Annotated in this window: 61 protein-coding genes and 1 pseudogene (2 of these 62 cut by a window edge); all 62 read left to right on the forward strand. The window is 39.4% G+C overall.

Going from position 1 to position 57,671, the window contains the following annotated elements:
* Positions 1-325: the 3' portion of a ribosome maturation factor RimM gene (gene rimM / locus J2S78_RS07540; protein ID WP_306897481.1), read on the forward strand. It extends 200 nt beyond the left edge of the window; only the last 325 of its 525 coding nucleotides appear in the window; its start codon lies beyond the left edge, outside the window; the stop codon is at positions 323-325.
* Entirely contained in the window at positions 325-1,050 is a 726-nt protein-coding gene (gene trmD / locus J2S78_RS07545) for a tRNA (guanosine(37)-N1)-methyltransferase TrmD (RefSeq protein ID WP_306898756.1), read from the forward strand. The genes rimM and trmD overlap by 1 nt, the downstream gene beginning before the upstream one ends.
* Positions 1,051-1,160: 110 nt before the next feature.
* A complete protein-coding gene (rplS, locus tag J2S78_RS07550) occupies positions 1,161-1,505 on the forward strand; it encodes a 50S ribosomal protein L19 (protein WP_125558792.1) in 345 nt (114 codons plus the stop codon).
* A gap of 200 nt (positions 1,506-1,705) precedes the next feature.
* Positions 1,706-2,593 carry a ribosome biogenesis GTPase YlqF gene (ylqF, locus tag J2S78_RS07555; protein ID WP_306897483.1) on the forward strand — a complete coding sequence of 296 codons (888 nt, stop codon included), beginning with the start codon at positions 1,706-1,708 and terminating at the stop codon, positions 2,591-2,593.
* Between the two features lie 48 nt (positions 2,594-2,641).
* Positions 2,642-3,406, forward strand: a complete 765-nt coding sequence (gene rnhB, locus J2S78_RS07560) for a ribonuclease HII (RefSeq protein ID WP_306897485.1) — start codon at positions 2,642-2,644, stop codon at positions 3,404-3,406.
* 34 nt (positions 3,407-3,440) lie between these two features.
* Entirely contained in the window at positions 3,441-5,279 is a 1,839-nt protein-coding gene (locus tag J2S78_RS07565; protein ID WP_306897487.1) for a TP0910 N-terminal domain-containing protein, read from the forward strand.
* Positions 5,276-5,551: an EscU/YscU/HrcU family type III secretion system export apparatus switch protein gene (locus J2S78_RS07570; protein WP_125558799.1), complete on the forward strand. Its 276-nt coding sequence runs from the start codon at positions 5,276-5,278 to the stop codon at positions 5,549-5,551. The genes J2S78_RS07565 and J2S78_RS07570 overlap by 4 nt, the downstream gene beginning before the upstream one ends.
* Before the next feature lie 46 nt (positions 5,552-5,597).
* A complete protein-coding gene (locus tag J2S78_RS07575; RefSeq protein ID WP_306897489.1) occupies positions 5,598-5,762 on the forward strand; it encodes a hypothetical protein in 165 nt (54 codons plus the stop codon).
* 253 nt (positions 5,763-6,015) lie between these two features.
* The gene (sucC, locus tag J2S78_RS07580) at positions 6,016-7,176 is read left to right on the forward strand and encodes an ADP-forming succinate--CoA ligase subunit beta (RefSeq protein WP_306897491.1); all 1,161 of its coding nucleotides are present in this window, start codon (positions 6,016-6,018) and stop codon (positions 7,174-7,176) included.
* Positions 7,177-7,194: 18 nt separating this feature from the next.
* Positions 7,195-8,106 carry a succinate--CoA ligase subunit alpha gene (gene sucD / locus J2S78_RS07585; RefSeq protein ID WP_125558803.1) on the forward strand — a complete coding sequence of 304 codons (912 nt, stop codon included), beginning with the start codon at positions 7,195-7,197 and terminating at the stop codon, positions 8,104-8,106.
* Positions 8,107-8,265: 159 nt separating this feature from the next.
* A complete protein-coding gene (dprA, locus tag J2S78_RS07590) occupies positions 8,266-9,030 on the forward strand; it encodes a DNA-processing protein DprA (RefSeq protein ID WP_306897493.1) in 765 nt (254 codons plus the stop codon).
* 320 nt (positions 9,031-9,350) lie between these two features.
* The gene (gene topA / locus J2S78_RS07595; RefSeq protein WP_306897495.1) at positions 9,351-11,423 is read left to right on the forward strand and encodes a type I DNA topoisomerase; all 2,073 of its coding nucleotides are present in this window, start codon (positions 9,351-9,353) and stop codon (positions 11,421-11,423) included.
* Between the two features lie 179 nt (positions 11,424-11,602).
* Positions 11,603-12,526: a tyrosine recombinase XerC gene (gene xerC, locus J2S78_RS07600; RefSeq protein WP_306897497.1), complete on the forward strand. Its 924-nt coding sequence runs from the start codon at positions 11,603-11,605 to the stop codon at positions 12,524-12,526.
* Positions 12,526-13,074: an ATP-dependent protease subunit HslV gene (hslV, locus tag J2S78_RS07605; RefSeq protein ID WP_306897498.1), complete on the forward strand. Its 549-nt coding sequence runs from the start codon at positions 12,526-12,528 to the stop codon at positions 13,072-13,074. The genes xerC and hslV overlap by 1 nt, the downstream gene beginning before the upstream one ends.
* 22 nt (positions 13,075-13,096) lie before the next feature.
* On the forward strand, positions 13,097-14,488 hold the full coding sequence (gene hslU / locus J2S78_RS07610; protein ID WP_306897500.1) for an ATP-dependent protease ATPase subunit HslU: 1,392 nt from the start codon (positions 13,097-13,099) through the stop codon (positions 14,486-14,488).
* 27 nt (positions 14,489-14,515) lie between these two features.
* Positions 14,516-15,298: a GTP-sensing pleiotropic transcriptional regulator CodY gene (gene codY, locus J2S78_RS07615; RefSeq protein WP_306897501.1), complete on the forward strand. Its 783-nt coding sequence runs from the start codon at positions 14,516-14,518 to the stop codon at positions 15,296-15,298.
* A gap of 474 nt (positions 15,299-15,772) precedes the next feature.
* A complete protein-coding gene (gene flgB, locus J2S78_RS07620; RefSeq protein WP_306897502.1) occupies positions 15,773-16,168 on the forward strand; it encodes a flagellar basal body rod protein FlgB in 396 nt (131 codons plus the stop codon).
* A gap of 4 nt (positions 16,169-16,172) precedes the next feature.
* On the forward strand, positions 16,173-16,637 hold the full coding sequence (flgC, locus tag J2S78_RS07625) for a flagellar basal body rod protein FlgC (protein WP_306897504.1): 465 nt from the start codon (positions 16,173-16,175) through the stop codon (positions 16,635-16,637).
* A gap of 15 nt (positions 16,638-16,652) precedes the next feature.
* The gene (fliE, locus tag J2S78_RS07630) at positions 16,653-16,958 is read left to right on the forward strand and encodes a flagellar hook-basal body complex protein FliE (protein ID WP_306897506.1); all 306 of its coding nucleotides are present in this window, start codon (positions 16,653-16,655) and stop codon (positions 16,956-16,958) included.
* Between the two features lie 28 nt (positions 16,959-16,986).
* The gene (gene fliF, locus J2S78_RS07635) at positions 16,987-18,573 is read left to right on the forward strand and encodes a flagellar basal-body MS-ring/collar protein FliF (RefSeq protein ID WP_306897507.1); all 1,587 of its coding nucleotides are present in this window, start codon (positions 16,987-16,989) and stop codon (positions 18,571-18,573) included.
* A 12-nt stretch (positions 18,574-18,585) separates the two neighbouring features.
* Positions 18,586-19,596 carry a flagellar motor switch protein FliG gene (fliG, locus tag J2S78_RS07640; protein ID WP_125556483.1) on the forward strand — a complete coding sequence of 337 codons (1,011 nt, stop codon included), beginning with the start codon at positions 18,586-18,588 and terminating at the stop codon, positions 19,594-19,596.
* Positions 19,589-20,386 (forward strand): flagellar assembly protein FliH, encoded by a 798-nt coding sequence (fliH, locus tag J2S78_RS07645; protein WP_306897513.1) that lies wholly within the window; start codon positions 19,589-19,591, stop codon positions 20,384-20,386. The genes fliG and fliH overlap by 8 nt, the downstream gene beginning before the upstream one ends.
* Positions 20,373-21,686 carry a flagellar protein export ATPase FliI gene (gene fliI, locus J2S78_RS07650; protein WP_306897515.1) on the forward strand — a complete coding sequence of 438 codons (1,314 nt, stop codon included), beginning with the start codon at positions 20,373-20,375 and terminating at the stop codon, positions 21,684-21,686. Before fliH ends, fliI begins: the two co-directional genes overlap by 14 nt.
* Before the next feature lie 3 nt (positions 21,687-21,689).
* The gene (gene fliJ, locus J2S78_RS07655) at positions 21,690-22,127 is read left to right on the forward strand and encodes a flagellar export protein FliJ (RefSeq protein WP_306897518.1); all 438 of its coding nucleotides are present in this window, start codon (positions 21,690-21,692) and stop codon (positions 22,125-22,127) included.
* A 14-nt stretch (positions 22,128-22,141) separates the two neighbouring features.
* Positions 22,142-22,723, forward strand: coding sequence for a MotE family protein (locus J2S78_RS07660; RefSeq protein WP_306897520.1), 582 nt, complete (start codon positions 22,142-22,144; stop codon positions 22,721-22,723).
* 30 nt (positions 22,724-22,753) lie between these two features.
* A complete protein-coding gene (locus tag J2S78_RS07665; protein ID WP_306897522.1) occupies positions 22,754-24,214 on the forward strand; it encodes a flagellar hook-length control protein FliK in 1,461 nt (486 codons plus the stop codon).
* Between the two features lie 8 nt (positions 24,215-24,222).
* Positions 24,223-24,729 (forward strand): flagellar hook assembly protein FlgD, encoded by a 507-nt coding sequence (gene flgD, locus J2S78_RS07670; protein ID WP_306897525.1) that lies wholly within the window; start codon positions 24,223-24,225, stop codon positions 24,727-24,729.
* Positions 24,730-24,768: 39 nt separating this feature from the next.
* Positions 24,769-25,164, forward strand: a complete 396-nt coding sequence (locus tag J2S78_RS07675) for a TIGR02530 family flagellar biosynthesis protein (protein WP_306897527.1) — start codon at positions 24,769-24,771, stop codon at positions 25,162-25,164.
* An 83-nt stretch (positions 25,165-25,247) separates the two neighbouring features.
* Positions 25,248-26,126 (forward strand): flagellar basal body rod protein FlgG, encoded by an 879-nt coding sequence (gene flgG, locus J2S78_RS07680; RefSeq protein WP_306897529.1) that lies wholly within the window; start codon positions 25,248-25,250, stop codon positions 26,124-26,126.
* A 24-nt stretch (positions 26,127-26,150) separates the two neighbouring features.
* Positions 26,151-26,399, forward strand: coding sequence for a flagellar FlbD family protein (locus J2S78_RS07685; RefSeq protein WP_370871530.1), 249 nt, complete (start codon positions 26,151-26,153; stop codon positions 26,397-26,399).
* 1 nt (position 26,400) lies between these two features.
* The gene (gene fliL, locus J2S78_RS07690) at positions 26,401-26,832 is read left to right on the forward strand and encodes a flagellar basal body-associated protein FliL (RefSeq protein ID WP_306897532.1); all 432 of its coding nucleotides are present in this window, start codon (positions 26,401-26,403) and stop codon (positions 26,830-26,832) included.
* Between the two features lie 34 nt (positions 26,833-26,866).
* Positions 26,867-27,859, forward strand: coding sequence for a flagellar motor switch protein FliM (fliM, locus tag J2S78_RS07695; RefSeq protein WP_306897534.1), 993 nt, complete (start codon positions 26,867-26,869; stop codon positions 27,857-27,859).
* Positions 27,852-29,084 (forward strand): flagellar motor switch phosphatase FliY, encoded by a 1,233-nt coding sequence (fliY, locus tag J2S78_RS07700; protein WP_306897535.1) that lies wholly within the window; start codon positions 27,852-27,854, stop codon positions 29,082-29,084. Before fliM ends, fliY begins: the two co-directional genes overlap by 8 nt.
* A 34-nt stretch (positions 29,085-29,118) precedes the next feature.
* Complete coding sequence (locus J2S78_RS07705) at positions 29,119-29,481, forward strand: response regulator (RefSeq protein ID WP_125556471.1); 363 nt, start codon at positions 29,119-29,121, stop codon at positions 29,479-29,481.
* 19 nt (positions 29,482-29,500) lie between these two features.
* Positions 29,501-30,199, forward strand: coding sequence for a flagellar biosynthetic protein FliO (gene fliO / locus J2S78_RS07710; protein ID WP_306897538.1), 699 nt, complete (start codon positions 29,501-29,503; stop codon positions 30,197-30,199).
* Positions 30,196-30,879, forward strand: a complete 684-nt coding sequence (gene fliP, locus J2S78_RS07715; RefSeq protein ID WP_306897540.1) for a flagellar type III secretion system pore protein FliP — start codon at positions 30,196-30,198, stop codon at positions 30,877-30,879. The genes fliO and fliP overlap by 4 nt, the downstream gene beginning before the upstream one ends.
* A gap of 14 nt (positions 30,880-30,893) precedes the next feature.
* Complete coding sequence (gene fliQ, locus J2S78_RS07720) at positions 30,894-31,163, forward strand: flagellar biosynthesis protein FliQ (RefSeq protein ID WP_306897541.1); 270 nt, start codon at positions 30,894-30,896, stop codon at positions 31,161-31,163.
* 4 nt (positions 31,164-31,167) lie between these two features.
* Entirely contained in the window at positions 31,168-31,947 is a 780-nt protein-coding gene (fliR, locus tag J2S78_RS07725; protein WP_306897543.1) for a flagellar biosynthetic protein FliR, read from the forward strand.
* Position 31,948: 1 nt separating this feature from the next.
* Positions 31,949-33,030 (forward strand): annotated as a pseudogene (flhB, locus tag J2S78_RS07730) (flagellar biosynthesis protein FlhB).
* 38 nt (positions 33,031-33,068) lie between these two features.
* A complete protein-coding gene (gene flhA / locus J2S78_RS07735; protein ID WP_306897545.1) occupies positions 33,069-35,105 on the forward strand; it encodes a flagellar biosynthesis protein FlhA in 2,037 nt (678 codons plus the stop codon).
* Positions 35,102-36,244, forward strand: coding sequence for a flagellar biosynthesis GTPase FlhF (flhF, locus tag J2S78_RS07740; RefSeq protein WP_306897547.1), 1,143 nt, complete (start codon positions 35,102-35,104; stop codon positions 36,242-36,244). The genes flhA and flhF overlap by 4 nt, the downstream gene beginning before the upstream one ends.
* Complete coding sequence (locus J2S78_RS07745; protein WP_306897549.1) at positions 36,241-37,122, forward strand: MinD/ParA family protein; 882 nt, start codon at positions 36,241-36,243, stop codon at positions 37,120-37,122. The genes flhF and J2S78_RS07745 overlap by 4 nt, the downstream gene beginning before the upstream one ends.
* A 3-nt stretch (positions 37,123-37,125) precedes the next feature.
* A complete protein-coding gene (locus tag J2S78_RS07750) occupies positions 37,126-38,172 on the forward strand; it encodes a protein-glutamate methylesterase/protein-glutamine glutaminase (RefSeq protein WP_306897551.1) in 1,047 nt (348 codons plus the stop codon).
* A 25-nt stretch (positions 38,173-38,197) separates the two neighbouring features.
* Positions 38,198-38,833, forward strand: a complete 636-nt coding sequence (locus J2S78_RS07755) for a chemotaxis protein CheC (protein WP_306897553.1) — start codon at positions 38,198-38,200, stop codon at positions 38,831-38,833.
* Positions 38,830-39,333, forward strand: a complete 504-nt coding sequence (locus J2S78_RS07760; protein WP_306897554.1) for a chemotaxis protein CheD — start codon at positions 38,830-38,832, stop codon at positions 39,331-39,333. Before J2S78_RS07755 ends, J2S78_RS07760 begins: the two co-directional genes overlap by 4 nt.
* Positions 39,333-39,680 (forward strand): hypothetical protein, encoded by a 348-nt coding sequence (locus J2S78_RS07765; protein ID WP_306897555.1) that lies wholly within the window; start codon positions 39,333-39,335, stop codon positions 39,678-39,680. The genes J2S78_RS07760 and J2S78_RS07765 overlap by 1 nt, the downstream gene beginning before the upstream one ends.
* Positions 39,681-39,693: 13 nt before the next feature.
* A complete protein-coding gene (locus tag J2S78_RS07770) occupies positions 39,694-40,464 on the forward strand; it encodes a FliA/WhiG family RNA polymerase sigma factor (RefSeq protein ID WP_125556458.1) in 771 nt (256 codons plus the stop codon).
* A gap of 80 nt (positions 40,465-40,544) precedes the next feature.
* A complete protein-coding gene (locus J2S78_RS07775; protein ID WP_306897558.1) occupies positions 40,545-41,942 on the forward strand; it encodes a flagellar assembly protein A in 1,398 nt (465 codons plus the stop codon).
* 31 nt (positions 41,943-41,973) lie between these two features.
* Complete coding sequence (locus J2S78_RS07780; RefSeq protein ID WP_306897560.1) at positions 41,974-42,285, forward strand: hypothetical protein; 312 nt, start codon at positions 41,974-41,976, stop codon at positions 42,283-42,285.
* An 8-nt stretch (positions 42,286-42,293) separates the two neighbouring features.
* Positions 42,294-42,803 (forward strand): DUF6115 domain-containing protein, encoded by a 510-nt coding sequence (locus J2S78_RS07785; protein WP_306897561.1) that lies wholly within the window; start codon positions 42,294-42,296, stop codon positions 42,801-42,803.
* 156 nt (positions 42,804-42,959) lie between these two features.
* Positions 42,960-43,733: a 30S ribosomal protein S2 gene (rpsB, locus tag J2S78_RS07790; RefSeq protein WP_125556454.1), complete on the forward strand. Its 774-nt coding sequence runs from the start codon at positions 42,960-42,962 to the stop codon at positions 43,731-43,733.
* A 239-nt stretch (positions 43,734-43,972) separates the two neighbouring features.
* Positions 43,973-44,854 carry a translation elongation factor Ts gene (gene tsf / locus J2S78_RS07795; protein ID WP_306897564.1) on the forward strand — a complete coding sequence of 294 codons (882 nt, stop codon included), beginning with the start codon at positions 43,973-43,975 and terminating at the stop codon, positions 44,852-44,854.
* 188 nt (positions 44,855-45,042) lie between these two features.
* Positions 45,043-45,759: a UMP kinase gene (gene pyrH, locus J2S78_RS07800; protein WP_125556452.1), complete on the forward strand. Its 717-nt coding sequence runs from the start codon at positions 45,043-45,045 to the stop codon at positions 45,757-45,759.
* 2 nt (positions 45,760-45,761) lie between these two features.
* Positions 45,762-46,319 carry a ribosome recycling factor gene (frr, locus tag J2S78_RS07805; RefSeq protein WP_306897566.1) on the forward strand — a complete coding sequence of 186 codons (558 nt, stop codon included), beginning with the start codon at positions 45,762-45,764 and terminating at the stop codon, positions 46,317-46,319.
* A gap of 144 nt (positions 46,320-46,463) precedes the next feature.
* On the forward strand, positions 46,464-47,228 hold the full coding sequence (gene uppS / locus J2S78_RS07810) for an undecaprenyl pyrophosphate synthase (protein ID WP_306897567.1): 765 nt from the start codon (positions 46,464-46,466) through the stop codon (positions 47,226-47,228).
* A gap of 14 nt (positions 47,229-47,242) precedes the next feature.
* Positions 47,243-48,043 (forward strand): phosphatidate cytidylyltransferase, encoded by an 801-nt coding sequence (locus tag J2S78_RS07815; protein WP_306897568.1) that lies wholly within the window; start codon positions 47,243-47,245, stop codon positions 48,041-48,043.
* Between the two features lie 46 nt (positions 48,044-48,089).
* Positions 48,090-49,238, forward strand: coding sequence for a 1-deoxy-D-xylulose-5-phosphate reductoisomerase (locus J2S78_RS07820; protein WP_306897569.1), 1,149 nt, complete (start codon positions 48,090-48,092; stop codon positions 49,236-49,238).
* 13 nt (positions 49,239-49,251) lie between these two features.
* Complete coding sequence (rseP, locus tag J2S78_RS07825; RefSeq protein WP_306897570.1) at positions 49,252-50,517, forward strand: RIP metalloprotease RseP; 1,266 nt, start codon at positions 49,252-49,254, stop codon at positions 50,515-50,517.
* Between the two features lie 75 nt (positions 50,518-50,592).
* Complete coding sequence (locus tag J2S78_RS07830) at positions 50,593-52,302, forward strand: proline--tRNA ligase (RefSeq protein ID WP_306897571.1); 1,710 nt, start codon at positions 50,593-50,595, stop codon at positions 52,300-52,302.
* Between the two features lie 20 nt (positions 52,303-52,322).
* Positions 52,323-56,621, forward strand: coding sequence for a PolC-type DNA polymerase III (locus J2S78_RS07835; RefSeq protein WP_306897572.1), 4,299 nt, complete (start codon positions 52,323-52,325; stop codon positions 56,619-56,621).
* A 211-nt stretch (positions 56,622-56,832) separates the two neighbouring features.
* Positions 56,833-57,303, forward strand: coding sequence for a ribosome maturation factor RimP (gene rimP, locus J2S78_RS07840; RefSeq protein WP_306897573.1), 471 nt, complete (start codon positions 56,833-56,835; stop codon positions 57,301-57,303).
* A 61-nt stretch (positions 57,304-57,364) separates the two neighbouring features.
* On the forward strand, positions 57,365-57,671 hold the beginning of the coding sequence (gene nusA, locus J2S78_RS07845) for a transcription termination factor NusA (RefSeq protein WP_306897574.1). The gene runs 887 nt beyond the window's last position; the window shows 307 of its 1,194 coding nt (coding positions 1-307); the start codon lies at positions 57,365-57,367; its stop codon lies beyond the right edge, outside the window.

Here is a 57,671-nt window from a genome sequence, read left to right on the forward strand (position 1 = left end):
AACATTTAAAGAAATATCTTCTCTCGATGAAGCGGAAAAATGGAAAAATTCGCTCCTTCAAATTCCAGAAACGAAATTACAAGAATTAGAAGAAGGAGAATATTACTACCATGAAATTATAGGCTGCATCGTTTATTCTGAAGAAGGGGATAAACTGGGAGAGATTCGTGAGGTGATGTCTCCTGGAGCGAATGATGTATGGGTTGTTCAACCGTTTGAAGGAAAAAATGATATTTTAGTTCCCTATATTGATGATATTGTAAAAAAAGTGGATATTGGTAATAAAACAGTGACTATACATTTGATGGAAGGGTTATTGCCATGATGAGAATGGATTTTTTAACCCTTTTTCCGGACATGTTTCCTGGCGTTCTCCGTTCCTCGATGTTAAAGCAGGCTGAGGAAAAGGAAGCTGTATCCTATCATGTCCACAACATTCGTGACTTTTCTGAAAATAAGCATAAAAAAACAGATGATTATCCCTACGGTGGAGGCGCCGGTATGGTTCTAACTCCACAACCGGTTTTTGACGCAGCATCATTCGCCAAAGCACAAAACGAAACGAATGATGCGCGTATTATTTTGTTATGTCCCCAAGGAAAGCCCTTTAACCAAAATGCAGCAGAAGAATTAGCGCAAGAGCAGCATCTTGTATTTGTTTGCGGACATTATGAAGGTTACGATGAGAGAATCCGTGAGCATTTGATAACAGATGAATTTTCTATCGGTGATTTTGTATTAACCGGTGGCGAACTTGGATCGATGGTTATTGCGGATAGTGTGACAAGGCTACTTCCGGGAGTGCTAGGAAATAGAGAATCAGCGAAGGAAGATTCTTTTTCCAATGGACTGCTTGAACATCCCCACTATACGAGACCAGCAGATTTCAGGGGATGGAAAGTACCAGAAGTGTTATTATCAGGTCATCATGAAAACATTGCGGCATGGCGCCGGGAGCAATCTCTTCAACGGACGAAACAAAGGCGTCCGGATTTACTAGATAAAGATTTGACTTTAAAAGAACGAAAAGAAAATGACAAAAATCGTTGAACACAATCAAGTGGTATGCTAAGATTTACGTTGTGGTGAAAGCCGCTTACTACGATGTTCCGCTGCAGGGTATACTGTCAAGAGCATTTGGAGAGAAGGAGGCGAATGAAATGCAAGAACTTATTCGTGAAATAACGAAAGATCAGCTGAAAACGGATCTTCCTAGTTTCCGTGCCGGGGACACTGTCCGCGTACACGTGAAAGTTGTGGAAGGCTCACGCGAACGTATTCAGGTGTTCCAAGGTGTCGTTATTAAACGTCGCGGAGGCGGAATTAGTGAAACATTTACTGTACGTAAGGTATCTTATGGTATCGGCGTAGAACGTACATTTCCGGTACACTCCCCGCGCGTTGATAAGATTGAAGTGAAGCGTCGCGGTAGAGTACGTCAAGCAAGACTTTACTACTTGCGTAACCTACGTGGAAAAGCTGCTCGAATCAAAGAAATTCGATAAGATGAAAAAATCGACTGTGACGGTGACAAACCGTCGCAGTCTTTTTTTGGCTTTCGCTTTCTTGTGGATGAAGACACGTTAGTATCTTTGTTATAATGATACATAGAAAGTACATTGCTAAAGCTTTAGGAGAGAATGTTTGACATGCCTAATGATGATGGTCATGTCAGCTTTTTGTATAAACAGGAAGGAGAACAGTAATGAGTATTCAATGGTACCCGGGTCACATGGAAAAAGCCAGACGCCAAGTTACAGAAGAGTTAAAAAGGGTAGATATGGTGATTGAACTTGCGGATGCAAGAGTACCATTATCATCTAGAAATCCAATGCTTGATTCTCTTTTGCAAAATAAACCTCGGTTACTCGTTTTGACGAAAAGTGACATGGCTGACCAACATGTCACTGATCAATGGCTGCAATATTTTAAAGAGGAAGGAACAGAAGCAATAGCCTTGAATGCGTTGCAAAATAAAGGGGCGAAACCTATTATTGAAAAATCAAAAAAGGTCACCGCTCCTATTTTTGAGAAAATGAAACGTAAAGGCATTCGGCCGCGTGCGATTCGGGCAATGATTATAGGAATTCCCAATGTAGGAAAGTCAACCGTGATTAATCGACTTGTTGGCAAAAATACTGCTAAAACCGGTGATAAACCTGGAATTACAAAGTCACAGCAATGGCTGAAAGTAGGTCGTGATATGGAATTGCTGGACACACCGGGTATTTTGTGGCCAAAATTTGAAAATCAACTTGTCGGATACAGACTGGCAGCGACAGGAGCCATTAAAGATGATTTGTTGGATTTTGAAGATATCGCAATGTTTACAGTAAGGTTATTAAAATCGAGATACCCATTGGCCCTAAAAGAGAGATATAATCTCGAACAATTTCCAGAAGAAAATAGAGAGTTGTTTGAGCAAATTGGTCAAAAACGTGGATTGCTACAAGCTGGCGGTAATATTGATGAGGAAAAATGTGCTGAAATCATTTTAAGGGATGTGCGAGGGCAAAAGCTAGGAAGAATCTCGTTTGAAACGCCTGAGGATTGGTATAATCTAGACGAAGATGAAAATACCCCTGTTAAATAACTTGAAACATCCGATATTATAAAAAACAAACAAGGAAGAATGTGAACAATGAAAAACGATACGATAGCAGTGATCAAACAACGTCTATTTGATGAAAATCCCGACGAAAACTGGATAGCAGATTTAAGACTTGACGAACGTAAAGGAGTTCAAAATCTACTTTCTCAATATGACAAACAAATGCAGTACAACGCTCAACTCGAGAAAGCTTTTCTAGCATCCTTGGAATATGAAAAACAGTGGGAGGCTGAAGGCTACGAGTTCATTGCTGGTGTCGATGAAGTAGGACGAGGACCTCTTGCTGGGCCTGTAACAGCTGCAGCAGCAATATTACCAAAGGATTGTTCTTTTCCTGGCTTGACTGATTCTAAAAAACTAAAAGAAGAAAAAAGAAACCATTTTCATACCATATTAACTGAACAAGCTCTTGCTTATAAGGTCGTTCATATTATGGCAGATGAAATAGATAAGATTAATATTTATGAAGCCTCAAAATTGGCAATGCAACAGGCAGTGGAAGGATTGGGAGTGCAGGCTGATGCCTTATTGATTGATGCCATGTCGCTTCCATTGCCACTACGACAATTGTCTCTAACGAAAGGTGATGAAAAAAGTGCATCGATTGCTGCCGCTTCTGTGTTGGCAAAGGTAGAACGTGATCAATACATGAAACGCTTAGCAGATGAATATCCAGAATATGGTTTCGAAAAGAATATGGGCTACGGAACAAAAGTACATTTAGAAGCATTAGAACGTCTTGGTCCGACTCCTATACATCGACGGAGCTTTTCCCCAGTTCAAAACTGTTTGTAATACATAAAGGTAATGGAGCAAGGGAGGTGATGATATGGATCAATTAGGATTTCAAACGGCATCTTCGGTTGCACGAACACAAAGTAAAAACGCACTTACCCTTCAAAAAGGACAGGTATTTGAAGGTAAAATCATAAAGTTTTTCCCGAATAATACAGCAGCGTTGCGCCTTGGATCGATGAATGTGACAGCTCGTCTTGAAGCGCCTCTCAGTGCGGGAGAGAAGTATTTCTTTCAGGTGCAGCAAAATGATGGAATTCCTCGTCTGCAAGTGTTGCAGGCTGATCAGGCTGCCTTAAAAAGTGGTTCTGCAGATCAAGCAGAGACAGCGAAAGTGCTACAAGCATTAGGAGTAGTGAATAATAAAAATAATCAAGCGATGCTTGGAATGTTTCAATCGGAACAATTGCCCTTCTCCAAAGACATGGTTCAAAAAGGTGCTACCATATTACAACAGGCAAACGCCATGAATGGAGCAGGCGCTAGACTTCTTGCAACGATGAATCAAGCAGGATTACCGATGACATTGCAAACGTTCCAAAGTCTGTTTCAGGTTGAACACGGTGCTTCCTTATCAACGCAGCTACAAAATCTAGAAGCACAGTTACAATCGGGAAATGCGAAAACAATGAGTCAAGCAGAAACTAGTGCTGTTGCAAATCTTAATCAAAAGCTTTCTCAAACGATGGCAATGACGAATATAGAATCGCTTTCAAAAACAGACGCAGGCAACAAACTTGTTCAGTTAATGCAAATGTCACAGTCCGCCCACGCACCACAGTCCGTCAAAGAAGGTGCTATGACTTTACTGCAGAAAACAGGACTTGTTTCAGAAAACTTTGGTTCTGCTCCATGGCTTAGTTCGTTTAAAGAAGCACTAATGCAGCCAGAAAATCGTGCCATCCTTCAAAACTTATGGCCTCAGACGTTTTCAGCTCAAAATGGGATGTCTATTGCTGATATGGAACCGCTAGAAGTTTTCCGAACCGTTATGAATAGATTAACATTAGCTGAAGGAGAGGCAGGACGTCAACAACTTCAACAATTGTTGACGCTATTTCAACATGCAGACGGACAATCTAAACAAGTAGATCTTTCATCTTCTGCGCTTCGTCAAGCAATGCAGATGATACAATCGAATGAAGGAGCAAATGTGACGACGGCTCAAGAAAGACAGACCTTAACGGTTTTGTATCAGGGTACTTTTACTAATGAGTCAGCAAACGCCGGCGGAATGTCAACGATAGCTAACCAGTTATCTAAGCTTATGCAGCAGATAGGCATGCAGCACGAGGCAAGTATCGCTCAACAATCCACTACTTCCAATCAGCAAACATCGCTTCTTTCTGAATCAGCCCAAGAACCGTTAAAACAGACGTTAATGCAGTACATGAATCAACTCCCTACTTCCGTTCAGGATACGGCTGAAACATTGTTGCACCGTATTACTGGTCAACAGCTTTTAGCACAAGAGCAGCAAGGTCCATTGCAACAGACGGCCATTCAAGTTCCTTTGGCGTTAGGCAATTATCATACGGATTTAACGGTTCAATGGGAGGGTCGAAGCCAAGAAGATGGTTCCTTACATCCTGATCACTGCCGCATCCTATTTTACTTGGAGATGGAAAACTTAGGAGAGACTGTAGCTGATGTTCAAATTCAAAATCGATTAGTCACAGTAAATATATTTAATGAAAAAGAAAAACCTGATATGATGGTGGAATTGCTTCAGCCTTTTCTTAAAGAAAAATTGGCCGAACAAAATTACTCATTGAGCTCTATTAACTGGAAAAATACAGAAGATGAAACAAAGCATTACAAAAGCGTGTATGAATCCTACAGTGGTTTTGAAGGAGTGGATGTTAGAATATGAGTCATAACAAGTCGGATCGTAAATCTGCTGTTGCACTGGGATATCAAGCTCAATCTCAAAACGCTCCAAACGTGAAAGCCAAAGGAAAAGGTTATGTCGCAGAAGAAATTATACAACGCGCTAAACAAAATAATGTACCGATTCAAGAAGATCCATCTTTGGTAGAACTTTTATCTCAATTAGAAATTAATCAAAATATACCGCCGGATTTGTACGAAGTAGTAGCAGAAGTATTCGCCTTTTTATATCGTATCGATCAACACTCGCAATAAAAGGTGAAACGGTTGGGCATAGTAAAAACTAAAAAGGAGACTACCTATGTCGAATCATAAATATATTCATTCAAGAAAGCAAAACCAATATAAAGAAGAAGCAGGACATGAACTAGGTTTTTTTAGGGACTTATCTGAAATTAAAGCGTTGGCCTCTTTAAAAGTAGTATGGGAAAACGTTAAAAAACAAAAAAGGAAGAAACGTTCATAAATTTGTCGGACATAATAATTATCCTCTCCAGTCCCAGTAGACTGGGGATTTTTTTTAGAGTTTATTGTCTGATGAAAAAAGAAATAAAGAAACTTTTGACGAATTGTTGAATTTCTCTGTTTTTTTTTATACGATAATTAGTGTGTGCGAAACAATGGTCGCAGTTTAAAGCCTAAGCTTGGCACCCGATCCTTGCCCGAGGGCATAGCCTGAAAGGGTATTCGTATCGAATCGTTAGGAGGATGGAGAGAACATGAATATTCATGAGTATCAAGGAAAAGAGCTCCTTAGACAATACGGTGTTGCCGTACCAAACGGAAAAGTCGCCTTTTCTGTCGAGGAAGCTGTCGAAGCTGCAAAAGAACTAGGGTCTGACGTCAGTGTTGTCAAAGCCCAAATCCATGCGGGCGGCCGTGGAAAAGCAGGCGGTGTTAAAATCGCCAAAACGGAGGACGAGGTGCGTACATATGCCGATGAGATTTTGGGTAAAACACTTGTTACGCATCAAACAGGTTCAGAAGGTAAAGAAGTAAAGCGATTACTTATTGAAGAAGGCTCCGATATTCAAAGTGAATATTATATCGGTCTCGTACTCGATCGAGCTACATCAAGAATAGTGATGATGGGTTCGGAAGAAGGAGGTACGGAGATTGAGCAGGTAGCCGAAGAAACTCCTGAGAAGATTTTCAGAGAATATATCGATCCTGCGGTTGGTATGCAAGCATATCAAGCTCGCCGTCTAGCTTTTAATATTAATATTCCAAAAAAGCTTGTCGGACAAGCTGCTAAGTTTATGCTCGGTCTTTATAAAGTTTTCATTGAGAAGGACTGCTCTGTTGCAGAAATCAACCCGCTTGTCACAACTGGTGACGGGAGTGTTATGGCACTAGATGCCAAATTGAATTTTGATTCTAACGCACTTTACCGTCAAAAAGACGTATTGGACTTCCGAGATTTAGATGAAGAAGATCCAAAAGAAATTGAAGCGTCAAAATTTGATTTAAGTTACATTGCGCTTGATGGCAATATCGGCTGCATGGTAAATGGGGCTGGTCTTGCGATGTCAACCATGGACATCATTAAGCATTATAATGGTGATCCGGCCAACTTCCTTGATGTTGGCGGTGGTGCAACTGCTGAAAAAGTGACGGAAGCCTTTAAAATCATCTTAGAAGATGATCAGGTAAAAGGCATTTACGTTAATATTTTTGGTGGGATAATGAAGTGTGATGTTATCGCAGAAGGTGTCGTTGAAGCGACAAAACAAATAGGACTTGAAATTCCGCTCGTCGTACGTCTGGAAGGAACAAACGTTGAAACTGGGAAGAAGATTCTTGAAGAGTCAGGGTTAAATATAACTGCCGCTGATTCAATGGCAGACGGGGCGCAAAAAATTGTATCTCAAGTGAAATAGAAAGGCGGGACGAAGACAATGAGCATCTTTATAAATAAAGATACCAAGGTGATTGTACAGGGGATCACCGGTTCTACTGGTTTATTCCATACTCAGCAAGCCGTGCAGTACGGCACTCAAATTGTCGGAGGCGTAACGCCTGGTAAAGGCGGCACGGAAATAGAAGGTATTCCTGTATTTGATACGATTGCAGATGCTGTAAAAGAAACGGGTGCTAATGCTACTGTAATTTATGTTCCGCCCGCTTTCGCAGCAGACGCTATTATGGAAGCAGTAGATGAAGAAATGGATCTTGCAATCTGCATTACTGAAGGTATTCCTGTCATTGACATGCTTAAAGTAAGACGTTTTATGGAAGGCAAAAAGACTCGTTTAATCGGGCCGAATTGCCCTGGTGTTATTACACCAGAAGAATGCAAAATCGGGATTATGCCTGGTTATATTCATAAAAAAGGACACGTTGGTGTTGTTTCAAGGTCCGGTACGCTCACATATGAAGCCGTACACCAGCTTTCCACAAACGGAGTTGGACAATCAACGGCTGTTGGAATTGGTGGAGATCCTGTCAATGGAACGAACTTTATTGACGTACTAAAAGCTTTTAATGAAGATGACGACACTGAAGCAGTTATCATGATTGGTGAAATTGGTGGAACTGCTGAAGAAGAAGCAGCAGAGTGGATTAAGCAAAATATGAGTAAGCCGGTCGTTGGTTTTATCGGCGGTCGTACAGCACCTCCAGGAAAAAGAATGGGACATGCTGGTGCGATTATTTCCGGTGGAAAAGGTACTGCTGACGAAAAAATTAAAACGCTTGAAAGTTGCGGTGTCAGCGTAGCAGACACTCCAGCTGATATTGGTGAAACTTTGATTTCATCTCTTAAAAAGAACAATCTTTTTGAAAAATGCTTGACGCACGATCCACAATAAAAAATTGTTGAAAAAGGGCAGGCTTTAGAGGCCTGTCCTTTTTATATTAAAAGTAGAAAGGAATGAAAGAATACGAATACGAAACGAATTCTTCATCTACATGAAGCCCCATTTCTTGGTTGGAAAAGGATTCAAGCTTTATATAAGGTAGACCCTACCTTGGAACTACCCTATCATCTAAGCCCCGCTGAAATTGTCGAAACATTAAATATGTCTACAAATCAAGCTACTGCTTTATGTCGGTACTTGCGAACCACAACTTCCACCTTTGAGACTTATACATCTCAGGGTATTCATATTTTAACCCCATTTCATGATTTCTATCCGTTACGTCTATCACAAATATATGACCCTCCGTGGGTATTGTACGTTAAAGGTAATCTAGAACTTCTTCATAAACCTTATACATTGGGAGTTGTTGGAACAAGAACACCGTCAATGTATGGAAGAGATGCACTCCAACGCTTATTGCCTCCGTTAATAAAACAGGGGGTCTCCATTATTAGTGGTATGGCTAAAGGAACAGATACGATTGCACACAGCCTTGCCATCAAGGAGAAAGGCAATACCATTGCAGTACTTGGTGCTGGATTTCATCACATTTATCCCCGTGAAAATGAAGCATTGGCTCATCACTTATCAACCAGTCATTTACTCGTTACAGAATATCCTCCAAATACCCCTCCTCGTAAATGGCAATTCCCAATGCGTAACAGAATTATCAGCGGTTTGTCTGATACTGTATTTGTTTCAGAAGCAGGAGAACGAAGCGGTTCACTTATTACAGCTTATCAAGGTCTCGAACAAGGAAAGGAAGTCCGAGCCCTTCCAGGTTCTATATTTTCTTCTATGTCCAAAGGAACGAATCAATTAATAAAAGAGGGGGCTGAACCGGTTGTCGCCCCTGAAGATTTGCTTCTGTAAGGTTGATTTTTGCAGGTAATAAAAGAGCGCAGGGAAGAGAATATTAAAGAAACATAGACATTTTGGGTAGACAGGGCACATAAACTGTGAAAAAATGATTGTGATTTGTTTCCCAAAAAATTGATATAGTTTGAACCTTTTAGCGGAGAATAAGCAAGCATGAAAAACAGGTATAATAAGTTGAACAATGAACAACGAAACAAATAAAATTTGACAAACCAATCAAAACTGGTTGATAATATGAAAAATTAAAACTTGACCACAGTTAAAGACAGAAACCAATACATTACACAAAAAACAAGGGGGAGGAAACAAGAGATATGGCAGATTATTTAGTAATCGTTGAATCTCCCGCTAAAGCCAAAACGATCAGTAAATATCTTGGGAAAAAGTATACGGTGAAAGCTTCTATGGGGCATGTGCGTGACTTACCGAAAAGCCAAATGGGAGTGGATGCAGAAAATAATTATGATCCAAAATATATAACGATTCGCGGAAAAGGACCTGTTTTAAAAGAATTAAAAGCAGCTGCCAAAAAAGTGAAAAAAGTATATTTAGCAGCCGACCCCGATAGAGAAGGGGAGGCTATCGCTTGGCATTTAGCGTACAGCTTAAATATAGATCCAGATTCTGATTGCCGGGTTGTGTTTAATGAAATTACAAAAACCGCAATCAAGGATGCATTTAAAGAACCACGTCCTATTAATATGGATTTGGTCGATGCTCAGCAAGCACGCCGGATTTTAGATAGACTTGTCGGCTATAATATAAGTCCATTATTATGGAAAAAAGTAAAAAAGGGTTTGAGCGCAGGCCGTGTTCAATCCATTGCTGTTAAAATGATTATAGACCGGGAAAAAGAAATTCAGGCATTTGTTCCTGAGGAATATTGGAGTATAGATGGATCGTTTATGCGAGGGAAAGATTCGTTCGAAGCCAAATTCCATGGGATAGATGGAAAAAAACAAGAATTGCGATCAAGAGAAGACGTGGATGAAGTACTGTCAAAAATGGACGGCGATGAATTCACAATAAAAAAAGTAACGAAAAAAGAACGAAAACGAAATCCGGTACAGCCTTTTATAACATCTTCGCTGCAGCAGGAGGCTGCTAGAAAGTTAAACTTTCGTGCAAAGAAGACGATGATGGTTGCCCAACAGCTATATGAAGGTATAGACCTTGGAAAAGAAGGCACAATCGGGTTAATCACCTATATGCGTACAGACTCTACACGCGTATCTAATACGGCAAAAGAAGACGCAAAAGCATATATTGAAGAGCATTATGGTAAAGAATACACTCGTCAAAAACAATCAGAAACAACACAAAATGCAAATGCACAAGATGCTCACGAAGCAGTACGCCCAACCACTATAGCGAAAGATCCAAAGTCAGTGAAATCTCACTTAAGCCGAGATCAGTACAGATTATATAAACTGATCTGGGAACGATTAATGGCAAGTGAAATGGCCCCTGCTATTATGGATACGATGTCTGTCGATCTAGAAAATGGTGGTGTTCAATTTAGGGCAACGGGATCCAAAGTGAAATTCGCCGGCTTTATGAAAGTATACATTGAAGGTAATGATGACGGAAAAACGGAAAAAGACACGTTTCTTCCTGATTTAAAAGAAGGAGAAACGGTTCGTAAAGAAGAATTGAACGAAAATCAACATTTTACGCAGCCTCCACCGAGGTATACAGAAGCACGACTTGTGAGAACAATGGAGGAAATGGGGATTGGAAGACCATCCACCTATGCCCCGACACTTGATACAGTTCAACGAAGAAATTATGTAGCGCTTGAAGAAAAACGGTTCGTCCCTACAGAACTTGGAGAAATCGTGCTTAATCTAATAGTCGACTTTTTCCCGGAAATTCTCGATGTTGAGTTTACCGCAAAGATGGAAAATGATCTTGATTACATTGAAGAAGGACGACAAAACTGGATTAAAATCATTGACGAGTTTTATAAAGACTTTGAAAAACGTTTGAAAGTCGCAGAAGAAGAAATGGAAGAAGTAGAGATTCGTGACGAGCCGGCCGGAGAGGATTGTGAAAATTGTGGTCATCCGATGGTATATAAAATGGGCCGATATGGAAAATTTATGGCTTGTTCTAACTTTCCGGAATGCCGTAATACAAAGGCTATCGTTAAAGAAATAGGTGTGAAATGCCCAAAATGTGAAGAGGGCAATGTTGTTGAACGTAAAAGTAAAAAACAAAGAAAATTCTTCGGATGTGATCGTTATCCGGAATGCGACTTTATCTCTTGGGATAAGCCGGTGGCACGTCCTTGTCCAAAATGTGAATCACTGCTTGTTGAGAAGAAAACCAAAAAGGGTGTTCATGTCCAGTGCACGCAATGTGACTATAAAGAAGAACCAAATTAACAAGCAGAAAATGAAAATGAGATCCCCTTTTCGCAAAAGGGGGTTTTCCTATGTTTCTTGATTCAATTGGTAATACAAGAGGGGATTCAGAATTTTATGAAAAAATAATAAATTAACTTGAATGGTTGACGGGACTATGTTAGAATTTAATAGCTTTTGTGCGTGAGGTGAAAATACGAATGTCTGAAGATAAATATACGATGTATATAAATCAATTTATGCAATACTTACAAGTAGAAAAGAATGCTTCAGAATTGACAGTGCAAGCCTACCACAAAGACCTTGAAGATTTTATTTCTTTTTTACAAGCGGAAGGGATTACTTCTCCGATGGAAGTAGATACAGACGTATCTAGGCTATACTTTAATTACTTGTATGAGCAAGCCTTTCATCGTGCAAGTGCGGCACGGAAAATTTCTGTCCTTCGAACCTTTTACAAATTTTTGATACGAGAAGAGCTGGTGGATGTTAATCCGTTTATGGCATCCGGTCTTCCTAAACAGGAAAAAAAGCTACCTCGTTTTTTGTATGAACAAGAATTAAAAATGTTATTTGATTCGTTTGATGTCAATGAGGATTTAGACCAGCGAGATCTTGCGATATTCGAACTGTTGTACGCAACAGGGATGAGAGTCAGTGAACTGTGCCGTGTTCAATTGCATGACATAAATGAAGAGATTGGAACATTATTAGTAAAAGGAAAAGGTGCAAAAGAGCGCTATGTTCCTATCGGCAGCTTTGCTTTAGAAGCAGTCTCTTTTTATTGCAGTCATGCACGTGAGAAACTAACGAAAAAAAAGATGGAATCTGAATCGACTCTTTTTTTAAACAACAAAGGCGGACCGCTTACACAACGTGGTGTTCGTTTTATTGTTGATAAGAGAGTGAAAGAGGTTTCCTATACGCTCACCATTTCTCCTCATGATTTGCGTCACACATTTGCGACCCATTTGTTAAACCAGGGGGCTGATCTTCGAAGCGTGCAGGATTTACTAGGGCATGCTCATTTGTCAACGACACAAATTTACACTCATGTAACAAAAGATCGGTTAAAGGAAGTTTATGATAATGCTCACCCAAGAGCAGATAAGGAGGGAGGATGATGATGGATACATCCTTTCACGCAACGACGATATTTGCTGTTCATCATAATGGGAAAGGTGCTATGGCTGGAGATGGTCAAGTAACATTCGGGCAGGCTGTCGTGATGAAACACACAGCTAAAAAGGTACGAAAAATTTATAAAGGTCAAGTACTGGCAGGTTTTGCAGGTTCAGTGGCGGATGCATTTACATTGTTTGATATGTTTGAAGGAAAGCTCGAGCAATGGAATGGTCAATTACAGCGGGCTGCTGTTGAACTGGCAAAAGAATGGCGTAATGATAAAATGCTGCGACGTCTTGAAGCTATGCTTGTTGTGATGGATAAAAATACGATACTATTGATTGCGGGAACCGGAGAGGTAATCGAACCAGATGATGGGGTGATTGCGATTGGTTCCGGTGGAAATTATGCTCTTGCTGCTGGCAGAGCTTTGAAAGAACACGCAGGACATCTTGATGCAAAAGAAATGGCCGAAGCATCTTTGAAAACAGCAGGCGATATTTGTGTATTTACAAATAACCAGCTTGTAGTTGAGGAAATTGAATAAAAGAAAGGGGAATCACACATATATGAATACCCCGCTTACACCAAAAACAATTGTTGACAGATTAGACCAGTACATTATTGGACAAAAGGAAGCGAAACGTTCTGTAGCTGTTGCATTGAGAAACAGATATAGACGCAGTCAGCTTGATGAACAACTTCGTGATGAAATCACACCCAAAAATATACTGATGATTGGTCCGACAGGAGTTGGTAAGACTGAAATTGCACGACGGCTTGCGAAACTTGCAGGAGCTCCGTTTACGAAGGTGGAAGCAACGAAATTCACCGAAGTTGGTTACGTCGGTCGTGATGTGGAATCGATGATTCGTGATTTAGTTGAGACATCGGTTCGACTTGTAAAAGAAGAAAAAATGGAAGAAGTAAAAAAAGAAGCAGAAGATGAAGCTAATAAAAGATTAGTAAAATTATTAGTGCCGGAAAAAAAGAAACAACAAAATAATTCTAAAAACCCATTTGAAATGATTTTTCAACAACAAAATCAAGAAGAGTCAGAAACGACGCAAGAAGATCAAAATATAGCACAAAAACGTAGACAAATGGAGCATCAGCTTGCACTCGGTGAACTTGAAGATCACTTGGTAACGATTGAAGTAGAAGAACAATCACAAAGCATGTCTGATATGTTTCAAGGGTCTGGTATGGAACAAATGGGTATGAATATGCAGGAAATGCTCGGTAACTTTATGCCGAAAAAAAAGAAAACGCGTCGTCTGACTGTGAAAGAAGCAAGACCAATATTACGTGAACAGGAAGCACAAAAGTTGATAGATATGGACGAAGTTAGTCAGGTTGCGGTTTCAAAAGCAGAACAGCTGGGTATTGTTTTTATAGACGAGGTAGACAAAGTAACTGGAAAGCAACAGTCAAGTGCTGATGTATCAAGAGAAGGCGTACAGCGAGATATATTACCGATTGTGGAGGGTTCTGCGATAACAACCAAGCATGGTTCTGTTAAAACAGACCACATTCTGTTTATCGCCGCAGGTGCTTTTCATATGTCCAAACCATCAGATTTGATTCCTGAACTGCAAGGACGTTTTCCTATCCGTGTAGAGTTAAACAACCTAGGGCCGGAAGATTTCGTGAGAATATTGAAAGAACCAGATCAAGCGTTATTGAAACAATATCAAGCCCTATTGAAAACGGAAGGTATAAATGTTGAATTTTCTGACGATGCTGTTCATAAAATCGCTGAAATTGCTGAAGATGTAAACCAGCATACAGAAAATATTGGTGCCCGGAGACTTCATACCCTGTTAGAACGGCTGCTTGAAGATCTTTCTTTTGAAGCACCGGACATCACACTTGAAAAAATAACGATTACACCAGAATATGTAGAAGAAAAATTATCAAGTATTGCAAAGAATCGTGATATGAGCCGATATATTTTATAAGAAGAAAGATACAGGAGGAGTCACAAGATGGATTTATTATCAAAAAGCCGTAAGATTAACGATATGTTACAAAAGACGGCGGGGGATCATGTTAATTTTAAAGATATGGCGGAAACACTTCGCGATATAATTAGTTCAAATGTTTTCGTAGTAAGCAGAAGAGGAAAGTTGTTAGGATATGCTATCAAACAGGAAATTGAAAATGAGCGTATGGAAAAAATGCTCGAAGAAAGACAATTTCCGGAGGATTATACGTCCGGTCTGTTTAAAATTGATGAAACATCTCCTAACCTCGACATTGACAGTGCATATACGGCATTTCCGGTGGAAAACAAAGAGTTGTTCAATTCTGGTCTCACTACTATTGTGCCAATAAGCGGTGGGGGACAACGTCTCGGTACACTTGTGCTCGCGCGATTGAACGAAACTTTCGATGATGACGACTTAATTCTTGCTGAATATGGTGCGACCGTAGTAGGTATGGAGATACTACATGAAAAAACACAGGAAATTGAAGAGGAAGCTCGTAGTAAAGCTGTTGTACAAATGGCAATCAGCTCTCTCTCTTATAGTGAACTCGAAGCTGTAGAACACATATTTGAAGAACTAGAAGGTAAAGAGGGGTTGCTTGTTGCAAGTAAAATTGCGGATCGTGTCGGTATAACCAGATCAGTGATTGTTAATGCGCTTAGAAAATTAGAAAGTGCTGGTGTGATTGAATCACGTTCACTTGGGATGAAAGGCACTTATATTAAAGTGCTTAATGACAAATTTCTCTATGAATTAGAAAAGATTAAAACAAATGGGTAATTATTCATAAGTGGGAAATGTAAAAAAGTCACAAACCGATTAATCGGTTTGTGGCTTTTTTTATGTTTGCCATGACTAATAAGGTTTTCTTTTAAAAAATTCTTGAAAAACAATAGAAAAGACCTATGAAGGATTTAGATATGTATGAATAAAATCATATCTTTGACTATAGTGAACGATACTGACAGTATGTTCAATATATTGAAAGGAAAAATAATGAATTTATGGAAAGCGGATACGCAATCTAATTATAGTTCTTAATACCTAATCATATAGTAAAAAATGGTGTGGTTCTTTTTTCTTGAAATGAAAAACTATGAAAACAGCGTTAGACAAATGTCTCATATTTTTATACAATTTGATTAGTAGTTCTTAAGTACATCAAAAGAATAAAAGTATTTTGGTGAATGATGTCAATAATTGTCATGGATGACTAATGGTCAAGGTCTTTCGAATTAGAAAGGAGGGAAAGTAATGGGTTTATTTGATTCCACAACTTTTCAAAACTTACAAAATGGGCTGAAGGGCGCTGCAATGGAACAAAAAGCTATATCGGAAAATATAGCTAATGTTGATACACCAAATTACAAAGCAAAAAGTGCTCAATTTCAACATACCCTGGATGATGCTATCCAAAACGAGAAAATGAATGCAAATCGAACAAATAATAAACATATCGAATTTGGAAATAACGCAAGTCAAGCTTATCTCTCTAAAGATCAATCAACGATGTATAACAATAATGGCAACAATGTCGATATTGATAAAGAAATGGCAGATTCGGCCAAAAATCAAATTTATTACAACGCTATGACAGATCGATTAAGTAGCAAATTTAGCAGTTTGAAATCTGCTGTAAGAGGAGGATAAATCAATGGGATTATTTGATGCAGTAAATTCAGCTGCCTCTGGATTGACGGCGCAAAGACTTCGAATGGATGTTGCTTCCTCTAATATGGCAAATGCGGATTCAACAAGAGGTCAACTTGTAGATGGAGAGTGGGAACCTTACCGCCGGAAAATGGTTACGATGTCCTCTAATGAATCGAATTTTTCCTCTCACTTGCAATCAGCAATGGGAAGAAATACTGAAGCATCTGGAGGCGGCGGTGTTCAAGTAGACGGTATAGTAGAAGATCAATCACCGTTTGAACAAGTATACCGACCGAATCATCCTGATGCGAATGAAGAAGGTTTTGTGGAAATGCCGAATGTCGACCCTTTAAAAGAAAATGTCGATATGATGAGTGCAAGTCGCTCATATGAAGCGAACATAACAAGTATGAATGCTTCGAAAAACATGATGTTAAAAGCACTTGAAATCGGTCAGGGACAATAAGGAGGACGATAAATAATGAATATTGGAAGTACATATGGTCCTGAAAATGATTTATTAGTCAATCAAGCAAATACTAATAACAAAACAGCAGCTGAGGCGCAAGAATCATTTAAACAATCATTGAATGAAGCTATTACAAATGTGAACGATAGACAAATAGAATCGAATGAAATGACTTCTAAGCTTGCCTCAGGCGAAGTAGATAATCTTCATGAAGTAATGGTTGCTGCAGAAAAAGCGAGTGTAACGATGCAAACAACAGTTGAAGTAAGAAATAAAGCATTAGAATCTTATAAACAAATTATGCGCATGCAAGTCTGATGTCGAGGTAATGTAATCAGGAGGCCCCATGAAAGAGAAGTTTTTACAATTCAGAGATAAAACAAAGGAATATTGGCGTAAACGAACAAAAGGACAAAAAAGCCTTATCGTAGGGTTCATCGTTTTATTTGTTCTCATCATCTTTTTTACATTTTATTTTGGCTCGCGGACCAATTATGCTCCTTTGTATTCCGATTTATCACCAGAGGAAACGGGACAAATTAAAGAGACATTGGATTCACGAGGCATTCCATCTGAATTGACAAACGGTGGATCGACTATTCGGGTGCCGGAAACACAAGTCAATTCTTTAAAAGTGGAGTTAGCTGCGGAAGGGTTGCCTGATAGTGGAAGTATTGATTACTCGTTTATTGAAGACCAAATGGGATTTGGGATGACAGATAGTGAGTTTAATACGATGGAACGGGCAGCGATGCAGACAGAGTTAGGGAAATTGATTCAAAACATAGATGGAGTAGAAGCGGCCAACGTCATGATTACTTTGCCGGAGGAATCAACATGGGTGGCAGAAGAAGACGAAGGTGCGTCCGCTTCTGTAGTTATAGACACAGGTGGAACCACCAACATGGAACAAACGCAAGTACGAGCCTTGTATCACCTTGTTTCCAAAAGTGTCCCTGATTTATCTGTAGATAATATCGTCATAATGAATGAAATGTTTGAGCATTTTGATTATGAAAGCCAGAATAATTCGAATTCTACAATGAATGCTTATGAAGAACAAAGAAATGTTCAAGATGATATAGAAAAGGATATTCAGTCACAGTTGCAACAAATGCTCGGAAAAATGATGGGTATGGACAAAGTTGTCGTCTCTGTATCATCAGATATTGATTTCACACAGGAAACGCGAGAAGAAGCTTTAGTTGAACCAGTGGATGAAGAGAACATGGAAGGTATTGAAGTCAGTGCAGAGCGAATAGAGGAAGCGTATGAAGGACAAGTTCCTGAAGATGGTGGGGTCGCTGGTACTGGTGAGGAAGATGTAGCAAATTATCCAGCTGGTGCAGCTACTGGTGATGGTGATTACGAGAGAGAAGAAGAGCGGATTAATTATGAAGTCAACCGTATTCATAGGGAAATTGTAGAAAGCCCTTATAAGATTCGTGATTTAGGCATTCAAGTAATGGTAGAACCGCCGGAACCGGAAAATGAAGATTCCCTTGATCCTCAAACGTTGACTGATATTGAAGAAATTTTAAGTACAATGGTAACCACAAGTATTGACGAAACATATTTAGAAGATGCAACAGAAGAAGATATTAATAATAAAATCACTGTGTCTTCGCAAGAATTTAACGGGCAGGTAGAAGTAGAAGAAGAAACCGGTACGGGAATACCGATGTGGATGTATATCACGGCAGGAGGATTGCTTGTAGCTGTTATCGTTCTACTGTTTATATTAATGAGAAGAAACAGTGATGAAGAGGAATGGGTTGATGAAACAAGTGCCGTTGCAGCTGCAGAAGTACCAGACCTTCCGGATGATGAAGACTCAGAACAAGCGACAAGAAGAAAGCAATTGGAGAAACTAGCAAAAGAAAACCCTGAAGAGTTTTCTAAACTATTAAGGACGTGGTTGTCAGATGATTAGGGGGGAGTCGGCATGCCAGCAAAAGACTCAATGACAGGAAAACAAAAGGCTGCGATGCTCCTGATATCCTTAGGACCCGATGTTTCCGCTCAAGTTTACAAGTATTTAAGCGAAGAAGAGATTGAAAAGTTAACCCTTGAGATTTCGAATGTCCGTAAGGTTGACAGTACAACGAAAGATAATGTACTGGAAGAGTTTCACCAGATAGCTATCGCACAAGACTATATTTCGCAAGGCGGGATTGGTTATGCGAAAAGTGTCTTAGAAAAAGCACTGGGAGAAGACGAATCGATGCAAATCATTAATCGTTTGACTTCTTCTCTCCAAGTAAAACCGTTCGATTTTGCGAGAAAAGCTGATCCTGCACAAATTCTTAACTTTATCCAAAATGAGCATCCGCAGACCATTGCATTGATTTTATCGTATTTAGAATCAGAGCAGGCGGGGCAAATATTGTCTGAGCTTCCCCAGGAAGTTCAGGCAGACGTTGCCAAAAGAATCGCAGTTATGGACAGTACGTCTCCCGAAATCGTCAATGAAGTAGAGAATATTCTAGAGCAAAAGCTGTCTGCGACAGTGACGCAGGACTACACGGAAGCTGGAGGTATTGAAGCGGTTGTAGAAGTCTTGAACGGCGTCGATCGTAGTACAGAAAGAACGATTCTGGATTCACTTGAGATTCAAGATCCAGAATTAGCTGAAGAAATTAAGAAGAGAATGTTTGTATTTGAAGATATTGTCACTCTTGATAATCGCTCTATTCAACGGGTTATCCGTGATGTTGAAAATGAAGATTTGCAGTTGTCTTTGAAAGTATCTAGTGATGAAGTAAAAGAATTAGTGTTTAATAATATGTCACAGCGAATGTCCGAAACATTCCAAGAAGAAATGGAATTCATGGGTCCAGTCCGGCTGCGTGACGTAGAAGAATCACAGACCCGTATCGTTGCTGTTATACGACGTTTAGAAGAAGCTGGTGAAATTGTCATATCCCGCGGTGGAGGGGATGATATTATTGTCTAGACTTATTAAGAACAACGACAATACCGGCTTGTCCAAGAAAAAACGTTCCATTGAACTAAAGCCAATTTTTACTCCCGAAGACAAGGGAGAGGAAACAAAAAATAACGAAGCCAGTGGTTCAGGCACGGGGATAGAACATGAAAGACAACAAATACAACAAGAATGGCAGCAAGTGCAAGAAGCAAAACGGCAAGCAACAGAAGAATTAGAACAGACTAGAAAAAAAATCAGTGAAGAAGAAGAAGACTCAAAGCAACGCATCGAACAAGCTTTCGTAGACGCAAAAGAAAATGGATATCAGGAAGGCTTGGAAGAAGGAAAAAAAGAAGGTCGTGAATCGTATGAAGAGGTATTACAAGAAGTACAAAATATTATCTCTTCTGCGAAACAAGAGCACTATTACTATATTGAAAAAGCAGAGCCTGTCATATTAAATTTAGCCCTAGCTGTCGCTAATAGGATTATATATGAATCACTTGAAGATGAGGATGGTACTTGGCTTGAAATTGTGAAAAATGCAATAAAAGAAGTGAAGGACCACGAAGAAGTGACGATATATGTTCCCGTTTCAAGGTACGAAGAAACGAAACAGCAAAGACAAGAGCTAGAAAATGTGCTGGCGTATTCTCAAGAGTTGGTTATTTTTCCAGACAACATGTTAGAGGAAGGCGATTGTGTGATTGAAACACCGTATGGAAAGGTAGATGCCTCTCTTGACAGTCAATTAAACGAATTAAAAGAACAACTCGAAGAACGGTTGAAAGAGGGAAATATTGATGAAAGCAGCTGATTTGCTCGAGGAAATGCCTTATTTAAATCCATATAAACAATACGGAAAGGTTACAAGAGTAGTTGGGCTGACAATTGAATCAAAGGGTCCAAGAACATCAGTTGGTGAATTGTGTTATATCTATCCTGAACAGAAAATTAATCCAGTGTTAGCGGAAGTGGTTGGCTTTAAAGATAAATATGTTCAACTTATGCCATTGAAACAAACAATAGAAATAAGCCCCGGGAGTTTAGTGGAGGCAACAAGAAAACCATTACAAATAAAAGCGGGCAACGGTATTATCGGTAAAGTTATTGATGGGACAGGTCAGCCGTTAGACGGATCAACGTTACCTGAGGGACTGATTCCTGTACCGACTGAAGCAGAACCCCCTAACCCTTTATTAAGGCCAAGAATTAATGAGCGGCTCGCTTTAGGCATAAAAGCGATAGATGGCTTGTTGACCGTTGGGAAAGGGCAAAGAATCGGTATATTTGCTGGTAGTGGTGTCGGAAAGAGTACTATTTTGTCAATGTTAACGAGACATTCAGAAGCTGATGTCAATGTCATTGCGCTTATTGGTGAACGTGGCAGAGAAGTAAAGGATTTTATCGAACGCGACCTTGGTGAAGAAGGTATGAAAAAATCGGTCGTCGTTGTCGCTACATCAGACCAACCCGCTCTTATGCGTATTAAAGGAGCAATGACGGCTACAGCAGTTGCAGAATACTTTAGAGACCAAGGTAAGCAAGTGAATCTAATGATGGATTCTGTGACAAGATTTGCGATGGCTCAACGTGAAATAGGTTTAGCAGTTGGGGAACCTCCGACGACTAAAGGTTACACGCCTTCAGTATTTGCAATGCTGCCTCGTTTATTAGAGCGATCTGGAACAAGTCAAAAAGGTTCTATTACTGCTTTTTACACGGTTTTGGTAGATGGGGATGATTTAAATGAACCAATTGCTGATGCTGTCCGTGGAATACTAGACGGCCATTTTGTGTTAGATAGAAAGCTTGCTGATAAAGGACACTATCCAGCGATTAATGTACTACAAAGTATAAGCAGGGTAATGGAAGATTTAGTGGACAACGACCATCGTCAGGCAGCCGATTCCTTGCGCCGGTATCTATCTACTTACACAGAATCTGAAGATTTGATTAATATTGGTGCGTACAAAAAAGGATCTTCAAAAGATATCGATAAAGCTATAAAAATGTATCCAATGATTAACAAGTTTCTGCAGCAAGGGACAGATGAAGAACATTCATTTGAAAATACAAAACAAGCCTTAATTGAACAGTTTGGTAAAGGAGAATGATGAATGGCTTTCACTTATTCATTCCAAAAAATTTTAGAGTTAAGAAAACGAGAAAAAGAACAAAAAGAGCAGGAATATGAACAATCTGTTCAACAATTTGAACGGATGGCAACCTCGCTTTACGAACTGTTAAGGCAAAAAGAACAAATCGAAAAAATGTATAAAGAAAACATGGATCAAGGCATCTATATACATCAGCTCCAGCAAAATGAAAAAGTTATTTTTCAAATACAGGAAAAAATTCAAGACGTTCAAAAGAAAACAGATCGTGCAAGAGACTTGATGTATAAAAAAGAAGACGAGATGTCTGAAGCATCGATCGAGTGGAAAAAGTACCAAAAAGTAAAAGAATGGGAAAAAGAAGCGCACCATCGTTCATTAAAACAGGAAGAAGAGAAAATAATGGATGAAATCTCGACGAGAAGATACGCATTTCGTTAAAGTTGGTGAATAGTATGGCGAAAAAAGCGAGTGAGAAAAAAAGCAGCAAACTGCAATGGTTCTTTCTTATTATAGTAATTCCTATTATATTTGCTGCTGTCATTGGTGTTGTGATTTTATCTATATTTAATGTTAATGTGTTGGACTTAGGTAAAAATGCTGCTTCTAATATTCCGGTGATTTCTTCTTTCGTAGAAGATGAAGAACAACAAACAGAAGATGAAACGAACGAAGATAACGCTGATAGTGTATCGGAAGAGGATTTAACCGAAAAAGAGTCAGAAATTGCAACGCTTGAACAAGAAATTGAAACAAAAGATTCACAAATAAGAGAACTCGAAGAAGAACTGGAAACACTCCAAATTGAAAATGAAACCGAATCAGAAAATGAGGAAGAAACAACATCGGGATTAGAGGAACTTGCTCAAGTATATGAAAATATGGATGCTGGTGACGCTGCCAATATTCTTTCAGAAATGGATAATGACGAAATATTACGACATATGGAAGAAATGGATAGCGAGATTAGGGCAGAGATATTATCAGAAATGGAAACAGAGACAGCATCTGCCTTAATGAGTGCTTTAGGTCAATAAACTGATAATCCTTGAAAGGGGGTGACAAAAATGCAAATGCAAATGTTGATGCAAACCTTACCTACATCAAAGCTTTCCGGACAGCAGTCAGCAAGCGATAGTCTGGAGTTACCAGATGGAGAAGGTAAAGAAGGATTTATGCAGCTGTTAGGAAAAGCTATGACCCAAAAAATGACTGACGGAAACGCGTCAGGAGAAGATGGGGAAAGTGAATCGATAGAGGAATTATTAGGCGACTTTTTTGGTGAAGGGAAACAACTGCTTGATTCATTTGGAGAGCAGTTAAAAAGTTTATTTGAAGAAGGAGCTTTTGAGTGGTCAGAAGAAATGCAGTCTATCATAGATCATTTACCTGAAGAAATGCAAGCAATAACTGACATGTTGACAGAATTAGATAATAAAGAATTGATGGCATTAATCGAAGGTGCGTTATCAGGGACAAATGGTGAGTTGGCTGGAGGAGAAGAAGCCATGACAGGAATCGACTCTGAAGGAACTTCAAAACTATTAGACGCATTTCAAGAATTTTTAGGCTCTCAGGATAACCAAGAACTTATTGAAAAACTAGAAGACATGAATGCAGATGAAGAAATGCTCGCTTCTTCACTAACAGGTATGTTGGCCATTATCAACCAAACTGTGCAGCAAACATCATTTGATGCTGGAAAATCAGGTGTGGAAAAACAAGTATCACCTGAATTTTCGAACAAACTTGCATCATTAGTGAATTCTTTTATGCCTGCCAATCAAACGAAGTCAGATGGAACTAACCCGCAAAAGATGATAGAGCAGATGTCTCGTTTACTAGAAAATCAGTCAGGACAGCAAACCCAAACGAAAAGTATGGAAGCATTGACGCAACAATTAAAACAAACTGCGTCATCAGAGGCAGATGCCAAAAATAATTATTTGCAACAGCTGCTTAATCGAGGGTTATCTACTACTGATACGACTTCTTCTAAAGCTCAGCCAACTTCATTAGGAACACAAGAATCAACTGGTGTGATGGCAAAAGCGCAACAAGCGGTACTTTATCTTGGCGAAGGGAAAACGGAACAAGCTCGAAGTCAAGAATTTGTGAAACAGTTTCAGGATTTGCTTGGTAAAAGCAACTTGCAGTCATTTAAAAATGGAACACAGCAATTGACATTAAAACTACACCCGGAACACTTAGGACGGTTGGATGTTAAACTTACTCAACAAAACGGTCAGTTAACAGCTCAGCTCTTGACAACAACAAAGACAGCCCGGGATATGGTAGAAAGTCAAATTCAGCAGTTAAGGACAACGTTTCAACAGCAGAACATCCAAGTAGATCGAATCGAGATACAGCAACAACAAACATCGAATTTACAGCAAGAGGATGGTAAACAGGAACAACAAGAACAAACTGGGGAGCAACAGGATAATCAGCAGGAACAATCCGGAGATGAAGATACCGAAACGTTTGCTGAGATGCTTGACGAGTTAACATTTAATGAACAAGTGTAGGTGATAAAATGTCGAATAGTATTCAAGAAAATTATGCAATTCCAACTCAAACCGAATCACTAAGAACAGATGAAGAAAATGGAACGCTCGGGAAAAATGACTTTTTGGAAATATTAATGGTGCAGCTGCAAAATCAAGATCCAATGGATCCGATGGACGATAAAGAATTTGTTTCGCAAATGGCCCAGTTTTCATCCCTTGAACAAATGACAAATATGACTCAGTCGATAGAAGAGTTCGCAAATTCCCAAAAAAAAGGATCTCTCGTACAGCATAGTGAACTGATTGGTCAACAAGTGTCATGGGAACGAACACAGGAGAATGAAGACGGGGTGGAAGAAACAGAAGAAGTCGTCAATACTATAGCATCAGTCAAGCAAGATGGTGAAGGAAATATTAGACTCTTGACAGACGATGATCGTTGGATTAATAGTGAGCAGCTAATTCAAGTTGGTTCCGTGTCATCGGAGGAAGAAACAGATGATGTGCCGACAGATGAAGATACAAACGAATAACAGCCTTATCCATGGTTTTACAGGCAGGAGGCGGACAAAATGAGTTCTGGCATTCAAACGAATAGCCTTCATCAATTGCCTCATCCCGGTTCGCCACAAGTTCAGTCAAAACCAGGAGCATCTGGTACAGCTGCTTCGTTTAAAGACGTGCTTTCTGAAAAACTGCATGAATCAGCCCCGTTAACGTTGAGTAAACACGCTGAAAAGCGGCTTCATGACCGTGACGTGAGCATAACTGATCAAGAATGGGAGAAAATTGCCGAGAAAGCAAGAGAAGCGAAAACCAAAGGAGTTAATGATGCATTGGTATTGACAGACAACGCTGCATTGGTCGTAAGCACACAAAATGACACGGTCATTACAGCAATGAATCATGATGAGGCAGCGGATCATATTTTTACGAACATAAATGGAACGATTGTTGTTAAAGAATAACTGGCCCGACCTGAAAAGGAAGCCGGAACACGGTGGAACGATAGAAACCGTGCACAGAAAAAAACGAATGGAGGATGAACAGTATGCTAGCTTCAATGTACTCTGGTATATCAGGAATGAAAAACAACCAAGAAAAATTAAACGTAACGGGAAACAATATTGCAAATGTAAATACACATGGTTTTAAAAAAGGGCGAGTTAATTTCAAGGATATGGTCAGCCAACAAACAGCAGGTGCCACTGCCCCTACAGAAACATCAGGTGGTGTGAATGGAATGCAGGTTGGACTTGGGTCTCAGATTGGGAGTATTGATAATATCCATACCCAAGGCAGTTTGCAAAACACTGGACGCGATTTAGATATGGGTATTTCCGGCGACGGTTATTTTGCGGTCGGGGAACTAAACGGAGACGATTGGGATGATGTTGGGGGCGCTGATTCGGCAGATGAAGTAACTATGAATTATACTAGGGCAGGAAATTTTTATCTTGATGAGGAAGGATATGTTGTAAATCAGGATGGAAAGTATTTAATGGGTGCAGATACAGATGACGGAGATTATGGAAGGATAAATATCCCAACTGATGCGTCAAGTTTTAGTGTTGGGGCAGATGGAACTGTCAGTTACCAACAAGATGGAGACCAAGAACAAGCGGGTCAAATATTAATGGCGAATTTCCCTAACCCTGAAGGCTTAAGAAAAGAAGGGAATAACTTATACCAAATCTCTGAGAACTCTGGTGGAGTAGGAGGAGCAGACGATTTTAACTTCGACGATTTTGACAACCCTGGTGCTGGAGGTTCAGGTGAATTGGTATCGGGTACGCTTGAAATGTCGAATGTAGACTTGTCTGAAGAGTTTACGGAAATGATTACCGCTCAACGTGGGTTCCAAGCGAATACACGTGGTATTACAACAGCTGACGAAGTATTGCAAGAGCTGATGAACTTGAAACGTTAAGCTTAATCCATTTTAAAAGGAGGTTTGAGCCGGGCACGATTCCCGGCTCATCCAATACATATGATTGAATTGACGAAATTAAACGGACAGACATTTTTATTGAATATAGCGTTAATCGAACAGGCGGAGGCTCTTCCAGATACGACACTCACTTTAAGCAACAGTAAAAAAATTGTTGTAAAGGAGAGTATGGAAGAAGTGAATAATTTAACTAGCGCGTTTTACCGCCGTATTGGATTAATAGGCCTGACAACAAAAGAGGAGGGCAAATAACGTGTTTAAAAATCGATTAGTAAACATTATGCTTATTATTATTATTTCCATAACGCTTATCGGTGTGGTGGCGTTGGTACTTTTCAATTATTTTTCCTCCTCGTCAGAAGCTGAAACCGAACCAACTATCGATGAAATTATTGAAAATTCTTGGGAAACCGAAGAGATCACGACAAATTTAAATAGTGATAATTTGTTTCGCGGGCGTTTTCGAATTCATGTTGATACAGCTGATGGGGCTGCGGAGTTAGAAAAACGTGATTTTCAAGTAAACAATATTATTATTCATGAACTAGCTGGAATGTCTGCGAGCGATATCCAAAGTCAAGATGGAATCGAAGAACTTGAAACTACGCTCCGTTCTGACATCGATGATATATTGGAAGATGGTGAAGTCATTCGAGTGTATACGACAGAACGAATGATCCAATAATAGCAACCTTATGAAGAAAGGGAGGTGAGAAAGTTTGGCGGACGTTCTTTCTCAAGGTGAAATAGATTCCTTATTATCTGCTTTATCCACTGGAGAAATGGATGCAGATGAATTAAAAAAAGAAGAAACAGAGAAGAAAATAAAAACATATGACTTTAAACGGGCGCTTCGATTTTCCAAAGATCAAATTCGAAGTTTGTCGAGAATTCACGAGAACTTCGCTCGCTTATTAACGACCTACTTCTCCGCCCAGCTTCGAACCTTTGTTCAAATTTCTGTCGCGTCAGTGGATCAGCTTCCTTATGACGAATTTATTCGATCGATACCAAAGATGACGCTGCTGAACGTATTTGAAGCTTATCCACTTGAAGGGCGATTGCTTATGGAAGTAAACCCTAACGTAGGATACGCAATGATGGACAGATTACTTGGTGGAAAAGGGACTAGTATTAATAAAGTTGATAATTTAACCGAAATAGAAACGAAAATTATGACTCAGCTCTTTCAAAGTATGTTAGAAACATTCCAAAGTGCCTGGGAGTCAGTGATAGAGTTAGATCCAAATATGGAGGATATTGAAGTAAACCCGCAGTTTTTGCAGATGGTTTCACCTAATGAAACGGTCGTTGTTATTTCATTATCTACGACAATTGGAGAAACAACCGGTATGATTAATATTTGTCTCCCACATGTTGTGTTAGAAGAAATTTTGCCGAAATTGTCTGTCCATCAGTGGATGCAGACGAAGAAAAAGGAACGGGACGAGCATGAAATTGAGCAGCTTCAGCATACCGTAAAAGCCGCTCCACTTACAGTTCAAGCCGTTCTCGGAAACTCTGAAATTTCGATTGAAGAATTTCTGCAGCTTAACAGCGGAGATGTGATTGAATTAGATCAAAACATTGAAGACTCGTTGCTTGTAAAAACAGGCGGGGAACCAAAATATTATGGACAGCCTGGTCAATGGAAAAAGAATATGGCGGTACAAATTACAGACGAAATAAAGGAGGGGGACACAAATGAATGATGATATGCTCTCTCAAGAAGAGATTAATGAGTTATTGAAAAGTGTAGATGGGGATGAAGGGTCAGATGATAACAGTTCTTCAGAGGAAGAAACACACACCGCAGAGGCTAAAGAACCGGACCCTGAACTGGGAGAATTGAAGGTTGAAGATTATTTGACGACGGTTGAACAAGACGCACTTGGAGAAATTGGAAATATTTCATTTGGCAGTTCAGCGACAGCTCTTTCTCAGTTGTTAAGCCAAAAAGTTGAAATAACGACCCCAGTTGTTTCTGTCGTTAAAAAAGAAGATTTGGATAAGCAATTTCCACAGCCTAATGTCGCGGTTCATGTCCAATATACAGATGGTTTTGAAGGAACGAATTTACTCGTTATTAAAACAACAGATGCTGCGATTATTGCAGATTTAATGCTGGGTGGAGATGGAACAAATCCAGCAGAAGAACTAGATGACATGCACGTTAGCGCAGTCCAGGAAGCTATGAATCAGATGATGGGCTCAGCTTCTACTTCAATGTCAACGATATTTAATAAAAGAGTAGACATCACACCCCCAGGTATAGATATTTTGGATGTGAAAGAAGCACAAGGAACGAACAGTATTCCTGATGCGGATATTTTAACTAAAATATCGTTTCGATTAATTATTGGAGATTTAATTGATTCTTCCATTATGCAGCTTGTTACCGTTCCGTTTGCAAAGGAAATGGTAGAAAACTTAATGAACCCGGCCGAATCAGACGGAGACGATCCAGTGCAAGAGGCTTCAGAACCACAGCCTCAAGGTTCCGCACAGCAATCTGCTACCCCGCCACCACGTGACGATGCGCCTTCTCCTCGGCAAGAAGCTCCAAGTGGTGGTCAAGATCAAAGTCGATTTGTGGGCGGTGGACAACAACAGTCCAAACCAGTTCAATCTGCTGAATTCTCTTCATTTGAGGCACCATCTTTAAATGAAAATGAATCGAAAAACTTAAACATGCTGCTTGATATCCCATTAGATGTAACAGTGGAACTAGGGCGGACACAACGTTCTATTAAAGATATTCTTGAATTTACACAAGGTTCGATCATTGAACTCGATAAACTTGCAGGGGAACCCGTTGACATACTTGTCAATCAGAAGTTAGTTGCCAAAGGAGAAGTTGTCGTTATTGATGAGAACTTTGGTGTTCGTGTAACAGATATTGTGAGCCAGGCAGACCGGATTAAAAAACTAAGGTAGCAATCAACAACATTTATAAGGAGGAAACGTAAAAGTGGCACATTCAGTTTTAATTGTAGATGATGCGTCATTTATGAGAATGATGATTAAAGATATTTTAGAGAAGAATGGTTTTGAAATAGCAGGAGAAGCAAAAGATGGCCAGGAAGCAGTTAATTTATATAAAGAAACTTCCCCTGACCTTGTAACGCTTGATATTACGATGCCAGAGATGGATGGTATTGCAGCGCTGAAAGAAATACAAACATTTGACCCGAACGCAAAAATTATCATGTGTTCTGCTATGGGACAGCAGGCGATGGTTATTGATGCAATCCAAGCAGGGGCAAAAGATTTCATCGTTAAACCTTTTCAAGCCGATCGCGTACTAGAAGCGATTAATAAAACCCTTGCCTAAGTGTAAGGCGGAGGGATAAATGATGAATAAAAGAAAAAGCTGGTTTCTATTACTTTTAACGACCATTTTACTATGTGTGATACTCGTCCCCGAGGTAAGTCATGCAGATATTGATGAAAACCAAACGATAAGTGAAACACTTAATGGTACTGACGATGGGGACGGGGATTCTACAGAAGAGTCTAACGCTGAAGATCAAGAAGAACCTGCTTCTGAAAGTAGTGACGATGCAGGAAGCAGTGGCCCTGAAATGATGGAAGATACAAATGTTTTTAAAATGTTATTTCAACTTGTATTAGCCCTTGCGGCAGTCATTGCTATTATGTATTTTCTGCTTAAATTTATAAATAAACGCACGCAAAGCTTTCAATCTCAAAAGACAATGCAAAACCTTGGAGGCGTCCCGCTTGGACAAAATAAATCTGTTCAAATGGTAAAAATAGGTGACCGACTTCTTATTGTCGGAGTGGGAGATTCTATTCGTCTTTTAACAGAAATTGAAGAAGAATCAGAAATAGAGGATTTACTTGAAAATGACAGTACCTCCGACATTGGTTGGACGAAAAAAGGGTTCTCTATGTTTCAAGGTCTTTTTAACAAAAGGAAAGCTGAAAAAAAAGACTCCGAGTCTTTCCAACATGTATTGGAAGATCAACTTGGAGAAATGAAAGACACAAGAAAGAAAGCTCGTCGTCATTTAAAGGGGTATAATCAATGATTGTTTTTCTTCAAGGTATACTTGACTCAGGAGGACTGCTGGGCGATGATCCAGAGAATTTAACAACGAGTCTGCAACTTGTATTTTTAATTACAGTGTTGTCCTTGGCTCCAGCTATTTTAATTTTGATGACGAGTTTCACAAGAATCGTCATTGTTCTGTCTTTTGTTCGTATGGGACTTGCAACGCAACAGATGCCGCCTACCCAGGTGTTAATCAGTCTAGCCTTGTTTATGACCTTTTTTATCATGGCTCCCGTTTTTGGGGAGGTTAACGAACAATCAATCACTCCGCTTTTAGACGGGGAATTAAATCAAGAAGAAGCTTTTAATGAAGCGGCAACACCTATGAAAGAGTTCATGTCAGAACATACAAGAGAGAAAGATTTGTCGCTTTTCATGGGATACGCTGGAATGGAACGGCCGGAAACACTTGATGATATTCCATTGACAGCACTTGTGCCGGCGTTTGCAATTAGTGAATTAAAAACAGCATTTCAGATTGGCTTTTTGATATTTGTTCCTTTTCTAGTCATCGACATGATTGTTGCAAGTGTCTTAATGTCAATGGGAATGATGATGCTTCCCCCTGTAATGATTTCGTTACCGTTTAAGATTTTGTTATTTGTTCTCGTGGATGGTTGGTATCTCATTGTAGAATCTCTCTTAATTAGTTATTAGAAGGTGATGAACATATGACGGCTGAAACAGTCATCAGTCTTGCAGAAAACGGAGTGTGGACCGTGTTTCTTGTCGCAGGTCCGTTACTCGTTGTGGCGCTTGTTCTTGGTTTTGGTGTCGCAATATTTCAGGCAACAACCCAAATTCAAGAACAGACGCTTGCTTTTATTCCAAAAATACTGGGCGTGCTTGCTTGTCTCGTTCTTTTTGGACCATGGATGTTACAAATGGTTACTGATTTTACCTATCAGATTTTAAGTAATCTCGCTGAATACGTAAGGTAGGCCTATGAATATAGAATGGATAAATCAATTACCAGTTTATTTATTAGTACTTATAAGGGTTCTCGCTTTCTTTACGAGCATGCCTTTATTTTCATATCGGAATATTCCTACTCAGTTTAAAGTAGGCTTAGGGGCTTTTTTTGCTTTTATTATTGTTTTTACCATTGATGCACCAACGTTAGAAATAGACAGTACGTATATCTTACTTATTTTTAAAGAGATGCTCGTAGGTCTATCTATTGGTTTGTTGGCGGGAATTATGATTTATGCCGTGCAAGTAGCCGGCATGTTTCTTGATATAGCCCTTGGTTTTCTAGTTGCCAACGTGATTGACCCACAGACAGGTGCACAAAGTCCTCTTATGGGTGGATTTTTATACATGTTTACGCTGCTGTTTTTGCTGGCAGTGGATGGTCACCATCTTATAATGGACGGAATTTATTATAGTTATGAATTCATCCCTTTAGAACAATTAACCTTACCATTCGGAGAAGAAGCGATTGCGTATCACGTACTGAGAGCGTTTAGCACCATGTTTACAATTGCTTTTCAAATGGCTTTTCCGGTTGTTGGCTGTTTGTTTTTGGCAGATCTTGCACTTGGTATGATGTCGCGGGCAGTACCGCAGATGAACGTATTTGTCGTTGGACTGCCTTTAAAGCTTTTTGTCGGTCTTCCATTGCTGGCTGTGACACTGCCCGGTTTCTTCATGGCAGTGGACCACCTCTTCGATGAAATGTTTGACGCGATGCGAACGCTGATGGAAATGCTTGGAGGGGCTTAATGTGAAACTAAGACTCGATTTGCAATATTTTTCTCAAGAAAAAACAGAAAAAGCCACACCTAAAAAAAGCAAGAAACACGGGATAAAGGTCAGGTCCCAAAAAGTACTGACATTAATACTGCCTTAATATTACTGTCTGTTTTTTTGTTTATGTTCGTGTATGGACGAGTTCTTGGTGAGCATTTGTATGAAACAATGCAAGTCGTCTATCAAGAATATATTCATTGGGAAGTGAATGAGAACACGATTCCAGCTATATTCCAAGAACTTGCGATAGAAACAGGCCTTGTTATTGCACCAATCATGCTCATAGCACTTGTTGTTGGTGCTGGAGCATCGATGCTGCAAGTAGGTTTTTTATTTGCGCCTGAATCTATTAAGTTTAAACCATCAAAGATTAACCCTCTTAGTGGCGTGAAACGTATTTTTTCACTACGGGCACTGGTTGAGTTTCTAAAGTCGATGTTGAAAATAACGCTTGTAGGATTATTGGCTTTTACAATTATTTGGTTGAACCTGGACTCTTTATTATTTTTATCTCAGAAAAGTGTCGCAGACGGCTTTGGTGAAATTGCTTGGCTCACTGGAATTATAGGTGTATGTGTTGCACTGTTATTATTATTTTTAGCTATACCTGATTACCTTTATCAAAGGCATGATCATGAAAAGCAAATTAAAATGTCCAAGCAGGATGTAAAAGATGAGAATAAGAAAATGGAAGGGGATCCGCAAATAAAGTCGAAACGCCGTAAACAACAGCAGGAAATGGCGATGCAGCGGATGATGCAGGAAGTACCACAAGCAGATGTTGTCATCACCAACCCGACTCACTTTGCAATCGCCTTATCTTATGATGAAGAAAAAATGGCTGCGCCCAAAATAACAGCTAAAGGTGCAGACTTTGTAGCATATAGAATCAAGACATTAGCGAAAAAACATGATGTTGTTCTCGTGGAAAATAAATATTTGGCTAGATCATTATATTATCAGGCAGACATCGATGATGAAGTGCCTGAAGAATTATTTAAAGCGGTCGCTGAAGTTCTGGCTTATGTGTACCGGCTTAAAAATCAACTTGTTTAACAATACATATCAGGGTAGAACAAAAAAGGAGTATTTTTATGGGTGCAAGAGAGTTTTCTGTATTATTTGGTGTCATTTTAATTGTAGTTATGCTTATTATCCCACTGCCAACATTTGTGCTGGATATTTTAATAATCACTAACATAGCTCTTGCTCTCGTTATTATCCTTGTTTCCATGAATACGAGGGAGCCTCTTGAATTTTCTATTTTTCCAACGCTATTGTTGCTAGTTACTTTGTTTCGTTTGGGTTTAAACGTTTCTACCACCCGTTCGATTCTTGGTGACGCAGAAGCAGGGAATGTTATTAATACGTTCGGTAATTTCGTCGTTGGAGGCAGTCCTTTAGTCGGTTTTGTTGTGTTTTTGATTTTAATTATCATTCAATTTGTCGTTATCGTAAAAGGGGCGGAGCGTGTTTCCGAAGTAGGAGCACGTTTTACACTTGATGCGATGCCGGGTAAACAGATGAGTATAGACGCTGACTTGAATGCAGGAATGATTTCAGAACACCAAGCGAAAGACCGTCGTGAAAAAATCGAAAACGAAGCAGATTTTTATGGTTCGATGGATGGTGCTAGTAAGTTTGTGAAAGGGGATGCGATAGCAGGGATTGTCATCGTCATCATCAACCTGATTTTCGGTTTAGTGATCGGAATGGTTGAACACGGCATGGGACTCAGTGATGCCGCCAATACATATACACTCCTCACTGTCGGAGATGGTTTAGTCAGTCAAATTCCAGCCTTGCTTGTTTCGACTGCAACCGGGATAGTAGTAACCCGCGCAGCGTCAGAAGGAAATTTGAGTCAAGACGTCACCAGTCAGCTGTTTGCCTTCCCGAAAATGTTATATATTGCTGCAGCTGCTATATTTTTGCTAGGTTTATTTACTCCGATTACGCTATTACTGACTAGTGCTATAGCAATCAGCTTGGCTGCATTGGGTTATTTCATGAGTCAAGCAGAACAAAACCAGATAAAAGAGGATCAAGAACCAGAGGACGAACCTGAAGAAGATGACATGAAATCACCGGAGAATGTCGTCAACTTATTAACCATTGACCCGATTGAATTTGAGTTTGGTTATGGTCTAATTCCACTTGCAGATACAAATCAAGGGGGAGATCTTCTAGATAGAGTTGTGATGATTCGAAGACAACTTGCTCTTGAATTAGGAATGGTCGTACCAGTTATTCGTATTAGAGATAACATCCAATTGCAGCCAAATGAATACGTCATAAAAATGCGAGGCAATGACGTAGCAACTGGAGAATTGTTACTTGATCATTATATGGCTATGAGTCCGGGAGTAGAGGATGAAAGTATAACAGGTATTGAAACGACGGAACCAGCCTTTGGATTGCCTGCTTTGTGGATAGGTGAAGAAATGAAAGAACAGGCTGAACTTGCAGGTTATACGGTAGTCGATCCTCCTTCTGTTGTTTCGACCCATCTAACAGAAGTTATTAAGGCACACGCTCATGAACTGCTTGGACGCGAAGAAACCAAACAACTTGTTGATCATTTGAAAGAAACGTATCCATCCCTTGTTGAAGAAGTGACACCTAATCCGCTTGCGTTAGGTGAAATACAAAAAGTACTATCAAATTTATTGAAAGAGAAGGTCTCTATTAGAAATTTACCTACAATATTTGAGACATTAGCGGAATACGGTGCGTTAACCAAAGATATGACGCTTGTTACAGAATATGTGCGGCAGTCACTGTCAAGACAAATCACAAAGCAATATAGTGTACCGGGTGAGCCGTTGTATGTTGTAACGATGAGCAGCCAAGCGGAGCAAAAAGTAGCTGAAGCGGTACAACAAACCGAACACGGGAACTTCTTGGCAATGAATCCTGATGATTCGCAAAAACTGGTTGAAACAATCGGGCAAGAAGCTGAACGATTATCGGAAATGGGACAAACACCGATATTGCTTTGTTCCCCGGCGGTTCGTATGTACATTTATCAATTAATTGAACGATTCTTTCCTCAAGTTCCGGTCTTGTCTTATAATGAACTTGAACCTAATGTAGAAGTGCAAAGCGTAGGGGTGGTGAATCCTGAATGAAAGTAAAAAAATTCACAGCCAAAGACATGCCTGAAGCGATGAAAAAAATTCGAGCAGAGCTTGGGGATGAAGCTGTTATTTTAAACTCAAAACATGTCGATTCAGGAGGATTTTTTGGTTTTTTTACGAAGAAAAGTATAGAAGTGATTGCAGCAAAGGATGAAACGCCGGCACCTGCAACTTCTTCCGCCCCTAAAGTTAATCCGGAACCTCCTGCTCAAAAATCGGCACCTGAGCGACCCAGTATACCAGTTCAGCCAAAACATGAGCTCGAAGATGAGGTTAAAGAATTGAAGCACATGATATCTTCTTTGAAAGAAGATAATAATGTTTCTAAAGCGGGGTACCCTGCCCCTATTCAAGCTATAGAAACGGAATTGTCCGATCAGGAAATTGAAGAAAATATTCGGTATCACGTTTTAAGGCAATTACTCTCTAAATGGTATCGTTCGAATGAAGAGCCAGACGTAAAAACAGTCAAAGATTGGGCAAAAACGTATTTACAAGAAGTGCTCCCGACAAAGGAAATGGGACCTGTACCATCTTCAAAAAAAATTATTAATCTAGTTGGACCGACAGGCGTTGGAAAAACGACAACAGTCGCAAAAATAGCTGCTTATTATCATCTGGAAGAAAAAAAATCAGTTGCTTTTATAACAACTGATACGTATCGAATTGCTGCTGTTGAACAGTTGAAAACCTATGCAAAAATTCTCGATCTTCCTGTTGCTGTTGCCTACTCCATGGAAGATTTCAGAGAAGCCAAAGAAAGGTTCCAAGATAAAGACTTAATTTTGGTAGATTCTGCTGGTCGAAACTTCACAAATCAGTTGTATGTCAAAGAGTTACGGAAAATTATTAATTTTGATGAAGATATGACGACCTATCTTGTATTAGCTTTAACATCCAAATATAAAGATATGAAAAAAATCTACGAACAATTTTCATTGATTTCCATAGACCGTTTTATTTTTACGAAAAAAGATGAGACATCCTATTTTGGGGCTATGGTGAATATGATGGCTCAAACTCACACAGGAACGGCTTATGTAACGCACGGGCAGAGTGTTCCTGATGATATTGAAGCTGCTGATTCAGCACAAATAGCTGGATGGGTGACTGAGGGGTATGAAGGATGAGTGACCAAGCGAACAACTTAAGACGTGCACTTGATCAAAAGACACAAGATGAACCAAAAAAAACCCGCGTGTTGTCTGTTGTCAGTGGTAAGGGAGGAGTTGGGAAATCTAATTTTTCTCTAAACTTTTCCTTAGGTCTTGCTAAGGAAGGCAAAAAGGTCGTCTTGTTCGATTTAGACATTGGTATGGCAAATCTTGATATACTTCTTGGTTTAAATACTTCTTATGATGTTGTCGACATGGTAGAAAACGAATACTCAATATGGGATATAATGGAAGAGGGTCCGCTCGGGTTACAAATTGTAGCTGGAGGTTCCGGCTTGTCAGACATATTTCAAATGACCGATTCGAAAAAAGAACGTTTTTCTAGGCAAATGGCTTTACTCGATGGTGCATTTGATTACATCATTTTTGATATGGGGGCAGGAGCGACAGCTGATAGCTTAAATTTTATTTTGTCTTCAAATGAAACGATTGTTATTACAACACCGGAACCGACATCCATTACAGATGCATATGCCATGTTAAAACATCTTCATATCCAAGATTCTTCTTTACCGAGTTCTATCTTAGTTAATCGGGCAGAAACAAAAAAAGAAGGGAACCATACAGCAAAAAATCTGCAAAGAGTAGCGCTCCAATTTTTAAAAAAGGAAGTTTCTATTCTTGGTAGTATTCCGCAAGATAAAAATGTATTACAGGCAGTAAAGCGACAAGAACCGTTTTGTTTAGCTTATCCATCTTCCAAAGCGTCTAAAGCATTACAGGCATGTCTTGATACATTTATCGATGACAGAAAAGTGAAAAGTTCAACGCAGTCTTCAGAATACCAACGTTTCATAGGACAATTAAAAAATTTCTTAATAGGGGGCAGATAATGAATGATAAAAGTACTAGTTGTCGATGATTCTGCTTTTATGAGGAAATTGATTTCTGACTTTATTAATGAACAACCAGATTTAACGGTCTCAGATACAGCACGTAACGGAAAAGATGCCTTGTTAAAGATAAGCACTGGTTCGTATGATGTTGTGACCCTTGATATTGAGATGCCGGAAATGAATGGTATCGAAGCATTACGAGAAATTATGAAAAATACACCTCTTCCCGTTTTGATGGTTAGTTCTTTAACGAGAGAAGGAGCACAAAAGACAATCACCGCAATGGAAGAAGGTGCTGTTGATTTTATTGCTAAACCATCAGGGTCAATTTCCCTAGATTTACACCATGTAAAAGATGAGATGCTCTTTAAAATTAGAGCAGCTGCAGGGGCAAAAGTACCTCAGGCAAAAGCATCTGCACCTATGAAAGAAGTAGAAAAGACATCTGGGCCGTCCTCTATATTACCAGACAAGAAAATTTTGGCAATAGCAGCTTCTACAGGTGGCCCAAAGGCCTTGCAAAACGTTCTTCCTCTGCTTCCAAAAGATTTTGCTGCCCCTGTATTTGTCGTACAACATATGCCTCCAACTTTTACAAAATCGTTGGCAGAACGATTAAATCACATCAGTGCTATCTTTATAAAAGAAGCAGAAGATGGGGAGATAGCAAAAAGGGGTACAGCTTATATCGCCCCGGGGGGATCACACTTAAAAGTAAAAAAAATGGGCCGTTCTCTCATTATAGAAATAACGAAGTCAGATCCAGTTAATGGTCATCGTCCATCTGCGGATGAATTATTTTCATCATTGTCTGATATAACTGGTTATGGCTTAGTGGGTGTGGTGTTAACGGGGATGGGATACGATGGAGCAAAAGGACTTGCAAAAATGAAACAAAAGCAGCCCTGTATTGCAATCACGGAATCAGAAAAGACTTCTGTTGTTTATGGAATGCCTAAAGTGGCAAAGGAAAAAGCGAAATCTGATCATAGTTTAGACATAAACGAAATTGCAGGGTTTTTAACCAATCAAATTGTTTGGGGATAACAATGATAAATAAAGGCGGGGAATTATGGATTTAATTCAACAGATCAAGCCGATACATTTAGATGTGCTACAAGAAGTAGGTAATATCGGTGCTGGAAATGCGGCTACCGCACTATCACAGCTTTTGAATCAGAAGATTGATTTAAATGTACCATCAGTCCGAATCATTGATTTTCAAGAGATGCAGTCGCTTGCCGGAGGGGAAGAAACAGTTGTTGCTGCAACTTTTCTAAGGGTAAGTGGAGAGGCTCCTGGGAGCATGTTTTTAATATTACAAAAAGAAGAAGCAGAAGAATTAGCTTTTTCATTGACTGGAAACAAGGTGAACATTGTCGACGATTCTTTTGATGAGCTGGCTGCTTCCGCTTTGAGTGAACTTGGAAATATATTAGCCGGTGCTTATCTTTCTGCGTTATCAGATTTTACATCTATTCAAATGCAGCCGTCTGTCCCATCACTCGCGATTGATATGGCTGGTGCTATTATAAGTGCCGGCCTCACTGAAATATCTCAAGTTGGAGATTATGCGATTGTAATTGACACATTGATGGGAGAAGCTGAAGATTCAGATAGTTCAACAGCTACCGGCCAATTTTTCTTACTTCCTGATCCTGATGCATTCAAGCGAATCTTTCAATCTTTAGGAGTAGACTGGTCATGACAAAAATAGAACAAGCGGAAGTCGTAAAAGTTGGCATGGCAGATTGGAAGTTGGCTGAAGCTCCGAGTACCATCCGTACATCAGGATTAGGTTCGTGTATAGGAGCTGTAGTTTATGACGAAGCGAAACAAATTGCAGCATTAGCACACGTGATGCTTCCGGATTCAGCCATGGCTAAAAACAAGGAAACCAATCGAGCAAAATTCGCAGATACTGCCTTGGAAGATGCCTTACAATCGTTACAACAATGGGGATGTTCTGTGAGCAGGTTAAAAGCAAAAATTGCAGGAGGTGCGCAAATGTTTTCTTTTTCTTCCAATAATGAAGTGATGAGAATTGGACCTCGTAATGCAGAAGCAGTAAAGGAAATATTGGGACAATACCGAATTCGATTGATTGCAGAAGACACAGGCGGTAATAAAGGTCGGACAATTGAATTTAATCCCGCAGATAAAACACTACATATTCGGACAGTTAATCAAGGGGAGTCGATTATTTAATGGCATTCGATTCTTGGAAAACAAATGTATTGGCAGCCTGCTTAGGGTTTATTGTTGTTTTTTTATTATCTATAAAAGTCAATTTGTTAGAAACTTCTCTTACTAGAGGTGTTTTTGCAGCTATTGTTTTATTAATATTAATGTTTGTTTTGCGTTTTATGTACCGTAAAATACAAAAGGTTCCTAAACAGAATGTTGAAAACCAGACAACAGATGATGCCGCAGTCGAGTCAACTGAAGAAGATCAACTGAATACGTCAGATAAGGAAGAACAAAGTGAACAACAATTTTCAGAAGAACAAATAAAAGCTGCGTCTGATGCAATTAAAGACAAATTAAATGAATGAAAGGAGGCCGTTCATGTCACGTTCAACTCCTCATGCCTATCAAGAATGGTGGGATAGATGGTTAACATATGATGATGAAACAGCAGCCAATAGACTAGTGGAAGCATATATGCCGCTTGTTTACTATCACGTTCAGCGGATAGGATCGGGTCTCCCTAAAAACGTTTCTAAAGAAGAATTGTTAAGTCACGGTCTTAGCGGTTTGTATGATGCGATGAAGAAGTTTGATTTTTCGAGAGACTTAAAGTTTGACACTTACGCTTCTTTTCGAATCCGTGGTGCTATTATTGATGGATTGAGACAAGAAGATTGGATGCCCCGGTCATTACGAGACAAATCAAAGAAAATTGAAGATACTATCGAATCTCTTGAACAAAAATATGGGCGTTACGTATCCGAAGATGAAGTGGGAGAAATGTTGGATATGGATGCGGATGAAGTGAGAAAAGTAGTAACGGAAACTTTTTTTGCTAATATGTTGTCTATTGATGAAGAAACGCCAGAGGGAGAACGTGAAGAAACGTACCGTGCATCGATTGAAGATACATCCTCCCCTTCCCCTGAAGATACACTAGTACAATCTGTTTCATTGCAGGAGTTGGCCGAAGAGATGGAGCATTTATCTGAGAAAGAAAAAACAGTAATTGGTTTGTTTTATCAAGATGAAATGACATTAACAGAAATTGGTGAGATTATGGGCTTGTCGACATCACGCATTTCACAAATTCACTCTAAGGCGCTGTTTCGTTTGAAACAAACTCTTCTTAGAAAAGAGAACTTTTGATATAATAGTTTTAATTATACTTGATAGGGAATTTTCACCTGTCTTGGCAGAAAGCGAATTCTTAGAGAAGAAGGCTTGATATGATGGAAAAGGAAATTGAAATCCAAGATTATTTTGAAATCAGAATATCTGAAGATAAGCTTTCAGCACATGTGATTGCGATGGCAACCCCCGATGAAGAGTCAACATGGTCACGTGAGGATTGGGACACTTTTTTGAAAGAGCAAGGCGTCTTATTCGGTATTATCGACAAAAATGTTGATAGAATCACGGAAGATCCTGATGCTATCGTATATCCTTTAGAAATCGCAAAAGGAATCGCGCCAATAAATGGAGAGCCTGCATATATACTGCCCGCCAATGTTCATAAATCAGACGAATCGACTCAAGAAAAAGAGTCAGACAACGTTGATTTAAAACAGGTGATTGATATTCCAATGGTAAAAGCAGGTGATTTTACCGGGGAAAAGGTTGATGCTACCTTTGGAATAGATGGAACAGCAGTAGATGGTGAAGTATTATCTTCAAAAGATGGATTGGATTTTGTTCTTCAGGCGGGAAAAAATACAAGACTCGAAGAAAACTATATTTATGCGATAGAATCGGGTCAGGTTAGTGTTCAAAAAAAGACCATTCATGTCAATCCCCTTTATGAAATTAATGGGGATTTGGATTTGAAAACAGGAAATATAGATTTCACTGGTAATGTGACAATACGTGGAAGTGTCCCTTCAGGTTTTGAAATAAAGGCAAAGGGAGACATACGTGTACTTGGTACCGTTGAATCTGCATTTTTAGAAGCAGAAGGCTCCGTTTATGTTTCTTCCGGTGTGACTGCACAACAAAAAGGTTATATCAAAGCGGGGCAGGATATACATACAACGTATTTGAATGAAGCAAATGTTTATGCCGGTGGAAATGTTTACGTAAAACAAGCTATCATGCACAGTTTCTGCCAAGCTGGTGTAAGTATCTATTGTACAAAAGGTCGCGGTCGGGTAGTAGGAGGAATGATTTCTGCTGTTACAGAAATCCACATAAAAGAGGCTGGAAACGCAATGAACACTCCTACATCGTTTTACATCGGAGTTCCTCATGACTATGTGAAACGTCAAAAAGAACTAGAGCACTGCTTGCATGAAGCAAAAGAAGAAAGTGAGAAAGTGACGAAGCTATTAAAAGCGTTAGAACAGAAAGAGAAAGAAGGAACGTCTCTTTCTTCCAAAGAGAGAATTATGAAATTGCGTGCTAAAACGACACTTGATTCAGCTAAAACCAAAGCAAATGATGCGGCAGAAGATTTGCAGGAAATGCTGGAGGTTTCACAAAATACAGAAAGTGGTACAATAAAAGTGGATAAAACGTTGAATACAAATGTCGATGTTCATTTTGGTAAATATCGCCGTAAAATCAATGCAACCTACACAAAAGCTACGATAACTTTTGAAGACGGTGAAATTGATCTCAACGTTTTATAATTCGTACTGTATTTGAACAGGAGGCGAACCGATGAGTTGGAAGGCAGTAGAATTGCAGGTCGCCCTTCCGAGAACCCAAGATGCGGGTAAGCTTCAAGAACAACTTCAGCAACGGGGGCAAGCCGCTCAGGACCGTTTAGCAGCGGAACATCAAAAAGAGCATGATAAAGCCCGAACGCAAGTCACGGATAAGGATGCAACGGACAAAAACAAGTTCGATAGCAAAGACGGTGGAGATGAAAACCGAGAAAATCCATTTTTAACATCAAAAATTGGAGAGTCTGAGGAAGAAGAAGCAGCTGACCATCCTTTTAAAGGAAAATCTATTGATATTACAGGGTAGGAATAAAAATGACAATTGTATTACTTGTACTAAGTCTTGCTATTCATCTTTTTACTTTTTTTGTGCTGATTCTTTTTTATCAACAGATGCAAAAGGTGAAAGAAGAGCGTAGTGATTTATACGGTGTGCGCGAAGATATGGAAGAACTATTAAGCCGCTATACTGATGAAATGAAACAAGAAAACCAAGAACTAAAACAATATTTTGCTGATCAAAAGAATGTACAACTGACGGAGACTACTCCTTCAGAAACTATGAAAAATCGTATGCCGCCTCAAGAATCCCCATTTAAAATGGAAAAACAAGAGATACATTCTCCTTCCATTGTGACCGAAGAGGAGGATGTAGAGGAACCAGCTTACGCTCCGCCGCTTACAGACAACGCTGATAAAGTGGAATCCTCTGATCAAGCAAAAGTCTTATCTCTTTCGTCACAAGGGTATACTAGAGATGAAATAGCTAAAAAATTAGATATTGGCAAAGGGGAAGTGGACTTGTTTTTAAAATTTTATCAATAAATCATGCGTTCAATCTTGCTTTGATAATGGACGTATGGTATATTAATTCACGGTGTTATTACACACGCTTTGCTGATTTGAATGAGGGTGCCTTTGCGTAAAGGTCTTATTCAGAAACGAAGCAGGCGGAGGAAAAAACCAAAGGAGGATTACATTATGGCAGTTATATCCATGAAACAACTGCTCGAAGCAGGGGTTCATTTCGGCCATCAAACACGCCGCTGGAACCCAAAAATGAGTCGTTACATCTTTACAGAAAGAAACGGCATTTATATCATCGATTTGCAAAAAACGGTGAAGAAAGTAGAAGAAGCGTATAACTACGTACGTGACATTGCTGCAGACGGAGGTAAAATCCTTTTTGTCGGCACAAAAAAACAGGCACAAGATTCCGTACGCGACGAAGCGAAGCGCTCTGGTATGTACTTCATTAACCAACGTTGGCTCGGAGGTACGTTGACAAACTTTGCTACTATCCGTAAGCGTATTGCTCGCTTGAAAGATATTGAAAAAATGGAAGAAGACGGCACATTTGATGTTCTTCCTAAAAAAGAAGTAATGTTGCTCAGAAAAGAAATGGAACGCTTAGAGAAATTTCTTGGTGGTATCAAGGAAATGAATCAGCTTCCTGATGCGATGTTTATCATCGATCCCCGCAAAGAAAGAATTGCGGTTGCAGAAGCTCATAAGCTTAACATTCCAATCATCTCTATTGTGGATACTAATTGCGACCCTGATGAAATCAATAAAGTGATTCCTGGTAATGACGATGCGATTCGCGCGGTACGTCTTCTAACTGCTAAGATGGCAGATGCTGTAATCGAAGCAACACAAGGAGAAGCGGAAGATGTGAATGAAGCACCGGCGCAAGAAGTGGAAGAAAAAGCAGCAGTTGAAGAGGAAAAAAGTGAGCAGGAAAGCCTTTCCTAATTCATTTCAATTGCCTGACCGACGATAGCGGTCAGCCATAGCTTAACCAAGAAGGGTGATTAAAGGGGACTGCCCTTTTTTCACCCTTTTTCATAAGGTAATAAAGTATGTCGAATAAGGTAACAGCTCCGGTTTTTTAGGTGTCGTTATCAGCTTGGGGTATCTTTCCCTGTAGTGCGGCATGTCTTGCTATATAGAATATACCGAATAATTAATTAGACTCAAAGGAGGAATATATTATGGCAGTATCGGCAAGTATGGTAAAAGAATTGCGTGAGCAAACTGGCGCAGGGATGATGGATTGTAAAAAAGCATTAACAGAAACAGACGGTGATATGGAAGAAGCGGTGAATTATCTTAGAGAAAAAGGTATTTCTAAAGCGGCCAAAAAAGCAGACCGTGTAGCAGCTGAAGGATTAACATATGTTACTAGTAGCGGAAACAAAGCTGTCATTGTTGAAGTGAATGCAGAGACCGATTTTGTGGCTAAAAACGAAAATTTCCAAACACTCGTCCAAAACATTGCTGGTTACTTATTGGACAATGAACCTGCTGATGTGGAATCTGCTCTTAGTGTTGAAGTTGCAGAAGGTACAACACTTGAAGGATATATCAATGACCAAATCGCTAAAATTGGTGAAAAAATCTCATTACGTCGCTTTCAAATCGTTCAAAAAGATGACAACGCGTCATTTGGAGAATATCTTCACATGGGTGGAAGTATTGGAGTACTAACACTAGTTGAAGGTACAACGGATAATTCAGTTGCTAAAGACATTGCTATGCATGTTGCTGCAATTAACCCTAGCTATGTTTCACGCGATGCGGTACCTTCTGAAGAAACGGAACAAGAGCGCGAATTGCTAAAACAACAAGCTCTTAATGAAGGTAAACCTGAAAATATTGTTGAGAAAATGGTTGAAGGTCGTCTTAATAAGTATTTTGAACAAATTTGCCTGCTTGACCAAGAATTTGTTAAAGATACAGATCAAAAAGTTGGGGACTACCTAAAAAATCAAGGATTATCTATAAAAACCTTTATCCGCTATGAAGTTGGAGAAGGAATTGAAAAACGGGAAGACAACTTTGCAGAAGAAGTAATGTCCCAAGTTAAAAAATAATAAGATTGTAGGGGGCTTAAAGGTGGAAGCTTCTCAACATTATTGTATTGTAAAACAGAACCCTAATTCTGTGTTTACGTTATAACGTTTGAGAAGGCCGCTCAGCCCCTTCTTTATGCGAAAAATTCTTAACTAGGTCGAATACACTACAGAAGAAAGTGTAATACATAAAGAAACGGGGGTATAACGTGGCTAAATATAATAGGGTCATTTTAAAATTAAGCGGTGAAGCGCTTGCGGGTGATCAAGGATATGGTATTGACCCAAATGTGATACAATCCATTGCATCTCAGATTAAAGAAATTGTAAGATTGGATACAGAAGTTGCCGTAGTTGTAGGCGGAGGAAATATTTGGAGAGGGCTTGCCGGAAGTTCTAAGGGAATGGACCGGGCTACCGCTGATTATATGGGGATGCTTGCGACAGTTATGAATTCTCTCGCTCTCCAAGACAGCCTTGAAGATAACGAAGTGGAAACACGAGTTCAGACATCTATTGAAATGCGGCAAGTGGCTGAGCCATACATACGCCGGAAAGCCATTCGTCATTTAGAAAAAAAACGTGTGGTTATATTCGCTGGCGGAACTGGTAATCCATATTTCTCGACAGACACTACAGCAGCGTTGCGGGCAGCTGAAATTGAAGCGGAAGTTATATTAATGGCTAAAAATAGAGTGGACGGGGTATATGATGCTGATCCTTCGCATGATATGAATGCCAAAAAATACGGTGAACTTACCTATTTAGATCTTTTAAATAGTGGCTTAGGTGTGATGGATTCAACAGCTTCAACGTTATGTATGGATAATGATATCCCGTTACTCGTTTTCTCGATTATGGAAGAAGGTAACATTAAAAAAGCGGTTCTTGGAGAAGATATTGGGACCGTAATTAGGGGGAAATAATAATGGCGAATGGTAAAATTCAAGAAACAGACGAAAAAATGAAAAAGTCCGTAGATTCTCTTCATAAAGAGCTGGCCACATTAAGGGCTGGACGAGCTAATCCTTCGATGTTAGATAAAGTAATGGTTAATTACTATGGAGCAGATACTCCTATAAATCAATTGGCAACTATTTCTGTTCCAGAAGCACGTCTCTTAGTCATTACTCCTTTTGATAAATCCTCTATCGGTAATATCGAAAAAGGGATACAAAAAGCTGATTTAGGTCTTTCACCAAACAACGATGGTAACGTTATTCGCATAAATATTCCATCTTTAACAGAAGAGCGTCGTAAAGAACTTAGTAAATTGGTTCGAAAGTATGCCGAAGAAGCGCGCGTAGCAGTTCGTAATATACGAAGAGATGCTAATGATGAGTTCAAAAAAGAAGAAAAAGCAGGAGACATTAGCGAAGATGATCTTCGTAAATTGCAAGACGACGTGCAAAAATTGACAGATAAACATGTTGCTGCCATTGATAAAGCGGCGGAAGATAAAGAACAAGAAATTATGGAAGTTTGATGCAAATCACGTTACAATGAAAGCATGCTAATAAACCCTCTTTTTAGTAGAGGGTTTTTTTGCACCATCTTCTATAAGAAATGAAATGATAAAGGTTTATAAACTTTTACATAATCGTGAAACAATATAAAGGCTGGTGTCCTGATGGTTAATCGATTTTTTTCTCATACAGAATTAAAAACGGATAAAGGCAATACTCGGTTGGATCAGGACAATATCCCTTCCCACATTGCCATTATTATGGATGGAAATGGGCGTTGGGCAAAAAATAAAGGGCTGCCAAGAGTGGCTGGGCATTATGAAGGCATGAAAGTAGTTACAAACGTTGTTAAAAAGGCAAATGAAATCGGAATAAAATTTTTAACACTTTATGCCTTTTCAACGGAGAATTGGAAACGTCCTGAAAAAGAAGTTGAGTTTTTAATGAAACTGCCAGAGCGATTTTTAGAAAAAGAGTTACCGGATTTACAAAAAAATAATGTAAAAGTACGTACGATGGGAGATCGTTCTTTACTTCCTGCCAACACGCTTCGTGCTATTGAAAAGGCAGTAAAAGAAACCTCTGATAATACTGGTCTTGTTTTAAATTTTGCTCTTAACTACGGTGGGCGCCATGAATTGGTAGAAATGGTGAAAGAAATAGGGGAAGATATAGCAGAAGGGGATCTTCGGCCAGGTGACATAACGGAGAATTTAATTTCTGAAAGGCTATTAACACAAGGACTTCCTGATCCTGACCTTCTTATTAGAACAAGTGGAGAGATTAGACTCAGTAATTTTATGTTATGGCAGATTGCATATAGTGAGTTTTGGTTCACTGAAGTGTTATGGCCGGATTTCAAAGATGAGAATTTTATCGAAGCAATTAAAAAGTATCAGCAGCGGAAACGACGTTATGGCGGTGTTTAGATGGGGGATAAAACATGAAGCAGCGAATGATCACTGCTGTTATAGGGGCAATTGTTCTACTTAGCATTGTTATTATAGGGGATATTGTATTTACTCTTGCTATCGCAATAGTTGCTTCTATTGCTATGCATGAATTACTGAAAATGAAACATATAGAGACATTCTCTTTTATGGGATTCGTCAGTTTTTTATTTATGTGGACTTTGTTAGTGCCTTCTACTTGGATTGATATTGGGCTATTTGAGCACGTATCTAAGGTCGAATTATTTTTAGTGATGATTTTATTACTGTTAGCCTTAACAGTAATAACAAAAAATTCGTTTACGTTCGATGAAGCAGGATTTGTTATATTATCATCTGTTTATATTGGGTATGGTTTTCATCATCTTATTTTAACTCGAAATATGGAAGAAAACGGTCTAGCTCTCGTCTTTTTAGTATTATTCATTATTTGGGCGACGGATTCAGGAGCCTATTTCGTTGGTCGGAAATGGGGAAAGCACAAACTTTGGCCAGAAATTAGTCCTAAAAAAACGGTAGAAGGTTTCATCGGCGGTATCATGTTGGCAGGCATTGTAGGTTGGTTGTTCCAGGTTATCTTCATTGCATATTTTTCATGGTATGTACTGGCTGCATTTATTATTGTCACATCTGTGTTTGGTCAACTCGGTGATTTAGTTGAATCTGCTTTAAAGAGACATTATGCAGTGAAGGATTCTGGAACAGTCCTTCCAGGACATGGAGGCATTCTAGATCGGTTTGACAGTTTGATTTTTGTACTTCCGATTTTACATTTCTTTCATTTCTTTGGATAAGAATTTATACTTGTTATTTCGGGTCATAAAGTAAAGGGGAGTATACATGAAAAATATAGCTTTAATTGGATCAACGGGATCAATTGGTACACAAACGCTGGATGTTATTAGAAAACATCCTCAGCAGTTTCGGCTTGTTTCTATAGCTGCAGGCCAGAGTGTTGAAAAAGTCATTGCACAAATTAATGAATTTCAGCCACGGATTGCATCTGTTGCAAGAAAAGAAGATGCAGATAAAGTTATGCAGCAAACAAATGGAAAAACAGCAGTCTATTATGGAAAAAAAGGACTAATAGAAGCTGCTGTTCCTCCTGATGGCGATTTATTAATGAACGCGGTTGTCGGCAGCTTAGGCCTTGAACCAACATTACAAGCGATAGAATCCGGAATGGATATTGGTATTGCTAATAAAGAAACACTAGTGACAGCTGGTCACCTTGTCATGGAGCAAGCTACACGTCACGACGTGAAGCTTCTTCCTGTTGATAGTGAACATTCTGCGATTTTACAGAGCTTGGAAGGTAATGATTCAAAGGAAGTGGAACGGCTAATAGTAACGGCTTCCGGCGGAAGTTTTCGGGATAAAACACGTGCTGAACTTGAGGGCGTTTCTGTAAAAGATGCGTTGAATCATCCAAATTGGAATATGGGGGCTAAAATAACTATTGATTCAGCAACGATGATGAATAAAGGCTTTGAAGTAATAGAAGCTCATTGGTTATTTAATATGCCCTATGACAACATTGATGTTCTACTCCACAAAGAAAGTATTATTCATTCCCTTGTAGAATATTGTGATAAGAGTGTGATGGCTCAACTCGGTACACCAGATATGAGAGTTCCAATCCAATATGCTCTCACCCATCCAGACAGGCTTGAATTACAAGATACAAACAGGTTAAACTTATGGGAAATAGGAGAATTGCATTTTGCAAAACCTGATTTTGACCGATATCGTTGTTTACGCTATGCTTATGATGCAGGACGTGTTGGAGGGACAATGACAACCGTGTTAAATGCTGCTAATGAAGAAGCGGTGTCTGCTTTTTTACAAAATAAGATAACCTTTCTTTCCATAGAGGAAAGAATCGAAGAAGCTCTCAAACGACATCAAGTTGTAGAAACTCCAGATCTTGCGACAATTTTAGAAGTAGATAAGGATACAAGAGCGTATGTAAGCTCTCTAATAGAGTAAAGGTGGGAATAAAGTGGATACTTTTATAGCTGTCATTATCATTTTCGGTGTGCTGGTTGCTGTTCATGAATGGGGGCACTTATATGTGGCCAAAAAAGCAGGAATTCTTTGCCGTGAATTTGCAATTGGATTTGGACCGAAAATTTTTTCCACAAAACGAAATGAAACAGTCTATACTGTACGTTTGTTGCCTTTAGGCGGTTTTGTAAGAATGGCCGGAGAAGACCCAGAAGAAATACAAATAAAACCCGGTTACGAAATCGGGCTTGTTTTTAATGCGAATGAACAAATTAGTAAAATCATTGTAAATAATAAATCTAAACATCCGGAAGCCAAAATTGTATCCGTCGAAAGGATAGATTTAGAAGAACGGTTGATGATAGAAGCTTACACGGATGATGAAGAAGGCATACAAACGTTCCCCGTTAATGAGAAGTGTGATTTGATTGTCGATGAAAAACCAGAACAAATTGCCCCTTTAAACCGTCAATTTCGCTCAAAATCCCCGCTAAAAAAAGCATTAGCTATATTTGCAGGACCGATGATGAACTTCGTACTGGCTTTTGTAGCTCTTTTGTTTGTCGGTTTAGTCAATGGTGTTCCGCAATACGACAATGCTGCCTTCGGTGAGTTTAGCGATAACAGTCCTGCAAAAGAAGCAGGACTTGAACAAGGTGATGAGGTGAACTCCATCGCTGGAGAATCAGTAAGTGATTGGGATGAAATGACTGCAGTTATACAAGAACACCCAAATGAAGAAATTAATGTTGAAGCGGTTCGTGACGGAGAACGTATTTCAACGTCTGTGGAAACATACTCTCGCTATGATGAGATGTCAGAGCAAGAAGTAGGTATGATTGGTGTTCAAGCACCTACCGACCACTCTTTTATTCAATCTGTTCAGTACGGAGGTACACAAGTTTATGAAGTGAGTAAAGTTATTTTTGATACACTGAGCCTAATTATCACTGGAGAGTTTTCATTGGATTTTGTTTCAGGTCCTGTAGGTATTTATAATTACACAGGTGAAGCAGCGTCCATTGGAATATTTTTTCTTATTCAATTTGCAGCAATGCTTAGTGTGAACCTAGGTATTGTAAATCTGCTGCCTTTACCGGCACTTGACGGAGGAAGATTACTTTTTATCGGTTATGAAGCAATACGCGGAAAACCGGTAGATCCGCAAAAAGAAGGACTTATCCATTTCTTTGGATTCGCATTATTGTTTTTACTCATGCTAGTTGTAACATGGAATGATATTAACAATTTCTTTTTATAACATCTTAGAAAAATATTGAGTCGTATAACAGATATATAATCGGTGTAAAAACAGAAGAAAGAGGGGTCATTGTTTATGAGACAGCAATTATATTTCAGTCCGACCTTGAGGGATATTCCCCAAGGAGCTGATATTCCAAGCCATCAACTGATGTTGCGTGCCGGACTTCTCCGGCAGACAGCCTCCGGTATCTACTCTTATCTTCCGCTTGGTCGAAAAGTACTTAGAAAAGTAGAACAAATTATTCGAGAAGAAATGGATAAGGCAGGAGGACAAGAAATGTTAATGCCTGCTATTCAACCTGCTGAATTATGGGAAGAATCCGGTCGATTTGACGATTATGGTCCTGAACTCATGCGTTTGAATGATAGAAATGACAGAAAGTTTGCATTAGGGCCGACTCACGAAGAAGTTATTACGGACCTTGTTCGAGATGAAATTAATTCTTACAAAAAACTCCCGATGAACCTCTATCAGATTCAAACGAAATATCGGGATGAAAGACGTCCGCGTTTTGGTGTGCTGCGTTCCCGTGAGTTTATAATGAAGGATGCTTATTCCTTTGATTCCGATCAGGAAAGTCTTTCGAATAGCTACAATTCTATGTATGAAGCTTATACAAATATTTTCAAAAGGTGCGGTCTTGACTTTAGAGCGGTACAAGCTGATGCCGGGGCTATTGGCGGAAAAGGCGGTACCCATGAATTTATGGTACTGTCGGATGTTGGGGAAGATACAATTGCCTATTCCGATGGTTCAGATTACGCTGCTAATCTTGAAATTGCGGCTCTACCAGACACTTATGAAAAAAGCGAACCTCCAAAACATCAGATAGAATTACTGGATACACCTGGTATGAAAACAATCGAAGAATTAACAAAAGGTCTTGAAGAATACAACGAAAATTTGTTGAAATCAGTGCTTTTTGTTGTCGATGAGAATCCTGTCCTAATTATTTGTCGCGGTGATCATGACATAAACGAGATAAAAGTAGGAAACGCGTTTGATTCTGAAAATGTTAGACTTGCTGATGACGATTACATTACTCGTATCCTAGGTACAGAAGCTGGATTTATTGGGCCGGTAAACATTTCTGAAGATGTAACGGTTATGGCGGATTATGCGGTGAAATCAGTGACTTCAGGTATATGTGGAGCGAATCAGCCAAATAAACATTTTAAAAACGTTCATCCTGGTCGAGATCTACAAATAGAACGCTACGGAGATTTTCGTTTTGTACAAGAAGGAGATGCAGCTCCTGATGGAAAAGGAACGATTCAGTTTGCTAAAGGAATAGAAGTTGGACATGTATTCAAATTGGGAACGAAATATAGTGAAGCCATGGGGGCTGTTTATTTAGATGAAAATGGACGCTCCAATCCAATAATGATGGGATGTTATGGGATTGGTGTCAGTCGGACCCTTGCTGCTATAATTGAACAGCATCATGATGAAAATGGATTAGTATGGCCAAAAAGTGTGGCGCCGTTTGATCTCCATTTGCTCGTTTTAAATCCGAAGCAGGAAGATCAACTCAACCTTAGTGAAACGTTATATGAATCGTTAAAACAAGCTGGTTATGATGTGTTGTATGATGATCGAAAGGAACGAGCAGGTGTTAAGTTTAAAGATGCCGACTTGTTTGGATTACCAGTTCGCATCGCCTGCGGTAAAAAAGCGCCGGAAGGTATAGTCGAAGTGAAAGCAAGACAAAATGGGGAGATGGAAGAGGTCCACGTTGACAATCTTTCCACCTATCTATCGTCCTTGTTCAACGAGCGCTAGGTTAACGGGGAGGTTAATAAATGAACACCGAGGAACAACAAATTAGAAAAGATAGGTTTCAGCTGCTGTTAGAACAAATTATGATGCCTAAAGATGTGGTGAATAATTACTTTACAGATGGTTTAATCCAAAAGTTAACCATTAATAAGGAAAATAAAAAGTGGCATTTTCATTTTATATTAAAAAAACATTTGCCTCATGCTGTATTTATTCAACTGCAGGAGAGAATATCACAAGCTTTTCAGCATATCGCTTCTGTCCGATTTTCAATCACGTATGAAGAAAGCCCTTTGCCATTAGACCATGTTTCAGAATACTGGCCTTCTATCATCTCTTATTTAGAAGGTATCGCCCCGTATTTAAAACAACGATTAAACGGTGAAATACCTTCTGTTGAGAATGGGAAATTAAAAATCATTTTTAAAAATGAAGCAGAAGCTACTGCTCTTGCCCGCCGTTTGCAGCAACCCCTGAATGACATCATGAGTTCATTTGGGTTTTTTGCCTGTCAAATTGAGACGGAGGTACAAACGTCCGAAGAAGAAGTTGCTCAATTCGAACAGAAAAAACAGCAAGAAGATGAATCTAAAGTCGTTGAAGCGATGATGGAACGAAAAAAACAAGACAAACAAGCTAAAGAAAGTGTAGCGGGTAAAAAACTGCAAATTGGCTATCCAATTAAAGATGATCCTGTTCCGCTTGAAACGATTCAAGAAGAAGAGCGGAGGATTACTGCTCAAGGTTATGTGTTTGAAGCAGAAACACGTGAATTAAGGAGTGGACGTACTCTTTTAACGTTTAAAATTACGGATTATACCGATTCGATAATGGTCAAAATGTTCTCACGTGATAAAGACGATGTCCCTACCTATGAAGCAGTGAAAAAGGGACTTTGGCTGAAGGTAAGAGGCGGTGTACAAAACGATACGTTTGTTAGAGACCTTGTCATGATTGCCAATGATATTATCGAAGTAGAGCCATATATAAGACGAGACGAAGCCGAAGAAAAAAGAATCGAATTGCATGCTCATACCGTAATGAGCCAAATGGATGCAGTGACTAATGCTTCTGATTATATAGAAAAAGCGGCAGAATGGGGACACGACGCTGTTGCAATTACGGATCACGCTGTTGTTCAATCGTTCCCGGAAGCATATGATGCTGGTAAAAAACACGGTGTAAAAGTATTATATGGTATGGAAGCAAACCTTGTGGATGATGGCGTTCCAATCGCTTATAATGAAGCCGATCGACCACTTTATAATGACACATATATTGTGTTTGACGTGGAGACGACAGGTTTATCTGTTGTATACGATACAATTATTGAACTTGCAGCTGTGAAAGTGAAAGATGGAGAAATTATTGACCGGTTTGAATCTTTTTCTAATCCTCATGAAAAATTATCGGATACGATTATTGATTTAACAGGCATCACTGATGATATGCTTAAGGATGCACCGGAAGTTAGTGATGTGTTAAAGGATTTTAAAACATTTAGTGAAGACTCAATATTAGTCGCACACAACGCCAGCTTTGATATGGGATTTTTGAATGAAGGATATAAAAAAGCGGGATTAACAAAAGCGGATAATCCTGTCATTGATACACTTGAACTTGGACGCTTTTTATATCCTCAATTAAAGAACCATCGACTAAATACACTTTGTAAAAACTTTGATATCGAATTAGTCAGTCATCACCGTGCTATTTATGATGCAGAAGCAACCGGTTATTTATTGTGGAAGATGGTAAAAGATGCTATAGAATATGATATAACCTATCATCAAGACTTGAATCAGAATATGGGGCAGGGAGACTTTCACCGTCTTCGACCTTCTCATTGTACGCTGATAGCACAAACACAAGCTGGATTGAAAAATTTATACCAGTTAGTGTCGATGTCTCACGTTGATTATTTTTATCGTACACCGAGAATTCCACGTTCAAAATTGCAACAGCACCGTGACGGTATTCTAGTTGGTTCAGGATGTGATAAAGGGGAAGTTTTTGAAACCATGATGCAAAAATCATGGGATGAGGCAAAATCAGCTGCCGAGTTTTATGATTATTTAGAAGTGCAACCACCTGAAAATTACGCACATCTTGTGGAAAAAGAGCTTGTTCGTGGAAACGACGCTATACTTGATATCATTCGTAAAATTGTTTCGCTCGGTGAAGAATTACAAGTGCCTGTTGTTGCTACCGGCAATGCACATTATATAGAACCAGAAGAACACATTTACCGCAAGATTTTAATTGCTTCACAAGGAGGAGCAAATCCTTTAAACAAACAGACGCTTCCTCAAGTTCATTTTAAAACAACGAATGAAATGCTTGAAAGTTTTTCATTTTTGGAGGATGAAAAGGCTAAACAACTGGTGATTGATGCTCCAAAAACTATTACAGCTAAAGTGGAAGAGATTCACCCTGTTCCGGATCAGCTTTTTACACCAAATATTGAAGGATCCGATCAGGAAATCCGTGATATGTGCTACAATAAAGCAAGAAGTATTTATGGAGATGAACTTCCTAATATTGTAGAGGAAAGATTGGAAAAAGAACTAGAAAGTATTATTGGTCACGGGTTTGCTGTCATTTATCTTATTTCTCAAAAGCTTGTAAAAAAATCGCTGGAAGACGGGTATTTAGTTGGTTCTAGAGGTTCGGTAGGATCTTCTTTTGTAGCAACAATGACAGAAATAACTGAAGTGAATCCACTGCCTCCGCATTATGTGTGCCCTTCTTGCTGTCATACTCACTTTTTCAATGACGGTTCGGTAGGATCTGGTTTTGACCTTACCGATAAAGAGTGTGAAAAGTGCGGAACGATGTATATAAAGGACGGTCAAGATATTCCATTTGAAACGTTCTTAGGTTTTAAAGGGGACAAAGTTCCTGATATCGACTTGAACTTTTCGGGAGATTATCAACCTATTGCTCATAATTACACAAAAGAGTTGTTTGGTGAAGAAAGTGTATACCGAGCGGGTACGATTGGTACCGTTGCAAATAAAACGGCCTATGGTTTCGTGAAAGGATACCAAAATGATTTGGATGCATATTACCGTGGAGCAGAAATTGACCGGCTTGTATCAGGATGTACAGGAGTAAAACGAACGACTGGACAGCACCCTGGCGGTATTATCGTTGTGCCGGATGAATATGATATTCATGACTTCAGTCCAATTCAGTATCCAGCTGATGACAAAGGTTCGGAGTGGAAAACGACGCATTTTGACTTTCACTCTATACATGATAATCTGCTGAAGCTGGACATATTAGGACACGATGATCCAACTGTTATAAGAATGCTTCAAGATTTAAGCGGCATTGATCCGAATACCATTCCTGTTGATGATGAGGACGTTATGAAAATATTCAGCAGTCCGGAAGTTCTCGGAGTGACACAAGAACAAATTATGTGTAAATCAGGAACATATGGTATTCCTGAATTTGGTACAAGGTTCGTTCGTCAAATGCTTGAAGAAACGAATCCGAGCACGTTCTCAGAACTTGTACAAATTTCTGGACTTTCTCATGGAGCGGATGTTTGGATTGGAAATGCAGATGAGCTTATTAAGAGCGGTACGTGTGAATTAAAAGATGTGATTGGCTGCCGGGATGATATTATGGTTTATTTAATTTATAAAGGTGTTGAACACTCTTTAGCATTTAAAATTATGGAATTCGTCCGTAAAGGCAGGGGACTTGAAGATGAATGGGTAAAAGAAATGAAAAATCATGGTGTACCGGACTGGTATATTGAATCCTGCCTGAAGATTAAATATATGTTTCCTAAAGCACACGCTTCAGCATATGTACTGATGGCCGTTCGTATTGCTTACTTCAAGGTACACCATCCGATTCTTTTTTATGCTGCATATTTCACCGTTCGTGCTGATGATTTTGAAATTCCAACTATGGTGAAAGGTTCTACCTCCATCCGCGCAAGAATTGAAGAGATTCATGGGAAAGGGTTAGAGGCATCACCAAAAGAGAAGAGTTTGGTAACAGTGCTCGAACTGGCCTTGGAAATGTGCGAAAGAGGATATCATTTTCAGAAGGTTGATTTGTATAGGTCTTCAGCTAACGAGTTTGTGGTGGATGGTGATTCGCTCATCCCGCCATTTGATTCGCTCGATGGAGTGGGCACGAATGCAGCGCTAAATATCGTAAAAGCTCGATCAGATGGGGAATTCTTATCAAAAGAAGACTTACAGCAACGTAGTAAGGCGACAAAAACGGTAATCGAACACCTTGACTTACACGGGTGCTTAGAAGGACTTCCAGAATCAAACCAACTTTCGCTTTTCTAGCTTTTCCAAATACAACTTGTCTTATGGTTAACCGGGTCAGGTTGCATTGAATAGCGTTCTGTGGTAGCCTTTATTTAGATACCTCGAATAAGCATGTCCTGAAAAGAGTGGGTTTTAACCCACTCTTTCGTTTGCACATAAAGAATAATGATCGATATTTGTCATAAAAATAACAACGATGAAACATAGATCACGTCAAAGGAGGTAAGCGATGAGTAACAAGGTTGAAGACAAAACTTTTGAGCTTGCAGAGCCTATTGTGGAAGAGCTTGGACTTGAGCTCGTTGATGTTGAATACAAAAAAGAAGGTAAAAATTGGTTTTTGAAAGTGTTTATAGATAGTGAAAATGGCGTAGACATAGACGATTGTGGAAATGTCAGTGAAAAAATCAGCGAGCAACTTGATGACGAAGAAATAGTACAAGGAGCATATTATCTTGATGTTTCTTCTCCAGGTGCAGAACGTCCGTTAAAAACAAAACAGGACATCACTCGTTCGATTGGGAAAAATGTATATATTACCACATATGAAGCAATTGACGGTGAGAAAGCATTTGAAGGTACATTAATTGGATTTGATGAAGAAATGCTACAAATAGAGGGCAAAGTGAAGCAAAAGCCGGTTACTTACAGTGTGCCTTACGATAAAGTGGCTAAAGCCAGGCTCGCTGTTCAATTTTAAATAAAACCCCGGCTTCCGACAATTTTATATGCAGCCGGTCTAAAGGGGGAAACGAAAATTCATGAATAGTGATTTTATGGATGCATTAACGACGTTAGAAACAGATAAAGGAATTGAGAAGGAAGTTATTATCGAGGCGATTGAAGCGGCATTGATATCAGCCTATAAACGTAATTTTAATCAGGCTCAAAATGTTAGAATTGATATTAATCGTGAAGATGGTAGTATCCGTGTGTTCGCCCAAAAAGAAGTAGTGGAGGAAGTTTTTGATCCACGTCTTGAAATTTCACTGGAAGAGGCAAGAACCCTTGACATTAATTATGAGCTTGATGATGTGGTTGAACTTGAAGTTACTCCAAAAGATTTTG

The organism is Salibacterium salarium (assembly GCF_030813635.1).
Lineage (GTDB): Bacteria > Bacillota > Bacilli > Bacillales > Marinococcaceae > Salibacterium > Salibacterium salarium.

Coding starts and splice junctions, on each gene's coding strand:
- trmD (WP_306898756.1), top strand. CDS start 325: ATGAGAATGGATTTTTTAACCCTTTTTCCGGACATGTTTCCTGGCGTT.
- rplS (WP_125558792.1), top strand. CDS start 1,161: ATGCAAGAACTTATTCGTGAAATAACGAAAGATCAGCTGAAAACGGAT.
- ylqF (WP_306897483.1), top strand. CDS start 1,706: ATGAGTATTCAATGGTACCCGGGTCACATGGAAAAAGCCAGACGCCAA.
- rnhB (WP_306897485.1), top strand. CDS start 2,642: ATGAAAAACGATACGATAGCAGTGATCAAACAACGTCTATTTGATGAA.
- J2S78_RS07565 (WP_306897487.1), top strand. CDS start 3,441: ATGGATCAATTAGGATTTCAAACGGCATCTTCGGTTGCACGAACACAA.
- J2S78_RS07570 (WP_125558799.1), top strand. CDS start 5,276: ATGAGTCATAACAAGTCGGATCGTAAATCTGCTGTTGCACTGGGATAT.
- J2S78_RS07575 (WP_306897489.1), top strand. CDS start 5,598: ATGTCGAATCATAAATATATTCATTCAAGAAAGCAAAACCAATATAAA.
- sucC (WP_306897491.1), top strand. CDS start 6,016: ATGAATATTCATGAGTATCAAGGAAAAGAGCTCCTTAGACAATACGGT.
- sucD (WP_125558803.1), top strand. CDS start 7,195: ATGAGCATCTTTATAAATAAAGATACCAAGGTGATTGTACAGGGGATC.
- topA (WP_306897495.1), top strand. CDS start 9,351: ATGGCAGATTATTTAGTAATCGTTGAATCTCCCGCTAAAGCCAAAACG.
- xerC (WP_306897497.1), top strand. CDS start 11,603: ATGTCTGAAGATAAATATACGATGTATATAAATCAATTTATGCAATAC.
- hslV (WP_306897498.1), top strand. CDS start 12,526: ATGATGGATACATCCTTTCACGCAACGACGATATTTGCTGTTCATCAT.
- hslU (WP_306897500.1), top strand. CDS start 13,097: ATGAATACCCCGCTTACACCAAAAACAATTGTTGACAGATTAGACCAG.
- codY (WP_306897501.1), top strand. CDS start 14,516: ATGGATTTATTATCAAAAAGCCGTAAGATTAACGATATGTTACAAAAG.
- flgB (WP_306897502.1), top strand. CDS start 15,773: ATGGGTTTATTTGATTCCACAACTTTTCAAAACTTACAAAATGGGCTG.
- flgC (WP_306897504.1), top strand. CDS start 16,173: ATGGGATTATTTGATGCAGTAAATTCAGCTGCCTCTGGATTGACGGCG.
- fliE (WP_306897506.1), top strand. CDS start 16,653: ATGAATATTGGAAGTACATATGGTCCTGAAAATGATTTATTAGTCAAT.
- fliF (WP_306897507.1), top strand. CDS start 16,987: ATGAAAGAGAAGTTTTTACAATTCAGAGATAAAACAAAGGAATATTGG.
- fliG (WP_125556483.1), top strand. CDS start 18,586: ATGCCAGCAAAAGACTCAATGACAGGAAAACAAAAGGCTGCGATGCTC.
- fliI (WP_306897515.1), top strand. CDS start 20,373: ATGAAAGCAGCTGATTTGCTCGAGGAAATGCCTTATTTAAATCCATAT.
- fliJ (WP_306897518.1), top strand. CDS start 21,690: ATGGCTTTCACTTATTCATTCCAAAAAATTTTAGAGTTAAGAAAACGA.
- J2S78_RS07660 (WP_306897520.1), top strand. CDS start 22,142: ATGGCGAAAAAAGCGAGTGAGAAAAAAAGCAGCAAACTGCAATGGTTC.
- J2S78_RS07665 (WP_306897522.1), top strand. CDS start 22,754: ATGCAAATGCAAATGTTGATGCAAACCTTACCTACATCAAAGCTTTCC.
- flgD (WP_306897525.1), top strand. CDS start 24,223: ATGTCGAATAGTATTCAAGAAAATTATGCAATTCCAACTCAAACCGAA.
- J2S78_RS07675 (WP_306897527.1), top strand. CDS start 24,769: ATGAGTTCTGGCATTCAAACGAATAGCCTTCATCAATTGCCTCATCCC.
- flgG (WP_306897529.1), top strand. CDS start 25,248: ATGCTAGCTTCAATGTACTCTGGTATATCAGGAATGAAAAACAACCAA.
- fliY (WP_306897535.1), top strand. CDS start 27,852: ATGAATGATGATATGCTCTCTCAAGAAGAGATTAATGAGTTATTGAAA.
- fliO (WP_306897538.1), top strand. CDS start 29,501: ATGATGAATAAAAGAAAAAGCTGGTTTCTATTACTTTTAACGACCATT.
- fliP (WP_306897540.1), top strand. CDS start 30,196: ATGATTGTTTTTCTTCAAGGTATACTTGACTCAGGAGGACTGCTGGGC.
- fliQ (WP_306897541.1), top strand. CDS start 30,894: ATGACGGCTGAAACAGTCATCAGTCTTGCAGAAAACGGAGTGTGGACC.
- fliR (WP_306897543.1), top strand. CDS start 31,168: ATGAATATAGAATGGATAAATCAATTACCAGTTTATTTATTAGTACTT.
- flhA (WP_306897545.1), top strand. CDS start 33,069: ATGGGTGCAAGAGAGTTTTCTGTATTATTTGGTGTCATTTTAATTGTA.
- flhF (WP_306897547.1), top strand. CDS start 35,102: ATGAAAGTAAAAAAATTCACAGCCAAAGACATGCCTGAAGCGATGAAA.
- J2S78_RS07745 (WP_306897549.1), top strand. CDS start 36,241: ATGAGTGACCAAGCGAACAACTTAAGACGTGCACTTGATCAAAAGACA.
- J2S78_RS07750 (WP_306897551.1), top strand. CDS start 37,126: ATGATAAAAGTACTAGTTGTCGATGATTCTGCTTTTATGAGGAAATTG.
- J2S78_RS07755 (WP_306897553.1), top strand. CDS start 38,198: ATGGATTTAATTCAACAGATCAAGCCGATACATTTAGATGTGCTACAA.
- J2S78_RS07760 (WP_306897554.1), top strand. CDS start 38,830: ATGACAAAAATAGAACAAGCGGAAGTCGTAAAAGTTGGCATGGCAGAT.
- J2S78_RS07765 (WP_306897555.1), top strand. CDS start 39,333: ATGGCATTCGATTCTTGGAAAACAAATGTATTGGCAGCCTGCTTAGGG.
- J2S78_RS07770 (WP_125556458.1), top strand. CDS start 39,694: ATGTCACGTTCAACTCCTCATGCCTATCAAGAATGGTGGGATAGATGG.
- J2S78_RS07775 (WP_306897558.1), top strand. CDS start 40,545: ATGATGGAAAAGGAAATTGAAATCCAAGATTATTTTGAAATCAGAATA.
- J2S78_RS07780 (WP_306897560.1), top strand. CDS start 41,974: ATGAGTTGGAAGGCAGTAGAATTGCAGGTCGCCCTTCCGAGAACCCAA.
- J2S78_RS07785 (WP_306897561.1), top strand. CDS start 42,294: ATGACAATTGTATTACTTGTACTAAGTCTTGCTATTCATCTTTTTACT.
- rpsB (WP_125556454.1), top strand. CDS start 42,960: ATGGCAGTTATATCCATGAAACAACTGCTCGAAGCAGGGGTTCATTTC.
- tsf (WP_306897564.1), top strand. CDS start 43,973: ATGGCAGTATCGGCAAGTATGGTAAAAGAATTGCGTGAGCAAACTGGC.
- frr (WP_306897566.1), top strand. CDS start 45,762: ATGGCGAATGGTAAAATTCAAGAAACAGACGAAAAAATGAAAAAGTCC.
- uppS (WP_306897567.1), top strand. CDS start 46,464: ATGGTTAATCGATTTTTTTCTCATACAGAATTAAAAACGGATAAAGGC.
- J2S78_RS07815 (WP_306897568.1), top strand. CDS start 47,243: ATGAAGCAGCGAATGATCACTGCTGTTATAGGGGCAATTGTTCTACTT.
- J2S78_RS07820 (WP_306897569.1), top strand. CDS start 48,090: ATGAAAAATATAGCTTTAATTGGATCAACGGGATCAATTGGTACACAA.
- J2S78_RS07830 (WP_306897571.1), top strand. CDS start 50,593: ATGAGACAGCAATTATATTTCAGTCCGACCTTGAGGGATATTCCCCAA.
- J2S78_RS07835 (WP_306897572.1), top strand. CDS start 52,323: ATGAACACCGAGGAACAACAAATTAGAAAAGATAGGTTTCAGCTGCTG.
- rimP (WP_306897573.1), top strand. CDS start 56,833: ATGAGTAACAAGGTTGAAGACAAAACTTTTGAGCTTGCAGAGCCTATT.